At 65.0% G+C, this 49,689-nt stretch carries 38 protein-coding genes and 1 tRNA gene; 18 read left to right on the forward strand and 21 right to left on the reverse strand.

From position 1 onward, the window contains the following. Positions 1-46 precede the first annotated feature (46 nt). The 6 genes from ACXJL8_RS01290 to ACXJL8_RS01315 all read left to right on the forward strand — a co-directional run bounded on the left by ACXJL8_RS01290 (position 47) and on the right by ACXJL8_RS01315 (position 6,818). Positions 47-952, forward strand: a complete 906-nt coding sequence (locus ACXJL8_RS01290) for a LysR family transcriptional regulator (protein WP_456684499.1) — start codon at positions 47-49, stop codon at positions 950-952. 433 nt (positions 953-1,385) lie between these two features. Then, positions 1,386-2,390 carry a hypothetical protein gene (locus tag ACXJL8_RS01295; RefSeq protein ID WP_456619689.1) on the forward strand — a complete coding sequence of 335 codons (1,005 nt, stop codon included), beginning with the start codon at positions 1,386-1,388 and terminating at the stop codon, positions 2,388-2,390. Between the two features lie 11 nt (positions 2,391-2,401). Continuing rightward, complete coding sequence (locus ACXJL8_RS01300; protein WP_456619690.1) at positions 2,402-4,396, forward strand: hypothetical protein; 1,995 nt, start codon at positions 2,402-2,404, stop codon at positions 4,394-4,396. Next, the gene (locus ACXJL8_RS01305) at positions 4,393-5,736 is read left to right on the forward strand and encodes a hypothetical protein (RefSeq protein WP_456684500.1); all 1,344 of its coding nucleotides are present in this window, start codon (positions 4,393-4,395) and stop codon (positions 5,734-5,736) included. Before ACXJL8_RS01300 ends, ACXJL8_RS01305 begins: the two co-directional genes overlap by 4 nt. Continuing rightward, positions 5,733-6,200, forward strand: coding sequence for a hypothetical protein (locus tag ACXJL8_RS01310; RefSeq protein ID WP_456619692.1), 468 nt, complete (start codon positions 5,733-5,735; stop codon positions 6,198-6,200). The genes ACXJL8_RS01305 and ACXJL8_RS01310 overlap by 4 nt, the downstream gene beginning before the upstream one ends. A gap of 291 nt (positions 6,201-6,491) precedes the next feature. Then, a complete protein-coding gene (locus tag ACXJL8_RS01315; RefSeq protein WP_456619693.1) occupies positions 6,492-6,818 on the forward strand; it encodes a BA14K family protein in 327 nt (108 codons plus the stop codon). A gap of 171 nt (positions 6,819-6,989) precedes the next feature. Here ACXJL8_RS01315 and ACXJL8_RS01320 read toward each other — a convergent pair whose 3' ends face one another. The 5 genes from ACXJL8_RS01320 to xylB form a co-directional block, all read right to left on the reverse strand. Beyond that, a complete protein-coding gene (locus tag ACXJL8_RS01320) occupies positions 6,990-7,319 on the reverse strand; it encodes a hypothetical protein (RefSeq protein WP_456619694.1) in 330 nt (109 codons plus the stop codon). A gap of 144 nt (positions 7,320-7,463) precedes the next feature. Next, a complete protein-coding gene (locus ACXJL8_RS01325) occupies positions 7,464-8,411 on the reverse strand; it encodes an ABC transporter substrate-binding protein (protein WP_456619695.1) in 948 nt (315 codons plus the stop codon). 66 nt (positions 8,412-8,477) lie between these two features. After that, positions 8,478-9,518 carry an ABC transporter permease subunit gene (locus ACXJL8_RS01330; protein WP_456619696.1) on the reverse strand — a complete coding sequence of 347 codons (1,041 nt, stop codon included), beginning with the start codon at positions 9,516-9,518 and terminating at the stop codon, positions 8,478-8,480. Then, complete coding sequence (locus tag ACXJL8_RS01335; RefSeq protein ID WP_456619697.1) at positions 9,511-11,031, reverse strand: sugar ABC transporter ATP-binding protein; 1,521 nt, start codon at positions 11,029-11,031, stop codon at positions 9,511-9,513. Before ACXJL8_RS01335 ends, ACXJL8_RS01330 begins: the two co-directional genes overlap by 8 nt. A gap of 231 nt (positions 11,032-11,262) precedes the next feature. Then, positions 11,263-12,708, reverse strand: coding sequence for a xylulokinase (gene xylB / locus ACXJL8_RS01340; protein ID WP_456619698.1), 1,446 nt, complete (start codon positions 12,706-12,708; stop codon positions 11,263-11,265). A gap of 233 nt (positions 12,709-12,941) precedes the next feature. Here xylB and ACXJL8_RS01345 point away from each other — a divergent pair, with 233 nt between their 5' ends. The 3 genes from ACXJL8_RS01345 to ACXJL8_RS01355 all read left to right on the forward strand — a co-directional run bounded on the left by ACXJL8_RS01345 (position 12,942) and on the right by ACXJL8_RS01355 (position 16,872). Next, positions 12,942-14,186, forward strand: coding sequence for an MFS transporter (locus ACXJL8_RS01345; protein WP_456684501.1), 1,245 nt, complete (start codon positions 12,942-12,944; stop codon positions 14,184-14,186). A gap of 325 nt (positions 14,187-14,511) precedes the next feature. Next, positions 14,512-15,276 (forward strand): outer membrane protein, encoded by a 765-nt coding sequence (locus ACXJL8_RS01350; RefSeq protein ID WP_456619700.1) that lies wholly within the window; start codon positions 14,512-14,514, stop codon positions 15,274-15,276. A gap of 402 nt (positions 15,277-15,678) precedes the next feature. Continuing rightward, a complete protein-coding gene (locus ACXJL8_RS01355) occupies positions 15,679-16,872 on the forward strand; it encodes a M20/M25/M40 family metallo-hydrolase (RefSeq protein WP_456684502.1) in 1,194 nt (397 codons plus the stop codon). Between the two features lie 268 nt (positions 16,873-17,140). Here ACXJL8_RS01355 and ACXJL8_RS01360 read toward each other — a convergent pair whose 3' ends face one another. Then, positions 17,141-17,404 (reverse strand): hypothetical protein, encoded by a 264-nt coding sequence (locus ACXJL8_RS01360; RefSeq protein ID WP_456619702.1) that lies wholly within the window; start codon positions 17,402-17,404, stop codon positions 17,141-17,143. Between the two features lie 182 nt (positions 17,405-17,586). Here ACXJL8_RS01360 and ACXJL8_RS01365 point away from each other — a divergent pair, with 182 nt between their 5' ends. Next, positions 17,587-18,675 (forward strand): mandelate racemase/muconate lactonizing enzyme family protein, encoded by a 1,089-nt coding sequence (locus ACXJL8_RS01365; RefSeq protein WP_456684503.1) that lies wholly within the window; start codon positions 17,587-17,589, stop codon positions 18,673-18,675. 273 nt (positions 18,676-18,948) lie between these two features. Beyond that, on the forward strand, positions 18,949-20,097 hold the full coding sequence (locus ACXJL8_RS01370; protein WP_456619704.1) for an amidohydrolase: 1,149 nt from the start codon (positions 18,949-18,951) through the stop codon (positions 20,095-20,097). Between the two features lie 22 nt (positions 20,098-20,119). Here the strand turns inward: ACXJL8_RS01370 and ACXJL8_RS01375 are convergent, their stop codons facing one another. The 3 genes from ACXJL8_RS01375 to ACXJL8_RS01385 all read right to left on the reverse strand — a co-directional run bounded on the left by ACXJL8_RS01375 (position 20,120) and on the right by ACXJL8_RS01385 (position 25,279). Continuing rightward, positions 20,120-23,239, reverse strand: coding sequence for a DEAD/DEAH box helicase (locus tag ACXJL8_RS01375; protein ID WP_456619705.1), 3,120 nt, complete (start codon positions 23,237-23,239; stop codon positions 20,120-20,122). A gap of 491 nt (positions 23,240-23,730) precedes the next feature. Beyond that, a complete protein-coding gene (locus ACXJL8_RS01380) occupies positions 23,731-23,919 on the reverse strand; it encodes a hypothetical protein (protein ID WP_456619706.1) in 189 nt (62 codons plus the stop codon). Between the two features lie 172 nt (positions 23,920-24,091). Continuing rightward, positions 24,092-25,279: a CaiB/BaiF CoA transferase family protein gene (locus ACXJL8_RS01385; RefSeq protein WP_456619707.1), complete on the reverse strand. Its 1,188-nt coding sequence runs from the start codon at positions 25,277-25,279 to the stop codon at positions 24,092-24,094. A 162-nt stretch (positions 25,280-25,441) separates the two neighbouring features. Here ACXJL8_RS01385 and ACXJL8_RS01390 point away from each other — a divergent pair, with 162 nt between their 5' ends. Further along, on the forward strand, positions 25,442-26,329 hold the full coding sequence (locus tag ACXJL8_RS01390) for a VOC family protein (protein WP_456619708.1): 888 nt from the start codon (positions 25,442-25,444) through the stop codon (positions 26,327-26,329). A 53-nt stretch (positions 26,330-26,382) separates the two neighbouring features. On the opposite strand, the gene ACXJL8_RS01395 is transcribed toward ACXJL8_RS01390, so the two are convergent. From ACXJL8_RS01395 to ACXJL8_RS01420, 6 genes are all read right to left on the reverse strand, one after another. Further along, positions 26,383-26,661: a hypothetical protein gene (locus tag ACXJL8_RS01395; protein ID WP_456619709.1), complete on the reverse strand. Its 279-nt coding sequence runs from the start codon at positions 26,659-26,661 to the stop codon at positions 26,383-26,385. A 115-nt stretch (positions 26,662-26,776) separates the two neighbouring features. Then, positions 26,777-29,248, reverse strand: coding sequence for a two-component system VirA-like sensor kinase (locus ACXJL8_RS01400; protein ID WP_456684508.1), 2,472 nt, complete (start codon positions 29,246-29,248; stop codon positions 26,777-26,779). Positions 29,249-29,274: 26 nt separating this feature from the next. Continuing rightward, the gene (locus ACXJL8_RS01405; protein WP_456619711.1) at positions 29,275-30,252 is read right to left on the reverse strand and encodes a cytochrome-c peroxidase; all 978 of its coding nucleotides are present in this window, start codon (positions 30,250-30,252) and stop codon (positions 29,275-29,277) included. A gap of 186 nt (positions 30,253-30,438) precedes the next feature. After that, the gene (locus tag ACXJL8_RS01410) at positions 30,439-31,038 is read right to left on the reverse strand and encodes a DUF1127 domain-containing protein (RefSeq protein ID WP_456684504.1); all 600 of its coding nucleotides are present in this window, start codon (positions 31,036-31,038) and stop codon (positions 30,439-30,441) included. A 107-nt stretch (positions 31,039-31,145) separates the two neighbouring features. Next, entirely contained in the window at positions 31,146-31,871 is a 726-nt protein-coding gene (locus tag ACXJL8_RS01415; RefSeq protein ID WP_456684505.1) for a response regulator, read from the reverse strand. Positions 31,872-32,316: 445 nt separating this feature from the next. Beyond that, positions 32,317-33,159, reverse strand: a complete 843-nt coding sequence (locus tag ACXJL8_RS01420; protein ID WP_456684506.1) for a cytochrome c — start codon at positions 33,157-33,159, stop codon at positions 32,317-32,319. 473 nt (positions 33,160-33,632) lie between these two features. Between ACXJL8_RS01420 and ACXJL8_RS01425 the strand changes: the two genes are divergently transcribed. Both ACXJL8_RS01425 and ACXJL8_RS01430 read left to right on the forward strand, forming a co-directional pair. Next, positions 33,633-34,985: a glycosyltransferase gene (locus tag ACXJL8_RS01425; protein WP_456619715.1), complete on the forward strand. Its 1,353-nt coding sequence runs from the start codon at positions 33,633-33,635 to the stop codon at positions 34,983-34,985. An 88-nt stretch (positions 34,986-35,073) separates the two neighbouring features. Further along, the gene (locus ACXJL8_RS01430) at positions 35,074-36,324 is read left to right on the forward strand and encodes a multidrug effflux MFS transporter (RefSeq protein WP_456619716.1); all 1,251 of its coding nucleotides are present in this window, start codon (positions 35,074-35,076) and stop codon (positions 36,322-36,324) included. Positions 36,325-36,470: 146 nt separating this feature from the next. Here ACXJL8_RS01430 and ACXJL8_RS01435 read toward each other — a convergent pair whose 3' ends face one another. The 4 genes from ACXJL8_RS01435 to ACXJL8_RS01450 form a co-directional block, all read right to left on the reverse strand. Further along, positions 36,471-37,817 carry a carbohydrate porin gene (locus ACXJL8_RS01435; RefSeq protein WP_456619717.1) on the reverse strand — a complete coding sequence of 449 codons (1,347 nt, stop codon included), beginning with the start codon at positions 37,815-37,817 and terminating at the stop codon, positions 36,471-36,473. A gap of 131 nt (positions 37,818-37,948) precedes the next feature. Further along, the gene (locus ACXJL8_RS01440) at positions 37,949-39,007 is read right to left on the reverse strand and encodes an ABC transporter permease (protein ID WP_456619718.1); all 1,059 of its coding nucleotides are present in this window, start codon (positions 39,005-39,007) and stop codon (positions 37,949-37,951) included. Beyond that, complete coding sequence (locus ACXJL8_RS01445; RefSeq protein WP_456619719.1) at positions 39,004-40,530, reverse strand: sugar ABC transporter ATP-binding protein; 1,527 nt, start codon at positions 40,528-40,530, stop codon at positions 39,004-39,006. The genes ACXJL8_RS01440 and ACXJL8_RS01445 overlap by 4 nt, the downstream gene beginning before the upstream one ends. 61 nt (positions 40,531-40,591) lie before the next feature. Beyond that, positions 40,592-41,557, reverse strand: a complete 966-nt coding sequence (locus ACXJL8_RS01450; protein WP_456619720.1) for a sugar-binding protein — start codon at positions 41,555-41,557, stop codon at positions 40,592-40,594. A gap of 256 nt (positions 41,558-41,813) precedes the next feature. Between ACXJL8_RS01450 and ACXJL8_RS01455 the strand changes: the two genes are divergently transcribed. Continuing rightward, positions 41,814-43,076, forward strand: coding sequence for an ROK family protein (locus ACXJL8_RS01455; RefSeq protein WP_456684507.1), 1,263 nt, complete (start codon positions 41,814-41,816; stop codon positions 43,074-43,076). A 52-nt stretch (positions 43,077-43,128) separates the two neighbouring features. Here ACXJL8_RS01455 and ACXJL8_RS01460 read toward each other — a convergent pair. Beyond that, positions 43,129-43,203, reverse strand: a tRNA-Gln gene (locus ACXJL8_RS01460). 250 nt (positions 43,204-43,453) lie between these two features. On the opposite strand from ACXJL8_RS01460, the gene ACXJL8_RS01465 reads away from it, so the two are divergent. Beyond that, on the forward strand, positions 43,454-45,232 hold the full coding sequence (locus tag ACXJL8_RS01465) for an acyl-CoA dehydrogenase (RefSeq protein WP_456619722.1): 1,779 nt from the start codon (positions 43,454-43,456) through the stop codon (positions 45,230-45,232). A 199-nt stretch (positions 45,233-45,431) separates the two neighbouring features. Here the strand turns inward: ACXJL8_RS01465 and ACXJL8_RS01470 are convergent, their stop codons facing one another. Continuing rightward, positions 45,432-46,673: an MFS transporter gene (locus ACXJL8_RS01470; protein ID WP_456619723.1), complete on the reverse strand. Its 1,242-nt coding sequence runs from the start codon at positions 46,671-46,673 to the stop codon at positions 45,432-45,434. A gap of 304 nt (positions 46,674-46,977) precedes the next feature. Here ACXJL8_RS01470 and ACXJL8_RS01475 point away from each other — a divergent pair, with 304 nt between their 5' ends. Together ACXJL8_RS01475 and ACXJL8_RS01480 are read left to right on the forward strand one after the other, a co-directional pair. Further along, positions 46,978-47,736, forward strand: coding sequence for an enoyl-CoA hydratase-related protein (locus tag ACXJL8_RS01475; protein ID WP_456619724.1), 759 nt, complete (start codon positions 46,978-46,980; stop codon positions 47,734-47,736). 100 nt (positions 47,737-47,836) lie between these two features. Further along, positions 47,837-49,498 carry a bifunctional metallophosphatase/5'-nucleotidase gene (locus ACXJL8_RS01480; protein WP_456619725.1) on the forward strand — a complete coding sequence of 554 codons (1,662 nt, stop codon included), beginning with the start codon at positions 47,837-47,839 and terminating at the stop codon, positions 49,496-49,498. The last annotated feature ends 191 nt before the right edge of the window (positions 49,499-49,689 follow it).

Consider the following 49,689-nt stretch of genomic DNA (forward strand, 5'->3'; position numbering starts at 1 on the left):
GGATATGATATGCTTGAAGCGATTGTGATACTTTTTGGGTATGGCAATGGACCTGCGACGTCTTCGCTATTTCATCGCGGTTGCAGAGGAAGGGCACATCACGCGGGCGGCAGAGCGGCTCGACATGCAACAGCCTCCACTGAGCCGTCAGATAAGCCTGATGGAGCGCGAGCTGAATGTTCAGCTTTTCCGACGGCTGCCTCGGGGCGTTGATCTAACCAGCGCGGGGCAGGCCCTGTTTCATGAAGCAAAAGCAATATTGTCCCAGCTCGATCGCGCGATCGAAACGACTCTGCGGACCGCTCGCGGCGAGCAAGGAAAGCTTGTCGTTGGTGTTGCCCCGACGGCCCCCTTCAATCCGCTCGTCCCCATCGCAATCCGGTCCTTCCGTGAAGCTTTTCCGCTCGTCTCTCTGACGCTGCAGGAAGGGCTCAGCAATGAGATTGTCCTTGATTTTGAACGCGACCAGATGGATGTCGCTTTCGTGCGCGCACGGAATGTCCACGCGGAGGGGATCGTCGTCGTGCCGCTTCAGGAGGAACCATTGGTGGTGGCACTTCCTGCCCGTCACTCACTCGCCAAAGCACGGTCGAAGCCCGCCCAGCTGAAGTGCCTCRCGGACGATCCGTTTATCATGATCGGACCGCCAGGGACTGGGTTGCATGACGAGACCATCGCCGCCTGCCGGGCAGCTGGCTTTGTTCCGCGCCTCGGCCAGCCGGCGCCGCGCATCACCTCGACCCTTGGCCTTGTCGCGGCTGGGCTCGGCATTGCTCTCGTACCATCAACAATGCAAAGCGCACGTATGACCGGCGTGGTGTACCGACGCTTGAAGAATCCCGTGCCCAAAGCCTTCCTCGGCTTGGCATGGCGGCGGAGCAATCAGTCGGCCGCACTCAAGAACTTTATCGATCTGGTCCGGGAGACGGCCAAGCGACGACCCCCGCCCTAACGCGCGTTTCCTGCTGCTCCTATGTCGATGAAGCCATTGGCTCGTTGGTTTTTCGAGGCGTTTTTTGCCCCGTGGCTCTTTAAGCTAAGGACCAACGCAACGCTGACCGATGGCTGAGCGACCCCAGCTTGCTCGCGAGCCAGAACTCTTATCCGCGAAATCGATGCTCGCGAAGTCGCGGCAACAAACTTGCCAAGCCACCCCGCGAACTGGCCCGACGACAGCCAAATGATCTCTTCAATCTCAGGAGGAAATTTTAGCAAACGCCTACTGGAGATTTCCGAGATTTTCCGATATGTTTCCAGATGGCGGGGGAAGACGTCGGGCTGCTTAGCGGCTCTCGACCCATGTCGAGTTTCTGATGCCGAGCTTAGTCGCAAGCATAGGTGGCGCCGCCCCTTCCGTCCCGGAGGCAGCGAAGCAGTCCACCAGCTTGATCGACCTGCTTCTGAGCGGTCGATGGGGTTGGGTCGCCATCATCGCGGCCGTTCTCATCGCGCAATGGCTCGCAATCAAGGCATATGAACAGCTCAACGCCACCTGGACCGTAAGACGAACTTTCGTCGAGACGACAACTCAAAGCGTCGCGGGACTCGCAACGACGCATTATTGGGCGCTCGCCAACGCGTCTGGCACGCTTGCCACTCTGCTTCTCAGCTATACGCGAATGATCGAGGCACATTGCTTCATCAACTATCACGACGAAACCGGGCTATCGCGCCGGTTGGACGACCTGAGTATCGAGACGGCAAATCTAACCTTTGCCCCGTTCGCACGCCTCGTCGTCCTCTTCGACCGTTTCCAGTTCCGGGGAAGCAACACCTATCTGCTGCCGCATCACGAGTCGGGCGAGACACTCCGCCGGCTGTACAACGCCTTCGTCAGCAATCTTCCCGAGACCGAGTTGCTGATGCTGATCCGTAAAGGCGTGGAAAAGCAACTCCTCTACGAGGCAAAGCCCCCAGCCGCGGATCCCGTCGGTCTCTACGGAACCTTTCTGGAATATCTCCCGAACCGCAACGAACAGCCCGAGCTGACGGAAGCGTACGAGAAATGGCGTATCTGGCTACAGGACGCATTGCCCAATGTCAGCGGCGCGGCGGAGGCGCTGCTCGCTTATTCGGAGTTGCTCTCGCACGAGCTGGCGGTGCTGAACGCGGTATTCTTCCGCGACAAGCCCGGCATTGCCACCCGGCTACGCGACAAGATCGTCAGCCCCGATAAGCCAATCTGGTGGCCGATCGCCAACGCGTGGGCAGCCGAGCGTTGGCCGTCGCTGCTGTCCACGCATGCGGTCGCTGCCGCCGCGCGTGCGTCGGCCTTGCCGAGGGATTTCGCACCGCTGAACTCCGGAACCCCCGTGCAGAAGCGTCCGGAATCGGTCCAGCAACTAAATCCGAAACAACCAAAGCCGGATCCGGGTGAAGAGGACATCTGACGTGGGGCCCTATGGGTAAGACAGATCACCAATCCCCGACGCAAGCCGGCACGCGCGACATCGGCTTGCTTGCGCAGATGCGTACCGCCCAGCACCGCCGGCTGGAACGGGCGACGATCGCCAGCCATCTCGGCAGGGAAGAGGCATTGAGCCCTTTCCGGGCCGCCGCGATCTTCGCCGCCATACGCCACTATGTAGCCGACCCGAAGGGTATCGTCGCCGCGGCCACGTCCGGAAGCGACCATCCTCCGGCTGGTTCACCTCTCGCACATGCGCTCCGGGCGCAGTCGCTCGCCGCGGCGGGCGATCATCACGGCGCGGCGTCCACCATGGCGGCTGCACTCCGCGCCATCGCCAAACGTGAAGCCCAGCCGGGAATAACCGCGGGCGAGGGCCGACACTATCGACTGCTCCTCGCACTTGGCGGAACATTCCTGCACAAACAGGCGCATCTCGCAGGTCTCAATGCGGTGGAGTGCTGGCCGGATATCTGCAAAGAAGACTTCGGTGCAAGGGCAGTCGAAGCTTTTCCCCTTGAGAGCTATCTGCAACTGGAACGTCACGAGCAGCTCTGCCGCGAGCGACGTTTTGACCAAGCCCTGCCGGCGCTCATGCAATGGCTCGCGATCGCTGCCCGTTCGCCCGAGGAAACGTCCTACGCCGCCATTCAGGCAGCGGTCGTCGCGCTCGGCATCCAGCCGACCGAACCTGGGCGAGATGCGTTCATCATCGCGGCGGAGCGCCTTCTCGAGAAGGGACTGGCCCCAGGCGAGCCGGACCAGAAGGAAATCGCACGAAACGGACAAGAGCAGGCGGCACGCGACGCGCGAGCCCGTCTCGCCTATTGGTTAGGGCGAGTACGGCTGGTAAAGGCCGAGATCCGCCCCGACGCTCCGCCGCGCGCCGTAGAGGCTTTCGAGGTCGCAAGGAAAACCAGCGATGCCCGCGAGGCCGATATCGCCAAGGGGTGGCTTCCGGAAGCAAGGCGTGTGGACGCATTCCATGTCTTTAGCAAGTCTCGGCGCGGTCCGCTGAACCTGCTGGACGCCTTCTTGAGCGAAGTTGACGCCGCACGCCTGCGACCGGTGTATTCGTCTGACGCGATGATCTCTCCACGACCTCGCTTGCGCCGATTCGTGCTCGATATTCCGACCGAATTGCTGGGTGACAAGCCGGATGAAATCGCCAGCGCCATCAGCGGCGAGGGAGCCGCGGCCGAGACACGTGGCACGATCGCAGAACTACGCTCGCGCTGGTGGCGACGCTACAGATTCCGACTTCCGGGCGGGCAGTGGCGTAAGACGGACGGCCCGATGCGGGTACTGATCGATGGGCAGCCGATCGGCACCTTCGTCGTCGCATCCACGAAAGACGTCGCTGACCAACTCGACGAAGCCCTCAGATTTCATCTGCACAAGCTGGTCGAGCCCGACATGGCCTCTGACCTCGGCGTAGAGGACTTCAAAGAGACAAGTTGGATGCCTCTGGTAAGACTGTTGCTCTCCGAGCAGACCAGCCTCCGAGCCAGGGAGGCTCTTCGCAAAGCCGTCAATTCAATCGAGACGCAAGGCACTACAGTTATCGAAGCGGCAGGCAGGTATCGTCTCGATCCCGCCGTGCGCCCCCTGCTGTGGGGGGCGAAACACGCTCACATGCAACTGGATGACGTCCTTCCCCAGGCGGAGGACAGGCTGCTCGCCTGTACGGGCACGGACCAAATGCTAGTCGTGCCAAACGAGCTTTCGGAAGATATCATCACGGCAATCAAGAAGCGGAACGAACTCGGCCCGACACCGGACTCGTTTTCGGGAACCATCCGTCCTGCCGGAACGGTCGCAGCTGAGCAGGGCGTCCGCGAAGCGACCCAACACAGCACTTACAGTGCCGTCGAAAGGGCGATTGTCGTCAAGCATCAACGAATCCGACCGTGGCTGAGAATCCTGATCGCGCAGGATCCGCTACTATTGAAAATGCCGGTTCTCACCGAGGAAGAAGTCGCGGCATGACGGCCAGACCGCAGATCGACGTACATGGTCCGTCAGCCGAAGCGCCGGCTTTCAGAGCCCGCCTCGATCAGTACGCTGCCGAATTGGCCGAGGATCTCTGCATTGACAGGCCAACGCTCTCGTTTCGCGAGACCTCGCGGGACGAACGGCACGTCGTGATCGCCAACCAGAGCCGGCCGGTTGCGGCGCAACGCTGGTCGCCGGGCGCGCCCGACCCGCTTGCCGACGCTGAAGCGGCTGCAGCCGCGCTTTTTCGTCACCGTTGGCTTCTCCTTGAGCCGGCCCTCGCCGAATGCGGCGTGCCTTACCGCCCGGCGTTGCGCCAGGCCGCCGATGCCGGATTGACGCTGAGCGAGCTGATCGACCTTGATGACACCCAGCCTTCGGAGGACGGCCTGCTTTGGGAGGCCGCCGAACTCCATCCCCCCACTCTCGGCTTCATACATGGAGAGGTCGACCTGCCGCACGAACAGCTTCTCACTGCGGTGAAGAATGGCGCGGAAATGGCGGCCGATCTGCTTGGCTTTGAAGTGCCGGTGCCGGCCCTCACAGCCGACGCGGAGCTGGCTCCTTCGCGCTTTCGTCTAAGGCTGCGCAAGATACGCGGACCGATTGAGCCCGATCCGATCGACAGCGACGCGGCAGCGGTTGGACGGGTGACAAGAGCGGCCTACATGAGGATCGGACCGCAGTTGCTCGATGGCAAGGTTCTGCTGTCGCGGTTGCTCGATCCAGAGGCTGTGCAACCGGATTACGCACGAAAGGCCCTGAGACGCATACCCACGATTCTGCGGGTCGTCGAGGTCGTGCGGCCGCTCCTGTCAGAAGGATATGTGCTCATCGACGCTGTGCTATTCTGCGAGGCGATCCTCGCGTCCGAGCGCTCAGCCGAACCCGGCGAGGCACTGGGCCATGGAAAGATTCTCGTGSTGCCCGGGCCTTTGAAACCGCCCGGCAGAACTGCACAGGCCGAGGACGCTCTCAGTGCCCACATTCGCGCAGCGCTCGTCGCCGCCTCGCTGCGGGTGCGAGCGAATTGGAGCGGCGAGCAAACCAGAATCTCGGCCGTGGTGCTCGCTCAGCAGACGCTCGATGTGTTGCGGCACAGCGAGCCTTTGGGTCAAGCCTGGGTGAACAGGTTGGCGGATCRGATCTTTGCCGTCGCAACGGGCGAAGCGGATGTGTTGCTGGTGCCTGAGGACGTCAGGAAGGCCGTACGCAGTCTGCTTGCCGATCGAATTACCGGCCTTCCCATCATCGGTCCTCTGGAATGCCCCGAGGGGATTGAGCTAATGAAGCGGGGCAAGGGGATCGCCATACCGCCGGAGACACGCAAATGATCGAACCTCCCAGGCTCCCGTACTTTCAAGAGCGCGGATGGGAACTTCGCTGGCAGCTCACCGCGATCGAACCTGTCGAAACTTCGATAGACCTGCAAGGCGCGCCGCTTCAACCTGCACCGCGTACCAATGTCGTGGTCAGCAGATCTCCCACGAACAAGGAAACAGCAAACGCCGCCGCGATGGACTTCCTGGAGCAAACCAAGCAGGCCGTCCCAGGAATTAAGCAAACGGTCTTGCCGGACGTGACGTTTGCCGATGGCGTTCAAGGCGCTGCGTTGGAGGTGACTTTCCTGGCCACTTCCGACGTCACCCTTTGGCAGCGGCATTTCTTCCGGCTGGATCCAGACGGTATGACGCAATTGGTCCTTACTTGCGAGTCTCGCCTGAGCGACGAGGAGAAGGAAGAGCTGACAACCCATGTTCTCGGCTTCACCGTGAAACCACCCTCGCCCGCAGGATGAGTTGCACGGCGTTCGCCGTCTGTCACATCTTCTTGACGGGGGTCGCGATGTTGCAGGCCAGAATCGCGGTGCATTTAACCGCCGCTGCCGCGCTGTCTCCGCGGTCACTTCGCGCCTGGCGGCGGTGGAACGTTGTTCGCGTTCCGAAAACAAACGACGCTTTCTGTATTTGAACGACAAGATGCGCCAGATCGCGAGTATGGCATCACGGCGAGCTTGTTCAGCGCGCGATGTCGATCCACATCCAACCGCACCGGCAGCCGATGCGCCGGCTCATGATGGAGATCGACTATGACCGGACTTAAACTTCTCGCTGCCGTGGCCTTGTTGTCGGGCCTGACCGCAAGCGCCGCCTACGCGCAATCCGGCTTTGCGAGCAGCCACCCGGATACTTACGAGGCCGAGAATCCCAATCGCAACCTGAATGGCACACTGACGCCGGCGGGTCGGATGGGCCTCGAATTGCCGGATGGCGCAGCTCCTGTGCAAGGTTTCGACAACGCTCGCGCTCGCATGGACAGCGCGATGTCACGTTCCTGCGCGGAGCGTTATCGATCCTACGATCCGGCAACGGGCACCTACCTCGGTGACGACGGAAGCCGCCATCCTTGCAACTAAGGCAAGGCCGCAAATCACCGGATCAAGCGGACATTTCCGAGTGGATGGCCCGCAGGTCCGGTTGGATTCGAGACGCCGCCGAGATGGCGTCTCGAATCTTCCCGGATATGTTGCTGGTTGCGGCTAACCGGTGCGCGACGGTCAGCCTTGGTCCGATGACGCGGATCGCGGCTAGTGACACGGATAGGCCTTCTTCAGAAGCTGCAGCAGCGGCATGACGATGATGGTGTCGTCCGGATAAGTCGTYTGCTTCTCGGCCCAGTCCGAAAGCAAATGAGCCGCCTCCTCGTGGCTGACAAACCCGCCTTCCTTGCAAAACAGCTTGACGGGGGCCGCGATGTTGTAGGCCAGCAGTGCGTCCATCGCGCCCGCCAGATAGATGTCATTCAGAATCCGTAGCCTTTCATTTTCCGGATGCAGATAACTCTTCAGTCTCAGGGTCTGTGCATTTGCCCCAGAAGACAGAAGCACGCCCAATACGATCACTGCGATGCGGACCATTCGTCAGCCTCCCCCCTTGTCCGATCTCCGTCGCGCGTTCCTGACCCCGGCAACGTCATAGGCGCGGAGGCGCGCAGACGTTGCGAGCGAACGCGGCGCGGCCGGCGCCGTGGTCGGCGCCGGCCGTCACTCACGCTGTCGCCGCTACTGCGAGCGGTCCGAGGTCCACCCCTTGTACTCCCCGACATTGTCGCGCGTCACGAGTTTCGACGGCAGCAGCTCGACGGTGGACCCGGGCTTCTGGCCGTTGAGGATGCCGACGCCGACCTGCACGGCGCGGCGGGCCATGAAGAACGGGTCCTGCGAGGCGGAAGCCTGGATCTGCTGCGACTGCGGATCCTTGAGCGCGGCTTCGATGTCGGGCGCGCCGTCGACCGCGGTGATCACGATGCCGGTGCGCTGCTGCTGGCGCGCCGCAAGGTCGGTGCCGATCGCCTGCGGATCGTTGATGGCGAAGATGGCGTCGATCTTGGCAAAGCGGGTCAGATAGCCCTGCGCCACCGTCAGGCCGCCTTCGCGCGAGCCCTTGCCGTCCTGGTCGTTGGACAGCACCTTGATGCCGGGGTTCTTGCCGAGCACGTTCTTGCAGCCGACGACGCGGTCGATCACCGCGGAGACATGCGGGCCGTTCTCGATGATGACATCGCCTTTGCCCCCGAGCTTGTCGACGATGTACTGGCAGGAGATCTCGCCGGCCTGGACGTTGTTGGTGGTGACCGTGGCGTCGGCGCCTTCGGCCGCGGTGTCGACGGCCACGACGACGATGCCGGCGGCCTGCGCCTTCTTGATCGCAGGGCCAACCGCCTTGGGATCGCCGGGATTGAGCAGGATCAGGTCGACGCCGGCGGCGATGAAATTGTCGATCTGGGTGACCTGCTTGCCGAGGTCGTATTCGAAGCCGACCGTGGTGATCTTGACGTTGGGGTTGGTCTTCCTGGCCTCGAACTCGGCGCCCTTCGACAACGCGACGAAGAACGGATTGCCGAGCGAGCCCAGCGAAATGCCGATCGACTTGAGCTCCTTGGCGCAGGACGGCGCGGCGCTCAGGACGAGCGCCATGGCGGCGCCGGCAAACGAGATCGTCTTCAACATTGGCTTCCTCCCTGGTCTGTTTGAAGCTCCGACACGACGACCAGTTGTCGTGACGGATCTATGGTTTTACGTGCGCGCCGAGCCCTGCAGCCGATAGCGGTCCAGCGCCACCGCGCCGATGATCACCAGGCCCTTGATCACATATTGCCAGACGTCGGACACGCCGATCAGGATCAGGCCGTTCGACAACACCGCGATGATCAGCGCGCCGACCAGCGTGCCCCAGATCGAGCCGATGCCGCCGACGAAGGAGGTGCCGCCGAGGATCACGGCGGTGATGGCGTCGAGCTCGTAGGACTGGCCGAGCTGGAGGCCGTTGGCGGCGTAGAGACGCGCCGCCTGCATGGCGCCGCCGAGGCCCGCGAGCAGGCCGGAGACGCCATAGACGAAGATCAGCACGGCCCAGACCTTGATGCCGGCGAGCCGCGCGGCGCTCTCGTTGCCGCCGACCGCATAGATGTGCACCCCGAGCACGGTGCGCTTCAGCACCAGCCACGACACCAGGATGACCAATAGCGCGATCACCCAGAGCCAGGGTATCGACACGACGCCGGGAATGAGCGTCAGGGCGCCGTTGCCGATGAAGGCATAGGGGATCGACGGATTGAACACCGTGGTGTCGGCGCCGAGCAGGCGCGCCGCGCCGCGCACGGCGGTCAACGATCCCAGCGTGACGATGAAGGGCGGCAGCCGCAACAGCGCGATCAGGCCGCCATTGAGGATGCCGAACACGGCGCCGGTGAGCACCGCGGCCGGCAGCCAGAGCCATCCGAAATCGGGGAATTTGGAAATGATCAGCCCGGCCATCGCCGACGCCGCCAGGATGGAGCCGACCGAGAGGTCGATGCCGCCGGTGAGGATGACGAAGGTCATGCCCGCGGCCAGCACGGTGTTGACCGCGGACTGCTGCACCACGATGCCGATGTTCTGGCCGGTGAAGAAGCGGCCGTCCGACAGCACATGAAAGCCGATGCACAGGAGCAGCAACACCGGCAGCATGCCGACCGCGCGAATGATCATCCGCGTGCGTTGCCGCTTGGTCTCCTGTGCGGCGGCCAGCCCGGGCGCGGCCGGGGCGGCCTTGGCGGAAGCGCCGTTCTCAGGCATCGAGCTGCTCCGTTCCGGTGGCAAGGGCCATGATCTCCTCCTGGCTGAGCGGCGCCGCACCCCTCCGCATCTGGCCGGCAATGTGCCCCGCGCGCATCACGATGACGCGGTCGCAGATGCCGATGATCTCGGGCAGGTCGGACGAGATGACGAGAACCGCGGTTCCTGACTTCGCGAGGTTGTCGATGATCGAATAGATCTCGGATTTGGCGCCGACGTCGACGCCGCGCGTCGGCTCGTCGAGGATGAGGATCTTCGGGCCGATCGCCAGCAGCCGCGACAGCAGCACCTTCTGCTGGTTGCCGCCCGAGAGCCCGCCGGCGGGAACGCCGACATTCGCGGCGCGGATGCCGAGCCCCGTGAACGCACGCTTGGCGCGGTCGCGGGCCTTGTCGCGGTCGAGGATGCCGCCGAACTTCGCGTCGCGGCCGAGCACCGCGAGATTGATGTTGTCGAGGCAGGACATGTCGAGGAACAGGCCGAGCGCCTTCCTGTCCTCGGTGAGATAGGCAATGCCCGCATCCAGCGCCTCGCCGGGCGTGCGGATCGAGACCGCGCGGCCCTCGATCTCGACATGGCCCGAGATCATGGGCGCGGCGCCGATGATGAGATGCGCAAGCTCGGTGCGGCCGGCGCCGACCAGGCCGGCAAGGCCGACGACCTCGCCCGCATGCACCGTCAGCGAACAGCCCTTGACCCGCCGCCCGTCGGCGATGTCGACGGCGGCGAGCACGGGCGCGCCCGGCCGTGCCTGCGGATCATGGTCCTTCTTGTAGAAGGACGAGACGTCGCGTCCCACCATCATCCGCACGATGGCGTCGGCGCGGATCTCGGGCTTGTCGAGCGAACCGACCAGCGTACCGTCGCGCAGCACCGTGACGCGGTCGCCGAGCGCATAGACCTCGTCCATGCGATGCGAGATGTAGATGATGGCAAGACCTTCGGCGCGCAGCTGGCGGATCAGGGCGAACAGCCTTTCGCTCTCGCCGGCCGACAGCGCCGTGGTCGGCTCGTCCATGATCAGGATCTTCGAGCGGGCGTGCAGCGCACGGGCGATCTCGACCAGCTGGCGCTGACCCATCGAGAGATTGGCGACCAGGGTCTGCGGCGTGAAATCCGCGCCGAGCCGCGCCAGGATCGGTCCGACGCCGGCCTGCATCGCCTCGCGCGCCAGCAATCCGCCGCGGGAGAGCTCGCGGCCGAGATAGATATTCTCGGCGACGCTCAGATTGGGCGCGAGCGAAAGTTCCTGATAGATGATGGCGATGCCGGCCGCGCGGCCGCCGAGCGGGCCGTTGATCTGCACCGGCTGGCCGTCGATGCGGATCTCGCTGCCCGGATCGGGCCGGTAGGCACCCGACAGGATCTTCATCAGCGTGGATTTGCCGGCGCCGTTCTCGCCCATCAAGGCGTGGATCTCGCCCGGATAGACGGTGAGGTCGACGTCGCGCAGCGCCTTGATGCTGAAGAACGATTTGGAGACCCGGCGCATCTCGAGGATGGGCTCGCTCATCACACCTCCCCGACGCGCCGACGGCGGCATCGCATCTCATCCGCGTCTCGTTTGGTCCCTGGCGCGAATGCGCGCATTAAACAAAAGGCTGCGGCGCAGGGCAATCCCTCCCGCGCGCTCGCGAACCGCCGGGAGCGGATTTATCTTTTTGGGACGGAACCGATGTTCGGACGCGATGCCTTTTCTTCGCCACATCATCGCGCACCATCCTTGCGCCGGATCGGATCGCGGTCAGCGCCGCGGCCGGTACAGACGGCGCCATTCCGGAAGCCGCGCGGCATAGGCTTGCGCAAGCGCGGGCTCGGGCTCGAACGTCTCGACGCGCTGCGGCGCGGTGCAGACGGCGTCGATCGCCTCCCCGGTGACCGCGAGGCGCCCGAGACGCGCCGCGCCGAACGCAGCGCCGGTTTCGCCATCGGCAAAGCGATGCACCGGGATGTTCAGGACATTGGCCAGCACCGACAGCCAGAACCGCGACCGCGAGCCGCCGCCGATGACATCCGCCTCCGCGATCGCCAGTCCGGTCTCGGCCAGCACGTCCCGGCAATCCGCAAGCGCGAAGGCAACGCCTTCGAGCACGGCTTGCACGATCGCGTCACGATCGGTGGCGTGACCGAGCCCATCGAGCATGCCGCGCACATCCGGGTCATCGTGCGGGGTGCGCTCGCCGGAGAGGTACGGCAGGAAGCTGACGGGCGACGGCGCCTGCGGGCGCAACCCGAGCGGCGCCAGCAGCTCGGCCTCGGACGCCCCCAACAGCCGCGCGATCCAGGCCAGGCACGATGCCGCCGAGAGAATCGCGCCGGCCTGAATCCACCGGCCGGGGACGGCGTGGCAGAAGGTGTGCACGACCCGCTCCGGATTGGCCGCGATCGTCCGGGTCGGCACCAGCAGCGCGCCGGAGGTTCCGAGCGAAATGAAGGCCGCGCCGGGGTTGATGGCGCCGATGCCGACGGCGCCCGCCGGATTGTCGCCGGCGCCGCCGGCGATCATCGGCCGCCTGGCCATGCCCCAGCGCTGCGCCAGCTCRCTGCGCAGCCGCGCCGCTGGGGCGCAGCCCTCGACCAGACGCGGCATCTGCCGGCGCGACAGCGCGGTCGCGGCGAGCCCCTCATCCGACCAGTCGCGGCGCGCCACATCGAGCCACAGCGATCCCGAGGCGTCCGAGACATCCTCGATCGCCTCGCCGGTCAGCACCAGGCGCAGATAGGCCTTGGGCAGCAGCACGAGTCTTGTCGCCGCGAAGATCTCCGGCTCGTGCCTCGCAACCCACACCAGTTTCGGTGCCGTGAATCCCGGCATCGCCTTGTTGCCGGTCGTCGCCCGCAATGCGGGCCAGCGCTGCTCCAGCTCGGCGCATTCCGCGACAGACCGTCCGTCATTCCAGAGAATGCAKGGCCGGAGCGGCGTGAGACCGGCATCGAGCAGCGTTGCGCCGTGCATCTGGCCCGACAGGCCGATGCCCTCGACCGCGGCCAGCTCGCGCGCGTGATCGGCCTTCAGCGCGTCCAGCGCCGCAAATGTCGCCTCGATCCACTGCGCCGGGTCCTGTTCGCAATGGCCGGGACGCGGCGTGCTGACCGTCAGCGGCCGGCTGCGGCTCGCCACCACGCGCTGCGCGTCGTCGACGAGAACGGTTTTGACGGCCGACGTGCCGAGATCGATGCCGAGATACATGATGCCACTCGCCTTTGCGCGCCGGCGACATTGCGGACAGGGAGCGATGATTTCAAGCCGTCTGCCGTGGAGCTCGATCACGGAACAGCCCGCACCATCGCTGCGTAGGCTCGCCACCATCATCCCAAATTTGCAAGGCCGGCCTGCGTGCGCTGTCGCCGCCTCCCCCGCCATTGGCACGGCCTCCCCGATCGTGTAACGCCACCTCAAAAGCTGATCGGGACGGGACGCTGATGGGGACCGCTGGCACCAACGACGCGGGAGATGGCACGCGTGCGCTGATCTTTGCGCTGGTCGCGCTCGCCTGCGGCCACATGCTGTCGACATTGCTGCGCACCATTCCGGCCATCAGCCTCGATCTGATGGCGGCGGATTTCCGCATCGAGCCGCAGGCGCTGGCGAGCCTCACCTCGGTCTATCCCTTCGCCTTTGCCGCTGCGCAGATCCCGGTCGGCGCGGCGATGGATCGGTTCGGCGTGCGCCCGGTGTCGCTCGGCCTGCTCGGCGGGACCGTGTTCGGCGCGATCGCCTCGGGATTTGCGACCGGGCCGGAGAGCTTTGCGGTCGGGCAGTTGCTGCTGGGAGTTGCCACCTCGGGCATGCTGATGTGCCCGATGACGCTGGCGGCCAAGCAATTGTCGGCGGCGCGCTTCGGGCTGTGGTCGGGCGCGATCCTGTCAATCGGTAATATCGGCATGCTGTTGTCGTCGAGCCCGCTCGCCTTCGTGGTCGATCATTATGGCTGGCGCGCCGGATTCCGGATCTCGGCCCTCGGCGGCCTTGTGGTCGCGCTCGCCGTGTTCGCGCTGGTGCCGAAGCAGCCGGCCGAGCACAAGGACGCCTCCTCGCCGCTGTCGCAGATGATCGAGGTGCTGCGGCTCGGCCTGTCGCGGCCGCTGCGCGGCCTGATCGCGCTGGCGCTGGTGTCGCTGGCGACCACGCTGGTGCTGCGGGGCCKGTGGGGCGGACCGTGGCTGATGCAGGTCAAGGGACTGTCGCGGGTCGAGGCCGGCAACCAGCTTGGCGCGTTCACGCTTGCGATGATCGCGGGTCCCCTTTGCATCGGCATGATCGATCGCAGGCTTGGCCACCGCCGCGAGCTGGTGGCGGGCACGCATCTGGTCGGGGCGCTGCTGCTCGCGCTGATGGCGCTGGGCGCGCCGCACTACGCCGTCTCCGCGCTGTTCGGCGTCGCCGTGATGCCGCCGCAATACGATCTGGTGCTGTTCGTGCTGATTGGGCTTGCGACCTCCGCGCAGCCGCTGCTGTTCGGCATGTCGCGGCAGCTGGTCGACGCGCAAGTTGCGGGCAAGGCGCTCGCCGCGATCAACCTCGCCTTCTTCCTCGGCGCGGCCCTGATGCAGTCGATCACCGGCGCGGTGGCGGCGCTCGCGGGGCTGCCGGCAGTGCTGCTGTTCATGGCGGCGGCGCTCCTTTCCGGCACACTGATCTTCCTGGCGTATACGCGGACCGCGTGAAGCAGCCTCGTACAACAGCGTGCCGCAAGGGATGTTTCATTTTCCTGCCGATTACGTCGCGTGCAGTCAGCCGGCGACGTTCAGCGCACTGTCACCGAAATTCCCGATTTTCCCTGTCGCGCCAGCCTCAGTGAAAAGTCGCAACCTGCAGTGGCCGTTATTTCCACTGTGGCCCGGTGGGTACAGCCGCCGAGTGACCCGCCAGCTACTGTGACCAGATCGCGAAGTCGCACGACTCATCAGATGAAGTCGCTGGCCTGTGCGATGCCGACTCGCACGATACGCTTCAGGCGCCTTTGCCGTTAGTTGAAGGAAGATTCTCCCCATGACCACCAAAACCCTTTTCGGCGCCATTGCGCTGGCAGTCTCGACGTTTGCCTCGGCGATGGCGGCGGACGTGCCGATGCCGTACAAGGCCGCACCTGCGGCCCCGGCCTTCTCCTGGACCGGTTGCTATGTCGGCGGCAATGGCGGCGGCGGCCGCGGGGTCAACGAGCAGCAGCCCATCGTCGGGCAAGCATTCACCGCCAATCACAGCAGCGGCTGGCTCGCTGGCGTGCAGGGCGGCTGCGACTATCAGGTCGGCTCCCTCGTGGTCGGCGTCGAAGGCCAGTTCGATTGGGCTGACATGAAGGACACCAGCACGACACTGCTTCCGGGCGGTGGCTTCGGCTTCCTGCTGACGACCCAGCTCGATCGCGTCGCCACCGCGACGGGCCGCGTCGGCTACGCGTTCGATCGCGTACTGTTCTACGCCAAGGGCGGCGCCGCCTTCGCCCGCTTCAACCATCAGATGACGCAGACCGACTTCGCCGCCACGACGATTGATTTCAAGGGTTCGCGCGATGTGACGGGATTCGTCGTCGGTGCCGGCCTCGAATATGCGCTGCTGCCAAACCTGTCGTTGAAGGCCGAATACAATTATTTCGACTTTGGAACGAACGGCTACACCCTGAACTGCTCCGGCAATCCCCTATGTGCCGGCGCTCCCTTCTTTCCGGCCAGCGTCCGGCAGAACATGCAAACCGTTATGCTCGGCGTGAATTGGCGCTTCAATACCGCGCTCGCCCCGCTCGTCGCGCGATACTGATTGATTTGCCGAACGCATCGGCGGCGCGTCGGGCTCGACGCGCCGAGTCCGTGGTTGCGGCCGCAGTGCTGAATTGCGGTGATCATCCACCAAAGGCGCTGATCGCCGACACGAACGACCCCAAGCAGCCTCTGTGGCTTTGATGCGGCCGTCCCGGCACCGCCCTTGATCCGCTCGCGATAGGCCCTGCTCCCTGCACAAGGTCCTTGCCCGGAATCCGCTCGCCGCCCTGCCCCGCCCCAAATTCACCGGACTGTCCGCATGGCAGCAATGCTTCTGGCGGGAACGCTGATCTTTTTGGTCTATGCGTCGCCGAGGCCGACGCTAGAGTAGGCCTGACTGCTTCGTCCCGCCTCGCTCACGGCAAACCCTCAGCCTCGCCGTTCGTCAAAGGAATACCTCATGCCTGTCGACACCAAAGCCGCCACCGATCGCCTCATGCGCTTCCTCTCCGTCGAGGGCGTCACCGGACAGGAGGCGGCGATCGGGCGGGAGCTCACCGCCGCGCTGAAGCAGAGCGGCGTGCCGGCGAAGGCGATCCGGCTCGACGACGCCAACACCCGCATTCCGGTGCCGACCGAAACCGGCAACCTCATCGTCGACCTGCCCGGCCGCGGCGCGCTGCACAACCAGCCGCGCATCATGTTCATGACCCACATGGACACCGTGCCGCTGTGCGCCGGCGCCAAGCCGAAGCTCAAGGGACGCAAGATCGTCAACGACGCCAAGACCGCGCTCGGCGGCGACAATCGCTGCGGCTGCGGCGTGCTGGTGACGCTGGCCGCCGAACTCGAAAAGCAGAAGCTCGATCATCCGCCGATCACGCTTCTGTTCTGCGTGCGCGAGGAGAGCGGGCTCTATGGCGCGCGCCACGTCAAGCTCGACGAGCTCGGCTCGCCGGCGATGGCGTTCAACTATGACGGCGGCTCGGCCTCCAACGTGATCATCGGCGCGGTCGGGGCCGACCGCTGGACCGTCGAGATCTTCGGCCGCGCCTCGCATGCCGGCGTCGCGCCGGAGCGCGGCATCTCCTCGACCATGATCATGGCGCTCGCCCTTGCAGACGCGAAGGCCGGCGGCTGGTTCGGCAAGGTGGTGAAGGGCAAGCAGCAAGGGACGAGCAATATCGGCCCCGTCACCGGCGGCGAAGGCCGCCCCGCGGGCGATGCCACCAACGTCGTCACCGACTACGTCCATGTGCGCGGCGAAAGCCGCAGCCACGACGGAAAGTTCTTCAAGGAGATCACGAAAGCCTACAAGGCCGCGTTCGAGAAGGCGGCCAAGAAGGTGACGAATGCGCAAGGCAAGTCCGGCAAGGTCAAGTTCAAGGCCGAGACCGACTATTTTCCGTTCCGCATGAAGGACAGCCAGCCCGTCATCAAGCGCGCGGTCGAGGCCGTGTCCGCGGTCGGCGGCACCCCGAATGTCCGCACCGCCAATGGCGGCCTCGATGCCAACTGGATGGTCCGCCACGGCGTGCCGACCGTGACGTTCGGCGCCGGCCAGAACGAGGCGCACACCATCGACGAATGGATCAATCTCGACGAATACGACCGCGCCTGCGCGCTGGCCGTACAGCTTGCGACGATGCGGTAATGTGATGCCAACGCACTTTGTCGCAGCCGCCGTCAATCCGGAGGAAGAGCCTTACAAGGGCGAACGGCGCGGGCCGATATTCTGGTGTTCGACATCACCCGCCTACAGGGACAGGCGCATTCGCGCGCATTTGAAGACGTGTCGACCGTCATAGGCATGATCGAGCGCAGGCTAGCCCAGGGTCAGCAGCTTGCCGAGGACAATTCGCGGCGTCGCAGTAGCCGGCTCAGGCTTGTGTGTGCAGCAGGTCCGTCAGTTGACATGCGACCTATTTCGGGACGCATTCCACATTGAAGGCGATGATGATCTGCGCCGGGTCGGCCTTGCCCAGAGCCTTCAGATCTTCCAGACCGCTTCTCATTCTGGCGCCAGCGTCCTTCAAGCTGTCCTCGAGTTTCAACTTGGCCGCCTTGCATCGCTCTTCGTTGGAGAACTCCTGGAACACTACGGTCGGAAGCAGTCTCCATTCCGCCCTGTCATTTGTGGCGGCCGGACTGACTGAGTAGGAGAAGACATACATCAGGATCCACATTGGGTGCTCCTTCTGATCGAAAGGTGTACGGCATGTCTCCACCCTGGCGATGGACTCCGTTGATCTACATCAACCCGCTGCGCTCCGAGGGTTCTCGCAAGATGCGCCCGGATTTTGGCCACGACTGCATTGCATGGCGCGGCCTGTCGGCCTAGCCTGCAAAGAAAAAGCTGGGAGGCCGCATGCCGCGCATCGCAACGATCGAGTCCGCACTCTACCGGATTCCCCTCCCGGTCACGCTCTCCGACAGCACCCATGGCGAGATCGCGGCGTTCGAGCTGATCACCTGCCGGGTGCACGATGCCGATGGCGCGGAAGGCGTGGGCTATACCTACACCRTCGGCCGCAATGGCGGCGCGACGGCCGACATCCTCAAGCGCGAGATCCCCGCACTCGTCGAAGGACGCGAGGCGGACGACACCGAAGCGATCTGGCATCATGTCTGGTGGGGCCTGCACTATGGCGGGCGCGGCGGCGCGGCCGTGCTGGCGCTCTCCGCGCTCGACATCGCGCTGTGGGACCTGAAGGCACGGCGCGCCAGCCTGCCGCTGTTCCGGCTGCTCGGCGGGTTCGACGCGCGCGTGCCGTGCTATGCGGGCGGCATCGATCTCGATCTCTCCGTCGAGGCGTTGCTCAAGCAGACCGACGGCAATCTCGCCAAGGGCTTTCGCGCCATCAAGATGAAGGTCGGCCGGCCCGATCTCAAATCCGACGTCGCCCGTGTCGCGGCGATGCGACAGCATCTCGGCGAGGGTTTTCCGCTGATGGCGGACGCCAACATGAAGTGGACGGTCGAGGACGCCATCCGCGCCGCCCGMGCGCTTCAACCGTTCGATCTCACCTGGCTGGAAGAGCCGATCATTCCCGACGATGTCGCGGGCCATGCCCGCATCATGCAGGCCGGCGGCGTGCCGATCGCGGCGGGCGAGAATCTGCGCTCGCTGTGGGAGTTCAAGAACTACATCGTTGCGGGCGCGGTGTCCTATCCCGAGCCCGACGTCACCAATTGCGGCGGCGTCACCGCCTTCATGAAGATCGCGCGGCTTGCGGAAGCCTTCAACCTCCCCGTCACCAGCCACGGCGCGCACGACATCACCGTGCACCTGCTCGCGGCCTGCCAAAACCGCTCCTATCTCGAGGCGCACGGCTTCGGGCTCGACACCTATATCGAGCACCCGCTTGTGCTCGAGAACGGCAAGGCGCTGGCGCCGGACCGCCCGGGCCACGGCATCAACTTTGACTGGGACGGGCTGGCGAAGCTGGCGCCGTAGAGCGCGCTGCCCTTAACCTCTCCCGCTTGCGGGAGAGGTCGGCGCGAAGCGCCGGGAGAGGGTTCTTTCCACGCCGGGAGTCTCTCCGCGGAGACACCCTCTCCCCACCCCTCTCCCGCAAGCGGGAGAGGGAGCTCACCTCGCGTAGAGTCGCACCTAGCTGCTACCAAGGCAGACAGCGTTGCTGCACGCGAGGCATTCCAAGGCGCTTGATGCAGCCGCCGGATAATCCGCTATGGTGGCGGCAGCCGTCATCATCCGAAAGACCCCGCCTTGACACCCGAACTGCACCAGAAACTGACCGCGTGGCGCCGGCATCTGCATGCGCATCCCGAGCTCTCCCTTCAGGAAAAGGCCACCGCCGCCTTCGTTCAGGAAAGACTCACCGAGCTCGGCATTCCCTTCGAGGCCGGCATCGGCGGGCACGGCATCGTCGCGACGCTGACGCGCGGATCCGCGCAAGGCCGCGTCGGCCTGCGCGCCGACATGGACGCGCTGCCCATCACCGAGGATACCGGCCTCACCTATGCCTCGCGCCATCCCGGCGTGATGCATGCCTGCGGACATGACGGGCATACCGCCTCGCTGCTCGGCGCGGCGGCGCTGCTGGTGGAGGACACCAGCTGGAGCGGCACCGTCGACTTCATCTTCCAGCCGGCCGAGGAAGGTTATGGCGGCTCGCGCGCGATGGTCGCGGCCGGGCTGTTCGACCGCTTCCCGATGGATCGGGTGTTCGGCTTTCACAACTGGCCGGGACTGGAAGCCGGCAGCATCGCGGTGCATGACGGCGTCGTCATGGCCTCGGGCGGGCGCGTCACCATCACCATCGACGGCCATGCCGGACATGCCGGCATGCCGCATCTGACCCGCGATCCGGTGATGGCGGCGGGCCATTTGATCGTCGCGCTGCAATCGATCGTGTCGCGCAGCGTCGATCCGCTCGACACCGCGGTTCTGTCGCTGTGCACGATCGAAGGCGGCACGGCGCCGAACCAGATCGCAGGCAAGGTCGTCATCCGCGGCACGCTGCGGTTTCATCGCGACGCAATCAAAGACACCATCCTCGACGGAATCGAGCGGACCTGCGCCGGCATTGCGACGAGCTTTGGCGTCAAGGTCACGCCCGAGATCGTGATGGGCGTGGGCGTGGTGATCAACACGCCGGCCGAGGCGGGCCTCGCGCGCATGGCTGCGGAGAAAGTGCAGGCGCCGGTGCGGCGCGACCTCGCGCCCAGCATGGCCGGCGAGGATTTCGCCCATTACCTCCAGCAGCGACCGGGCGCCTTCGTCTGGATCGGCAACGGGGAATTGCGCGACGGCGCCGAGCTGCACGGCCCGCGCTACGATTTCAACGATGCGATCCTGCCGGTGGCATCGCGCTGGATGGCCGAGGTCGCCAAGACGGCGTTGAGCGCGAACTAGCGAAACAGACCGGCCGCCGCCATCAGGAATCGTCGAGAAGATCGAACAACTCTTCGACGCTGTCGAACGGCGCATCCCGGGTCTGACTGTGATAGACGACACGATCGCCGTCGCGTTGCAGCGATCGTCCCGCGGATTTTCCCTTGGATTTCCGCAATCGTCCCGGCAGGAAGGTCGCAGCCACCGCCCCGGGCCCGACGTCCAGGCGGATGATGCCTCTCCGCTTGCAATCGAGTCTCAGTCTGGCCGCGGCGAAGAAGTCGCGGGCCATCGGCGGCAGCGGCCCGAAACGGCGGGAGGTTTCCTCCTCCAGATCATCGAGATCATCCTCGCTGCGACACCTCGCGGCGCGGGCATAGAGTTCGAGCCGCACCGGCTCCGACTGCACGTAGGTTTGCGGAAGCATGTCCGCGACCGGCAGATTGAGGTCGGGCACCCACACCGCCGCCCTGCCGTCATCGGCCTTCTCCGAGGCCATTTTCAGGAGATGGCTGTAGAGCACGGGCCCGAAGACCTGGATATGGCCGGATTGCTGCTCCGAAAACAGGTCCCCCGCACCCCTGAGATCGAGATCGCGTTCGCTGATGGCAAAGCCCGCGCCCGGCCGGCTGAACTCTTCCAGAACAGCCAGCCGCTTCTCGGACTGCTCGGCGAGCGACTCGGTCAGCAGATATGCGAAGGCGCGTATTCCGCTGCGCCCGACCCGCCCGCGGAGCTGGTGAAGTTGGGCAAGACCGAACTTTTCGGGCCAGCAGACCACGATCGTATTCGCACGCGGGATGTCGAGACCGCTCTCGACGATGTTGGTCGCGAGCAGAACATCGGCCTCGCCCTCGACGAAGCTCATCATCCGGTCGTCGATCTCGTCGGCAGGCAATTTGCCATGGAGACAGACGATGCGCAGATCCGGCGCCACCGCCTGCACGCGTGCCAACAAGGGATCCAGATCCTGGATGCGCGGACAGACCAGGAAGCTCTGCCCGTGGCGCCTTTGCTCCCGCAGCAACGCCGAGGCGATGGCCGCATCCGACAACGGAGCGATCTTGGTTGCGACCGGAAGCCGATGAACCGGCGGCGAGGCGATGATGCTGAGGTCCCTGAAGCCGGCAAGACCTGCGGCCAGGGTCCGCGGAATCGGCGTGGCGCTCATCCAAAGCGTGTGGACGCCCTTGGCCAATCCGGAGAGCTTGGCCTTCTCGGCTGCACCAAAATGCTGCTCCTCGTCGATGATGACGAGGCCGAGATCGGCGAACTTGACGTCCTTCGAAGCAAGCGCCTGCGTTCCGACCACGACTTTCATCCGGCCGCTTCGCAAGCCCTCCTTCGTCTCGCGCATCTCCGCGCCCGATGCGGCCCGCGACAGGCTCCCGACCTCGATGTCGAACGGGGCGAAACGCTTGCGGAAGGTCGCGACGTGCTGTCGTGCCAGGACGGTCGTCGGCACCGCGATCACCACCTGCTTTCCCGACAGCGCCACGGCGGCCGCCGCCCGCAGCGCCACCTCGGTCTTGCCGAATCCCACGTCGCCACAGATCACCCGGTCCATCGGATGGCCGGAGGCAAGATCATCCAGGACATCCCGGACGGCCTTGGCCTGATCGGTCGTGGTGAAAAACGGGAAGCGCGCCACGAATTTCTCGTAGACCGACCCCGGTGGAACCAGCTTCGCGGCCCGCCGGCGGCGGCGCTGGCTGATGTGCTTGGCGAGCACCTTGCCGGCGACCTGGATCTCCCGCTCGGCCTCGGTGCGGCGGGCCCACCACGTGCTTCCATCCGCCTTGTCGAGCGCCAGCTTGCCGGGTTCGTCCGCATAAGGCCACATCAACGCCAGATCAGGCGGCGGCACGAGAACCGCATTGTCTCCCGCGAACGCAAGCCGGATCATCTCCCGCAACGCGCCGCCGCCCGTGTTCACGGTCTGCAAGCCATCGAGCACGGCGAGGCCGCGCTGGAGATGAACGACCGCCGTGCCCTGTTCCGGCACGTCGGCATGATCGAACGGCGTGCTCCAGGCCCTGGCCATCGGCTGCGGATGGTGAGCCCGGCTGCCGAGCACGTCGGAAGCCGTCACGACGACAAGAGCCTTCTTCCCGGGCACGACAAAACCCGCGTCGAGATCGGCCAGGATCGCCGCATCGCGATTGCGTCCGCTCGTCACCTCGTCCCAATCCGCGAGACGCTCCGCCTTGACGCCGCTCATCCGCTCCATCGCACGCAGATCCTCCTCCTGCGAGGCGACGAGGATCAGTCGCGAACCGGCTCGCCGCGTCTCCTCGACGAAGGCACGCAGGGCTTTTCTGGAGGCCGTCAGCTTCGAAAACTCCGGCGTGGGCTGGAAGGGAGCCGTCCGCGGCATCACTTTCATGCCCCTGGTCGCCTGCTTCCAATCGCGCCGTCCCAGATATTCGCGCTCTCGGTCGGCGCGGCCCGCCGCCTCCTCGATCGTGCTCAGCCAGCCGTCGGCGTGCAACGCCACCCCGGCATCGGCGATCCATTTGGCGCGCCCGCAATAGTCGAACAGCGTCGCGCGCTTGCCGCGCTTGCCGGCGAAGGCGAGCCGCTCCGACATCGGATCGACGAGAAGCTCCCTGGTCTCGAAGATGATGTCGTGCTCTTTCGGGTCGAACGCCACGATCCGGCGTATTGCACGGCCCGAATGCTCGATCCGGAACGGACCAAGCGCGCCGGCGGGAAATATCTCGAACGTCTGGCCATGAAACAGGACGCCGCCCGGATAGCCCGGCTCGTCGTCGAGATCATATCCCAGGGCTTCGAGACGCGCCTGAAGGTCCCGCTCGGAGAACGCGCCGCCGACCTTCAAGCTCATATTCAGACGCGACAGGCTCGCCGGCGGCGGCAGGCGCTCCATCACGGCCTCCGCGGTCGAGACGAGAAAGATCGGCCTTCTGGATTTCGCGAGACGCCTGAGGACCGAGGCGCGACGTCCGGCGATTTCGCGCGATGGCTCCAATTGATCGAACGGCAGGGTGTTCAATCGCGGAAACACCAGGACCTCGCAGGACGGGTCGAGCGCATGAATGATGCTGCCGAGCCGCTCCGCCCTGTTCTCATTCTCGGCGAGGAACACCAGGCCGCTGCGGGCGGACTGCTTCCATTGTTCCAGCAGATGAAGCGCCATCATGCCAAGGGGCGATGACGACGAGATCGTGGCGCGTTGCGACGCCTTGCTCGTCTTTGGCGAAGTCCTGGTCGGAACAGTCCTGGTCGGAGCAGTCCTGGCTCGCGAACTCTTGGCTAGCGAACTCTTGGCTAGCGAACTCTTGGCTGGCGAACTCTTGGCCAGCAAGCTCTTCGCCAGCCGCGCTTTTTTYGGATGCCGCACGTTAATCCGTTTCTGGTCGTCAACAATCGTCACTTGCACGCGAGCCGAACCAATCTCGATTCGGCGATTCATCGTCATGGATAGGGGATTTGCCGTGCGAACGCACGCCTCCCATCAAGTCTGGCGTCACGTGAAAGTTCGCCGGCAAACGCGAGACATCGCGTGAGGTCAAGCGGCCGGTCGTCACGACAGACGTGAGGTTTATCCCTCCTCTCGCCAGAACGCCACCAGTTCCTCCGCGGTCACCGGATCCTGCCGGGGCACCGCACGCTCGAGACGGTGCCGCCTCCTCACGCCGGCTTGGCGGGATGCGCGGTACGCGGGTGGCGGTCGTGCAGCAGCCGCGCCAGGGCCTCACGATCCGCGGCACGCCCCTTCATGGCCGTCTCGAACAGCGCCTCCTGAACATCGCGCGGCATATCGCCCCAGACATCCATGGCGGCCTGGCCCAGCAGCGTGGCAAAGCGTTCGTCGACCATGTCGATCCTCCCTCTCCGGCCTCAGAATAGGAACCGCAGGCGGCTCCCGGCGTTCCACGCCCGTCATTGCAAAAAAGAGACGTACGATTCTGGGAYGCTCACCAAGGACATCAAATCGATGGACGACCTGCTGATCGATGGTCTGCAGGATATTGACTACGCCGCGTCTCCGCTAGACGACGCCCGCCTGCCGGAGCGCCGCGATTTCCGCCGCATCATAGCCTAGCTCTGCCAGGACGAGATCGGTGTGCTCGCCGAGCAGCGGCGGACGCGTCACGATCTCACCCGGCGTTTCCGACAGCCGGACGGCGGCGCGCACGACCGGCGCGGGTTTCGGCAGGCCCGGATAATCGACATCCTGCATGAAGCCGGTGGCGCGGATATGCGGATGATCCAGCGCCTGTTGCGGGCTCAGCACGGGCCCGGTCGGAATCATCGCCTTGCCCAGCGTGTCGACCGCCTCCTGCGTGGTGCGTTCGGCGCACCAGCGCGCCATCCGCTGGCTAATGACGGGGCCGTTGTTGCCGCGCGTGATGTCATCGGCAAAGCGCGGATCGCTCAGCCATTGCTCCTCCTCACCCATCAGCTTCGCCCAGCGCTTGAACAGCGGATGCCCCGTGACCTGGCAGAGCACCCAGCCGTCCCTGGTGCGGTAGATGTCGGCTGGAGCTGCGGTCTGGCCGAGATTGCCGGTCGGGACGCGATTGACATTGATCACGGCCTGCTCGATCAGCGTGGCGTTGGTGAAGGACAGCGCGGTCGCGAGCAACGCGCCCTCGACGACCTGCCCGCGCCCGGATTTGCCGCGCTCGATCAGCGCGGCGAGGGTCCCGAACGCGCAGTGCAGCGCGGTTCCGAAATCGACCCAGTTGACTGCGGCCCGGTAAGGCGGATCGCCGGCGCCGGTCATGTACACCGACCCCGACATGACCTGCCCGACACCGTCGAAGCCGACGCGGTCGGACCAGGGCCCCGGCCCGCCGAAAGCGGTTGCCGTGGTCAGGATGATGTCGGGCTTGATCGCCTTCAGCGAGTCGTAGTCGAGCTTCATCGCGCGCAGGGTCTGCGGCGGCAGATTGGCGACGACGACGTCGGCGGTCGCCACCAGCCGGCGCATCACCTCCTGCCCCTCCGGCTTCATCGGATCGAGCGTGATGCACTTCTTGTTGCGGTTGATCTGGAGAAACAGCGCGCCTTCGCCATCCTCGCCGACCGGGGCCACGAAGCGATCCTCGCTGCCGTCGCGCTTTTCGACGCGAATGACCTCGGCGCCGAATTCGGCCAGCAACGTCGCGCAATACGGCCCGGCGATATAGCGGCCGAAATCCAGGACGCGAACGCCTTCCAGAACTCCCCCCATCGATCCCTTCCCTGATGTTTCCGCCAGATTACAGGGAATGGTCGTCGCGGCAAGGTGGCCGACAGCATGGCTCCATCAGCAGACGTGATCGCCCGACGGTTTCGACTGGCCGACGTTCTGCTCTAATATGGCGTGTCCGCCCCCCACCCCAGAGCCGCATCCATGCCCCAACAATTCGATCGGTCCACTGAAGATCTCGGCAACGCGATTCATTTCGAGCATGTCAACATCCAGGTCCCGGATCAGCGCCTGGCGACCTTATTCTACGTCACGGGACTCGGGCTTACCCGCGATCCCTATCTGATGGTGTCCGACACCAACATGTGGATCAATGCCGGACGGAGCCAGTTTCATTTGCCGAGCGGCAGCCCGCAGGTGCTGCGCGGTCATACCGGGCTGGTGATCGAGGGCCGCGAGGCACTGCTGGGGCGGCTGGCGTCGGTCGCCAAAAAGCTCGAGGGCACGGCGTTCGCATTCGCCGAGCACAATGGCTATGTCGAGGCGACCTGTCCGTGGGGCAACCGCCTGCGCTGCTACGAGCCGGACGCGGCACGCTTCGGCCGCATCACGCTCGGCATCCCCTATGTCGAATTCGACGTGCCGGTCGGAACGGCGCCTGCGATTTGTGCCTTTTATCCGGAGATCATGGGCATGCCTGCCGGCTTGCGAAACGGCGACGGCACGGTCGCGGCGGTGAAGACCGGCCGCGACCAGCACCTCTTGTTCCGCGAGACCGACCGGCCGCAACCCGACTATGACGGCCACCATGTGCAGATGTACATCACCGACTTCTCCGGCCCTTACCGCAAGCTGTTGGCGCGCGACCTGATCTCCCGCGAGGACAATCAGTATCAGTACCGGTTTTGCGACATCGTCGACCTCGGCAGCGGCAAGCCGCTGTTCACGGTCGAGCACGAGGTGCGTAGCGCGACCCACCCGATGTTCATGCGGCCGATGGTCAACCGCAATCCGGCGATCAACAACCGCAATTATGCGTTCGGGCATGATCAGGCGTCGTGGGCGATGGGGCCGGATCAGTACGAGGGATAGGGAGCAGCGAACGCGCGCCTTGCGGCGCGCGCAACCGTCACGTTCTGAAGCCATCAGCAACCGCGGCAGATGATCAGCCTGCGGTCGATCTCGTCGTCGAGCTGCCGCAGCCTTGTGTCTTCGGGCGACATTTGCGCGGACTCGAGCGCGTCGCCGCGCCGCGGCTGTCGGTGACCGACGGGAGCCTGTCGAACCAGGTCCGCGAGCCTTGTCGCAGGGATACTGCCGGGAGAGGCAACGGTCGCGGGCGCGCTTCCGCCAGCCTTGAGGCTGGAAACTGATCCGAACAGGAATGTAGCTGCCACGACGGTCACGCCAAGTCTGATTGACATCATCATTCTCCTATCGCTGGTGACACTGCGCCGATGCGCATGTGATGGATAGGAGGTCCCGGCTACTCGACCGTTTCGCCCGCGGCGACATCGCGTTACCACTGAAACCGCTCGCCTACGGCGCCGCGCCGGTTCGCCTGACTCGTCCGTTCGCGGCCGACGACGCCAGGCTCCGCGCCAGGACGCCGGCAAGCTCCGCCGACATCAGCGGGTGATGAACGAGCTCGGTGATGCCGGACGTCTCCAGCGACGGCATCGCCAAGTCGCGCGTCGAAGGACTGGCCAAGATCATCGGCAATGCCGGCGCGGCATCGTGCAACGCCGCCGCCAGACCGAGCGAGGAGCCGCCGGGCAGATGACACACCAGCGCCGCGTCGAAACGGGTTTGCGCGGCCCGGCAGGCGGCGATCGCCTCCCCGAGCTTGGTAAAGCCAACCGGCTCATAACCCAACGCCGCAAGGATTTCCTCATGGCGCAGCAGACGGCGGCGGTCGGTGTCGAGCACCAGCACGGTTTCGCCTGCGCCACGGAACGCCAGATCGGGGCCGTGCTGAACCGGCTCCGGCTCATCGGGTTTGGCGGCTGGCAGCCAGACGTCGAAACGCGTACCGACATCCGGCTCGCTCTGCACCCCGACGGCGCCGCCATGTTGCTCGACGATCTCGCGAACCGTTGCGAGCCCGACGCCGTTGCCGTCCGGGCGGGTGGTGAAGAACGGCTCGAAGATCCGCTCCAGCGTCGCCGCATCCATCCCCGGCCCCGGATCGGCGACCGAAATGACGGTGAAGCGGCCGGGGCCGACGTCGCCTTGTCCGACCGGCAATGGCCGCAGAAGATCGCGCACCTCGATGCGGAGTTCGATGCGACCCGGCTCGGTCATCGCCTGTGCCGCATTGTTGCACAGATTCAAGATCACCTGCTGCAATTGGGCGGGCTCGCCCATCACCGTGGCCATTTCGGCCGCCTCCCTCACCTCGAGTTTGACGTGCGAAGGTAACGATGCGGCCAGCAGCGATCTGGTTTCGTCGACCAGGGTCTTGACGCAGACGCGCTCATGCATGCCCTCGCGGTGGCGGCCGAAGCTGAGAATCTGTTCGACCAGTTCGCGCGCCCGCTCGCCTGCGCGGCGGATCTCCGCGAGGCTGGCGGCCGTCTGGCCTCCGGACCGGAGCCGTGCATCGGCTATCTCGGCGTAGCCGAGGATCGCTCCGACGATATTGTTGAAGTTGTGGGCGATACCGCTGGCAAACGTTCCGATGGTCTCCATTCGACGCGCCTGTTGCAGGCTCGCCTGCAGGCGAGCCTTCTCGCCTTCGAGCCGCGCCCGGCGGATCGCGTTGCCGATGGCGTCGAACGCCATGCGAAACAGCGAGACTTCGGACCAGTATTTGAGCGCGCCGTCCGGCACGGCATCGAAGCCGAGGATTGCATCGCGGTGTCCGTAGACCGCCGTGATGCAAAGCCAGCCACCCACGCCGGCATCTTCCAGCAGGTTCATGCTGTCGTCGGGATCCGAGGCCTTTACCTTGGGGATAAAGATGATGCCGCCTTCGCCGCCGTCAAATCGCGGTGCGACGCTCAGCGCGCGCTCAGGCCAGCCCGGCCCGAATTCGATGCCGTCGCGGGCCCATCGATAGGAGCTCGTCGACGCGCCGGTCGCGTAAGCGAAATAGGCGCGATCGGCGCCGATGCATCCCGCGAGCTGTTGCAGCGCCTTCTCGACATCGCCGGCGATCCTCTCGCGGTTCGAATTGATGAACCGCATCGAGATATTGGCAATGACGTGCTCGAAGGCCGCGCGGCGGCGCAGCGCGACGGCCCGCCTGCGCAACAGCAATCCGAAATAGACGATGCCGCAGAGCAGCAGCAGCGACGTCACGAACTGCAACAGACGGACCCTGCGCGCCGAGGCCCGCGCATTGAGCTGGCGCTTCGTGATCAACGCCAGGAGGGCATCCTGCTCGCGGTTGTTCGATTCGGCGACAAGCGCCTTCAGGATGTTGTCGATGTCCGGCAGGAGGTCATGCAGCATCTGCCCGTGGGTCAGAAGCGCGTGGACCGACTCTTTCTCCTCCGGCGGCGGTTGCAGGACCGCCAACTCTTCCAATCGATCCTGCACCTGGCGGGCCGCGACGTCCGACGTATCGAGGGTCAGGCGCAGCATGGCCGCCGCCAAGGCGGAGGCCGCCGTGACCAGCGGCCGGCGATCCGAATCGGCCAGCTTGTCGCTGAACAGACCGAAATAGGCAAAGGAGTTCTGCAGCAATGCGTTACTGCTCTTGAACCGCTCGATCAGCGCCTCCTGCCGGCGGGCACGCGCCGACAGAACGTCGATAGCCCTGGTTTCTTCGGCGTTGAGACCCGCCGTTTCGCGCAGCCGCGTCAGGGCATCGTCATAGGCATCCGCCATCCGCACCAGCCCGTCATAGTTGCGCGACAGGCCGGCGCGCGCGGTAAGCACCTCCCTGGTCATCCCGCGTTCGAACCGGGTGAAGTCTCCAAGCGCGTGGAGCTGACTGTCATAACGTACCGAATTGATGTTCAGCCCGTTCAGCAAAAGCCATGTCAGCAGGGCCAGCACGACCATTACCCCAATCGCAGCGGGCGCGAATTTCATGGTGGACCTCCGACGGGCGCGCCGCGATAGAGGCCGGTCAGGCTGTTCAGAAAGGCGACGATCGCCTTGGCCTGCTGGTCCGTCAGCGTCGCGTTCAATTGGGCAAAGGCCATCTTGCGAACCGCATCATCGAGCGTCGGCGCGCTGCCGTCATGAAAATACGGCGGCGTCGTCGCGACGTTGCGCAGGCTCGGCACGCGCAGAATTCTGGGCTCGGGCGACGCGAGAGGGTGGAATATGCCGTGGCGCTGGAACAGATTGGCGCCGACGTTGACGCCCTGGTGACATGACACACAGCCCAGCGATTTGAACAGCCGGTACCCGTCCAGCTCGTCGGCCGACAACGCCGCGTCGTCGCCTGTCAACCAGCGATCGAACTTGCTGCCGGGCGTGACCAGCGTGCGTTCGAAATTTGCCAGCGCGTCGACGACATCGTCGCCCTCCGGACCGCGGCCATAAGCCGCGAAGAATGCGTTGCGCATTTCGGGATCGGCATCGAGCTTTTCCGCGATCTCGTCCGCGCTGCTGCCCATGGTGCGCGGGCTTTCCAGCGACGCATTGACATCGGCCTCGACGGTGCGGAACTTCCCTTCCCAACCGAAGCGAAAGCTGAGCGCCGAATTGAAGACCGTGAGCGTATTGAGCGAAATCTCGACACCGTCGAGACCGAAATCATGCGGCTTCGGGCTCGCGCCGTTGGTCGCGATATCGTGACAGGACGCGCAACTGCGTGAGTTGTCCTGCGAAAGCCTGCGATCGGTGAACAGTCGTTCTCCGAGTTTGACCTTCCGCGGATCGATGGCGGGAGCCGCCGGAAGAGGCGTGATGGGCTCGTCCTTGCGGACCGACGCAGGCGCTGCCGGCGGCTGCGACGGTGCCGGAGAGACCTCCAGACAGCACAGGATCAGCGCGCCAATCACGATCGAGCAACGCAGAAGGCGGGCACCTGGCCCAGCGCCGCGAAATCTGGCCATTTGCTGCACGACCAGCAATGTGGGGTTGAAGCGAAAATTGTCGCGTCTGCTCAAGGAGTTTTGATCGAAGCTGGATGATTTCGCGAACGTGGCCGCCATATGCTGCGGGACCGGAGGCCGGTCGAGATGATCGAACGGCCCGCGGCATGACAGAGGTCCCACGCCACCAAGGCAAGGTAAACTGCATCAGCAATCACGACAGTACCTCACCACTCGCTCGATTTCCGACCGGCCGGCAATTCCAAGGTCCCGCAATGTCCGGTCATCGAGTTCCATCAGCGCCGCAACGGCCCTGTTGATCTCGCGCTCGCGGCGCCAGTGCGCCGGCAGCGCCATAAGGGTCTCACCGAGTGCGTGCAGCCGGTCCCAGCCTCGTTCCGGCTGCGCATCGCGTGACCCGACGCGCTCGAGCCTGACGACATTGCCATTGTCATCAGCTTCATCGCGACCGCTCTTCAGCGCCGGATCAGGCCGCTCACGACCGGCCGAGGATAGCTGGCAATCCCGCGCGGCCTCCAGCATCGCGTGAACCGGCGCGGCTGCGATCGGATGCATTGCCGCGCCGTAAAGCGCAAAGCCTTCCATCAGAGACCCAAAGACCGCCCACCAGGACGTGGCGACCGGCTCGGTCGGACGCGAGCCGGTATCGGGCAATCGATGCCTCGCGGTGAAGGCAGGGCCCKAACGAACCATGCCGCCGCCATCGGACCACGCGACCCAGCCCGGGCCGCCACGTTTCATACCCGCCAAGGCAACGCTGCTCACACTGTGAGAATGCTTCTTCATCGTAAATCTCCCACACGCTGTTCGTGGGAGGCAATCTGGGGGCCCGCTGTTACGCCGAGGTCACCGCAGCCGGCGAAAAGACTACAATTGCAATCCGTCAGCCACCTTTAGAACGGATCGACCGGAACCGCGAAGACATAGCCGACGCCGCGCTCGGTCTGAATGACGCGCGGCGCGCTGGGATCGGTCTCCAGCTTGCGCCGCAGCCGCAACACCTGAACGTCGATGCTGCGATCGAAAATATCTTCATGGATACGGGTCGCCTGCAGCAAATGCTCGCGGGTCAGGGGACGCTGCGGCGCCTCGAGAAAGGCCAGCAACAACGCGTATTCTCCCTTGCTTAACGGCACCGGCGTCTCATTGGGATCGGTGAGCTTTCGGCTGCGGCGTTCGAGCTTCCAGCCGCTGAAGCGATAGCCCCCACGTTCGGGATCGCGGGCGCGCGCAGCACGTCCCATCTCCTGCCGCCGCAACACCGCGCGGACGCGCGCCAGCAGTTCTCTCAGGGAAAACGGCTTGATGATGTAATCGTCAGCGCCGAGTTCGAGGCCGACGATGCGATCGATCTCATCGGGGCGGTGGCCGGTCGTGATGATGACCGGCACGTCGGAACGCGAACGGATCTCCCTCAACAGATCCAGACCGTCGTCTTGACCAAGCCGAAGATCGAGGATGATCAGGCTGGGCTGGCCACCCTCCAGATAGTGGTTCAACTCGGATCTGTTGGAGGCCGCCCTGCTCGGGACATTGTGCTCCTCCAGGTACTTGATCACCATTTGCCGCAACGTCGGATCGTCATCGACGACGATGATGTGGCCAATATCTGCAAGCATACCGCACTCTCAAAACTCGCCGTCGCCAACCGAGCTGCACTTAAGATTGTGAGCTGTACTTGAGATCCGCGAACGTCAACGTCGGCTGTGGTGAAATGATATTGATTCCGTCCAAACTGGAATCGCTCGAAAAAACTATGGAACACCCGAGGCGCTCGACACGCGCCGAGACCGCCACGACATTTTGGTGACGTCGCAACGGGGTATTTCTGCGGCCAATTCCGCGGGATGTCGCATACGTGAATAATTGTGATCCCAACTCTTACTACTTTTAGGCGATAGCAGGTTTGCTGGCTGTGCATCGCTCAGCGACTGCGACCGGCTGCGCAAAACTGATGGCGGGGTTGCGTACTCACTGCAGATGCCGTCGTGCTCCGGCGCATTCGATGCGCGCGTGACGTCGAAGCCGGGCGAGGCCGCAGCTCCCGCGGACTGCGCCGCGTCGTCAAGAAGGCGGCAGAGCCGCCAGGTACTGGTAGATCGCGGCCAGCTCGTCGTCATCCATCCGCCCGATCGGCCGCCACGGCATTTGCTCGTCGAGCCGATGCCCGTTCGGGTCGACACCTGTGCGCATGGTGGTGATGAACTGCGCCTGGCTCCAATCCTTGACGATACCGAGGTCGGGTCCGAGCGGCGGCAATTGGCCGGGCACTCCACCGGCGAGGTCCTCGCCGTGACATTCACGGCAGTCCTGGTAGGACAGCAGGTACCTGCCATAGCGCGCCGTCGGCCCCTTCGGCGGCGCGATGATCACACCGGTGAAGACCGGCTTGGCGTCCGGCAACAGTCCGGCGCCCAGCATCGCCAAACCCAGCAGGCTGAAACGATCCGGAGGATCCGGGGTCTGTTCGCCGCTCGCGGGCAAGCTGCGGATGTAGGCGATCACGGCCTTGGTGTCGTCGTCGCTGAGCCGGCCGGCATTGGTAAAGGACATGATCGCAAGCCATCGCCCCCGCGCGTCGATGCCATTGCGAATGGCGCGAAAGATCTCGCCGTCGGACCAATGCTTCAGGGCCCCGGCCGGCGTCAGATTGGCAGGTACGAACGAGCCGATGGGAACCGGGAGATCCTTGCCGACGTCGCCGCCGCCCGACAGCACCCCGGTCTTGGAGTGACAACCCGCGCAAAATCCGTCGGCCACCGCCTTGCCGCGGGCAATTTGATCCGATGTCGCCTCAACCTTCACATCGGGGATCGGCGCGGAGCGCGCGTGTTGCCGGACGATACCCGCCACGGTCAAGGCGCTGACGCCGGACACGGGGACAGCCAGCATCGCCGCCAGMGCCACCCCGCACCATCTCAACCGAGGACGCTTCGCGCGGAAGGCGCGAACGCCCAACCAGACCAGAAGCCCGATGAAAGAAACCATCGCAATCAAGGTGACAATATTCTGCATTCCGCTCCTCAATGATTTGGGCGCTGTCAACGTCGCGCGACATCTCGGTCGTCAATAATCACTTCCGGCCAGCGCCGACGCTGAAATGTCTGCGACGCGCGCCAGGCGGCGATGCACTGGACTAGCAAGGTGGCGTTTCCGCGCGGTTTCACCGCGGGTCGCCCGCGTTACAAATGTAATCCAAGACAAATCGGTCGCCGGCGGCGCAGCGTCACCGGCCTTGGCAGCGTCACGATGCGTTGCCGCCGTAACCATTTCGCGGCCATCGGAAGCCTTGGCGTAACGGCGATCCCTTCAATTGCCTCTGCTCACTCGACCGGCCGCCCTGTGGCGACCGTGTATCGATCATCAAGAGGTCAACTCCCATGAAGATACTTATCGCTTCGACACCCGCGACGGGCCATCTCAATCCGCTGCTGGCGATCACGCAAATCCTGCGCACGGAAGGCCACGAGATCGCCTTCCTGACGGGTACCGCTTTTCGTGCCCGCGTCGAAGCCAGTGGCGTCAAATTCTTTCCCCTGCCCGAAAGCGTGGACTTCGACCTGCGCGAGATCCTCTCGGTGGTCCCCGAGCTGAAAGACATTCCGCCGGGACTGGAGTGGTTGCGCGTTGCCTGCGAGCGCATCTTCGTCGACGCCATTCCCGGTCAGCACCAGGGGCTGATGCAAGCGTTGCGGCAATTTCCCGCGGACATCATCGTCGCCGACGACATGCTGTTCGGCGTATTGCCGATGCTGCTCGGCCCGCGCTCGCAGCGGCCTCCCATCGCGCTCTGCGGGACCTCGTTTCTGCATTGGGCACGCGAGGACGGCGCGCCCAATTTCCTCGGCTTGCCGCCGGCAAAGACCGACCAGGAGCGCGATCAATATGCGGCCTTGGCGCGGGACTATGATGCGGCGGTCGATCAACCGGTGTCGCTGCGCCTGAACCGCGCCTTGAAGACCTTCGGCGTCGGACCGATCGCGATGCCGCTTTTTCATTCCGTRGTCGCGCTCGGCGATGCCTATCTGCAATTGTCGGTGCCCAGTTTCGAATTTCCGCGCGAGATCCCATCCTCCGTGCATTTCGTCGGCACGCCTCCGATCATCGCCAACCAGGTCCCGCCGCCGTCCTGGGCCGAAGAACTCGACGGTACACGCAAGATCGTTCTGGTGACGCAGGGAACGGTGGCCAATCACAATTTCAACCTGCTGGTCGCCCCGACGCTGGCGGCGCTTGCCGACGAGCCCGACATCCTGGTGATCGCGACCGCGGGCGGCCGTCCGGTCGACGCCATCCCCGGCAAGGTCCCGTCGAACGCACGCATCGCCAGCTATCTGCCGTTCGAATGGCTGCTGCCGAACGTCGACGTGCTCGTCACCAATGGCGGCTATGGCAGTGTGAACCAGGCCTTGAGCTTCGGCATCCCGCTGGTCACCGCGGGACTGACCGAGGACAAGGCCGACGTCAACGCGCGGGTCGCGTGGTCCGGCGTCGGCATCAACCTCGCCACCAACGAGCCGACGCCGGAGGCCTTGCGCGAGGCGGTGCGGACGGTGCTCGACCAGCCGCGCTATCAATTCCGCGCAACGCAGATCGCGGACGAGTTTGCCGAGATCGATACGCGGTCGGAGATTCTTCGGATCATCGGCGAACTCGTGACCGACGAGACTGACGTGTCGCGCCTCCGCGCGGCCGCAGCGAGCCAGGCGCGACGTGCCGGCCGGCGCGCCTGATCGCTCTTGTGAACGGAGCGATGGAGGGCGGGGCGACCGCGCTCCATCGCTTCGCGAAAATTCATCACATGTCACCGGATGCTCGTCCATGCGGATCGAACCAGACTCCTTTGCGTTCACGTTGCTGCTCGGCTTTCTCGCGGCCGTGCCCTATTCCGGCATCGACATCAACCTGCCGGCGCTGGCTGCCACCGGCGCCACGCTCGGCACGAGTGCTTCGGATGTCGGGCTGACGATGAGCACCTTCATGCTCAGCCTCGCCACCGCGCCACTGATTTACGGGCCGGTCTCCGACCGGCTGGGCCGCAAGCCAATTCTGGCCTTCGGCCTCGCACTGTTCGTTGCCGCGAGCCTTGGCTGCGCCAGGGCCTCCTCGCTACCGGTCCTGCTGCTGTGCCGCTTCGTTCAGGGCATCGGCGCCGCTGCAACGGCGACGACCTTTGCCATCATTCGCGATCTCTTCGACGGCAACGCCGCGCGCGGCAAGATCGCCAACGTCATGGTCGCGGTCAACGTCGCGACCGTGATCGCACCGACGGCCGGCGCCGCCCTGCTGGCGGTCGCCGGCTGGCGATCGATCTATGCGGCCCAGGCGGGAATCGGTCTCATGCTGCTGGTGGTGGTCCTGTTTCGCTTCGCCGAGAGCGCGACGACGGAGCGCTCCAGTCGCCTGGCACTTTCGGACGCGATCGACAGCTATCGCCGGGTCGTGACCCATCCGGTTTCGTTCGCCTACATCCTGGTCGGCGCCGCAGGCGGTGCGACGGTGTTTGCTTACGTCACCGGCGCCTCGCTGTTCTTCGTTGGCGCCGTCGGGCTGCGCCCCGAACAATACGGCCTGATCTTCAGCGCCTGCTCGGGGGCGGTCATGGCCGGCGCCTTTCTCGACGGTCAGCTTGGCCGGCGCGGAATATCGTCGGCGCGCACGCTCGCAACCGGGCTGACGCTGTCGGCCACGGCCAGCATCGCCCTGCTCGCGATGACATTGGCCGGCTGGATGCCCACTTCGTTCGTGGTCGTGCTCCTGATGATGGTGGCATTCGGCTTCGGGCTCAGCGTGCCGAACGTGATGAGTGCGACCATGCAGCGTCTTCCGGAGATCGCGGGCGCCGTCAGCGCCGCCGCCGGAAGCATCCAGCTGACCGCAGGCGCGATATCGAGCGGGCTGGTCGCGGTTCGCTTCGACGGACGAACGGCGCTGTCGATGACGGCCGTGATGGCGGCATCCTCGCTTCTCGCCCTGATTCTGTATCTGCTGGTCGCGCGCCCCGCCGAACGCCGTCAGCTATCGCCGACGATCGATCCCGGCGCGGCGATCCGAAGCCCCACGAATTCCTGAGGCGACCCTATCCGGTGGGCCGCCCGGCGCGGCTCCTTGCGAGGCGGCGCCGCTGAGGGGACCGCATGTTGCGTGCGCTCCGATGGGACTTCTCGGCATGCCCGTCGACGGGCATGCCCCTTTTCGCATCGGAGTTGACCGTCACATCAGAAGTGGACCTCGGTGCGCAATCCAAGAACCACGGCGTTGTCGGTCTTCACGCCCACGGCGTTATAGCCGCGCCCGCCGGGATTGATCACATACTGTGCGTCGAACTTGAGGTTCAACCAGCCGGTCGCCTGCCATCCATACCAGACTTCGATCGGAACTTCGTTGCCGCCGGCGTTGGGGCTGAGGGCAGCCGAGTTCACGTGGGTCGTGCCCACCGCGAAGCCCACTTCGTCCTGGGGCCGCCAGCTGAACGTTCCGGTATGYCGGAAGCCGAGGGCGATCTGATAGTCCTGGTACGACGTCCGGTGATCGGCGACAGTCGTGTTGAGGAAGGTGTACCAACCCTGCGCGCCGGGACCGTCAACGGTCAGACGCTGAAGGATGGACTCATAGACGCCGTAGCGGCCGCGTTGATCCCCGAGATTCTGATCCGGGACACCGCCGGTGCCGGGGATGGTGGAGATGATACCGGGAAGGCCACCATCAATGGTCGACGCGCTGTCGTACCAGCCGCCCAATCTCCAGGTCCCGTTCAAGGGTCCGCTCGGCGCCCACACCAACTCCACCGGCACCATCACGCCACTGGCGCGGCTCGAGGCGGGGATGCCCGGCAGGAAGTAAGTGGTCGCGTCGTCCGTCGTCAGATAATTCGGATTGGCGTCGTAGACGCCGACCGAAATCGTGAATTCCGGGGCCAGCTTGTAGTGGACGACACCGGCCCACTGGCTCACCGGCCAGTTGTAGATGTAGCCACCCTGGATGTTGCCGGGCTGGCCGCCGCAGAAGGTCAGGTTGATGAACTCGCACAGACCGAAGAAGAAGTCGGAGCCGACGGGAAGACGGCCGCCCTTGAGTTCGAGGCGGTCATCGAAGAGCTTCTGCGAGTAGTAGAGCTGTGTCAGGCGCAGAATATTGCCGCGGCCGAACACTTCGTTGGTCAGTTGCAGGGCGGGAATGTCCGCTTCGGTATTCAGATTCTTGCCGAAGCGGTCGACCAGCGTGAGACCGACGGTGCCGCCCTGAATGCCGGCAAGCTTCCCCATGTCGAGCTTCGCGCCAAACCACAGCTGACCGGCGTTGGCTGCGGTGTTCCTGCTTCCACCCGTGACGTTGCCGACGGATTCGTTACCCAGCGTCAGGCCCAGATCGATGCCCCGCTCCTTCAGCTGCGTCCTGCCGAGATCGCCGAATAGATACGGTCTCGTCCAGAAATCGTCTTCAGCATAAGGAACCGGAGCAGCTTTCGTTGAAAAGTCGGCCGCATGCACTGCACCGCCTAGCAGCGATGACAATGCAATCCCCACACCGCACACGCGTGCCGTGTCTACAAACCTGCGCAACATTTTACTCGTCCTCCCGCCGTCCCCGGCTTTGCTTGTTCTTACGTCACGTCCCTGTCCAAAGCCCTCGAGCCTGGAACGCGCTCCCTCCCCAGCGGCCGCCGAAGCGGCCTTTCGACTGGAGCGTGGATCTGTCATGCCTGATCACCCGTTCTCGCCGGCAATGCATCCGCGGCGCGCGGTGAGGCGCCTTGTCCCTGCACCAGTGTCGATTTCGGCGCCGTGCGGACGAGGCCGGCCAACGCCAGCTTGCGCCGCCGACGGGCCTGTAGTTGATGATCCGCCAACACGCCGATCAGAATGACCGTCCCCATCACCGCGAAGTTCAGCGAATTGGGGATGCCCAGGATGTTCACGAGATTCTGCAGCACCTGCAGCAGCGCGGTCCCGAGCACGATACCGAGAATGGAGCCCTCGCCGCCGCGCAGGCTGCACCCGCCCAGGACGGCAGCCGCGATCGCGTAGAGCTCGTAAAAATTGCCGAAGGAGCTCGGGGAAACCGAGTTCGTGTAGAACACGAACAGGACCGTTGAAACTCCGGCGAGCCCGCCGCTGATGATATAGGCGGTTGCGATCACGAGATTTGTGCTGATGCCCGAGAAGCGCGCCGCCTCCTCGTTCTTGCCGACAGCATAGAGCCAGCGCCCGTAGACCGAGCGGTGCAGCAGCACGCCGAGGATCAGCGCCAGGATGATCAGGAGAATGAAGGTGTTCGGGACACCCGCAACATTGCCGGAGGCGATGTTGCTCAGTGTCGCGGCCTCGTCACCGTAGCCGAAGCCGCGCGTTGAATCGGACGTATAGTAGCGGGCAGCGCCGCGGTAGATCAGCAATCCGCACAGCGTCACGATGAAGGGCTGCATCTTCAGCCGGGTGACCAGAAAACCCTGGATGCCGCCCAGCGCCAGCCCGCCCAGCAGCACGGCGAGGAGCGCGAAAGGCCAGGGAACCTGATAGGTCGTCAGAAGGTCGATGAAAACGACGCCGAGCAGCGCGAACATCGAGCCAAGCGAAAGGTCGATGCCTCCGGTGATGATCACGAGCCCCTCGCCAAGCGCGAACACACCGAACAGGCCGATCAGATTGGCCATGTTCAGCAGGTTCACCAGCGACAGGAAGGCTGGATTGATCGCACCCGTGATGACGGAGATCACCACCAGCAGCAGTGCGAGGCCGAGCTCCTTCTTGATCATGGCGCGGCGGCTTCCACGGTTTCCAGCGCTTGGCCCATCGCCAGCCGCAACACGTTGTATTCGCTGAACTGCGGGCGCTCGAGCACGCCGCTGACATGTCCTTCGTGCATCACCGCCACGCGGTCGGAGACGCCGATGACCTCCTCCATGTCCGAGGAGATCATGACGATCGCGACGCCCTGGTCGGCGAGCTCGCGCATCAGCGCGTAAATCTCGCTCTTGGCCCCGACGTCGATTCCCCGGGTCGGCTCGTCGAAGAACATCACGCGCGGCCGCATGGACAGCCACTTGCCCAGCACGACTTTCTGCTGGTTGCCGCCGGAGAGCGTCACGGCCTCCATATCGATGCCTGGCGCCTTGATGGACAGGCGCCTCACCTGCTCTTTCGCGACCTTGCGCTCGGCCGCGCCGTTGACCAGCCACATCCGTGCATAATTCAGCAGGCTGGCCAGCGTCACGTTCTCCCGGATCGGCAGCTCCAGCACGAGCCCGGATTTCTTGCGATCCTCCGGCACCAGATAGATCCCCTGCCTGATCGCGTCGCGCGGCGATGCGACACCGACCGGTGCGTTGTCGATCCTGATCTCGCCACCCAACGGCGGGTCGATGCCGAAGGCGGTGCGGGCAAGAGAGGTGCGGCCGGCGCCCACGAGCCCCGCCAGGCCGAGAATCTCGCCATGCCGCACGGATAGATCAATCCGCCGGTCGGGAAAGGCCGATGTCACGAGGCCGACGATGTCGCAGCCGCCCGGCTGCGACGGCCGTTTCGGCGGCGTATGCAGCGCTTTCAGGTCGCGGCCGATCATCAGCCGGATCATTGCGGCGTGGCTTAGCTCGTCCCGCGCCAGCTCCCCAACCGTGCGCCCGTCGCGCAGCACCACGACGCGGTCGGCGCAGGTCATGATCTCGCCGAGCCGGTGAGAGATATAGATCACCGCGATGCCGTGCGCCTTCAGATCGGCAATCACCTCCAGCAGCCGTTCAGTCTCCGAAATTGTCAGGCTGGAGGTCGGCTCGTCCATGATGATCACGCGGGCGTCGATCGAGAGCGCCTTGGCGATCTCCACCATCTGGCGCTCGGCGATGGACAAATCGTCGACCAGCGTGTCCGGGGTGAACTCGGCGCCCAGCCGCTCCAGCAGCGGCCTCACGCGGGCGCGCATCTGCGCATTGTCCACCAGCTTCAGCGGGCCGCCGACAAGCTGCTCGCGTCCGATGAAGACGTTCGCGGCGACGTCGAGATTTTCGAACAGGTTCAGCTCCTGATGCACGAAGGCGATGCCGGCCTTGGTCGCCTCGCTCACCGTCATCCGGGCATGGTCGTTGCCGCCGATGCGGATCACGCCCTCGCTCGGCGCGATCACGCCGCCCAGCACGCGCATCAGCGTCGACTTGCCGGCGCCGTTCTCACCGATCAGGCCCAATACTTCGCCGCGGCACACGCGCAGGCTGACATCGTCGAGGGCCATGACCCCGGGATAGGACTTGCTGATCCCGGCGAGCTCGAACAGGGTTTCCGCCATCCACTTCCTCCCGCACGACGCCCGGCGGCTGCGGCAGCCGGGCGTCGAAAGCCGCTGACAGTCACTTCTTCAGCAGGACCTTCAGATTTGCGGTGAAGTCCCCGACGTTGGACTTGCTGATCACCTTGGTCGGGACGATCAGCTTGCCGTCCGCCGGGATCCAGGACTTGTCGCCGTTCAGCGTCTTGATGATGTTGGTGGCGGAGAGATAGCCGAACTCGTAGGGCTGCTGCACCACGGTCGACTCGATCGTGCCGTCGGAAACGCCGCGCAGCGTGCGCTGGTCCTCGTCGAAGCCGACGATCTTCACCTTGCCGGCCTTGCCCGCCGCCTTGACCGCGTCATAGATCAGCGGTGTCTCGTAGCTCCAAAGGCCGGACAGCAGTGCAATGTCGGGATATTTGACCAGCACGTTCTCCATATTCGCCTTGGCCTTGGCGAAGTCCACCTGGTCGGTGAACACGTCGACCAGCTCGACCTTGGTGCCGGCGATCGCTTCCTTGATACCCTGCACCCGCTCGCGGGCGTTGTCCGCATCCATCGTGCCGACAAACAGCGCGATCTTGCCGCCGTTCGGCAACGCCTTCTTGATCTCCTCGCCTGCTTGCCGCCCGGCCGCGACGTTGTCGGTGCCGATATAGGCGAGACGATTGCTCTGCGGCGCGTCGCTATCCGTCGTGATCAACACGGTCTTGGCCGCAACCTTGTTGAGCTGTTCGGTGGCATGCGCCGCATCGTCGACCGAGATGGAGATGCCGGCAACGCCGCGCACCAGCAGGTCGTCCAGCTCGCGCCGCTGGCCCGCCGCCGTTCCTTCATTGGTGACGATCAATTCGATATTGTAGTCCGGGTGCTCCTTCTGCGCCTTCTCGAGCCCGCGGCCGGCGATGGTCCAGAAGTCGGCCGCGACATTGGTCACCAGCGCGATGGTCTTTTTCTGCTGGGCCTGCGCCATCCCCGTGGCCATCGCCAGCGCGGCGGCGGTCGCGAGCAGCGGCACCATCAATTTCGTCACTGATCCGTTCATCTGCACCTCCCTTGGTCGCCCTCGCATGAGGGCTTCACGGCGCTTTTGCGCCCTTATTTTATTTACACAGCGAAGAAATGTCGCAGAGCCAATCATCCGATTCGGGATGTACTTGCACCTTCTTCAAGCTTAAATAGTACACAAGGTATGATGATAGTAAATACGGCTCGCTGCGAGAGCCCTCCGATGTGCTTTTTCGATCACACTCTTGGCCGCGGGCCATTATTAATTTCACCATCTGAATTAAAGGGACAGTATGGTTGACCAAACTGAGCAGCCGAGACGCGTTTCAAGCATGGCGCGCGGATCGAACCGCGGCCGCCTCGTCGAAGTCTTGCGACGTCAGGGGCCGCTGCCGCGTGTCGAGCTCGCCCGGAGCACGGGACTGAGCTTCCCCGCCATTTCGGGCCTGACATCGAGACTGATCGCGGAAGAGCTGCTGTGCGAGACCGAGACTGCGGCAACCTCGTGGTCCGACGATACCGACGAAGAGGATGCGGACGCGCTGAACGGCCGTCGCCGCGGCCGGCCGGCCGTGCTGCTGACCCTGAACCCGGAGTTCGGGCGCATCATCGCAATCTCTGTGCGCATGAACCTGATTGAGACGCTGATTGCGGATTTCAGGGGCTCTGGCCTGGCGCAGTCGCGACTTGCGCTCCCGACGCGCGCGCTCGACGCAGGCGCGTTGTGCGATCTCATGATCGCGCAGATCAATGCGATGCTTGAAGCGACGGCGACGCCGCGCCATCAGCTGTTGGGAATCGGGATTGCGCTCCAGGGCATCGTGAACGCCGACACCGGCCGGACTCTGTGGAGTCCGGCGCTGTCGATCAACGACGTCGATCTGGCGACGCCGCTACGTCAGGCGTTCGGCGTCGAGGTCGTGATGGCGAACGACGCTGTTGCAGTTGCCCTGGCCCTCACAGCCACTGAACCGGCGCTGGCGCAGGGCCTCTCAGCCACGATCATGGTCGGTCACGGCATCGGGATGGGCGTCGTCGTCGACGGCGAGGCGCGCTGGGGCGCCGGCAGCGAGATCGGCCATGTCAAGCTGGCCCCGGACGGTCCGCAATGCCGCTGCGGCCAGCGCGGCTGCATCGAGGCTTATCTTGCCGACTATGCGCTCTACCGCGACGCCCGCACCTTTCTCGACCTGCCGCCGGCGGACTCGCAGCAGCCGTCCGAGGCGCAGATGGCGCTGCTGCGCGAGCGAGCACTGGGCGGGGATCCCCGTTTCGAACACCTGTTCCAGCAGGCAGGCCGCGCGCTTGCAGAGGCGGTCGCCGCAACGATATCGGTGCTGCGCCCACACCATGTCATCCTGGCGGGCCCCGGCCTGCAGGCATTTGACATGATGCGCCACGCCTATGAGGAGCGGCTCGAGCAGGCGGTGTTGCCATGGCTGCTCAAGTCCACGGCGATCTATTTGCGTCCAAGCGAGTCGACGGCGATTGTCGACGGCATGGTGCTGCGGACGCTGGGGGTCGTGGACCGAAACCACATGGAAGCGACCGAGTAAGCACCGGGAGCTGCAGGGCGCGATCCCGTCGTCTCGCGGACCGGACGATCCCTGGCTGGGGCGGGAGGGATCGAACCTCCGAATGGCGGAATCAAAATCCGCTGCCTTACCGCTTGGCTACGCCCCAACAGGCCACTGACGGAACGGCGGAAAACCGGCTACCGCAGATTCCGTCCAGTCGCAGCCGGTCTATAGGGAGCGGCGCGGCATTTCAACCGCCTGGCGGGGCAAAATACCACCGTCTCGGGGCTGACCGTGGCACACTCTAATATGGGTCCGACCTCCGGTCTGTTCCGGTAGCGACCGGCCGCCCCGGCAGTTGAGACCTCCGGCGTTTCATGGGAATACGGCGCCAAACCTGTCCACGGGAGCAAGCCATGACCTACCGCGCGCCAATCTCTGACATGCTGTTGTCGCTCAACCATGGCGCGGGCCTGAAGGCCGCCGTGGAGGCCGGCCATTACGGCGATTTCGACACCGAGATCGTCACGGCCGTGCTGGAGGAAGCCGGCAAGTTCGCTTCGGAGGTGCTGGCGCCGCTCAACAGCGTCGGCGACGAGCACGGCATCAAGCTCGCCGACGGCAAGGTCACGACCGCACCGGGCTGGCCGGACGCCTACAAGCGCTGGACCGACGGCGGCTGGAACGCGGTGTCCGGGCCGGAGGATTTCGGCGGCCAGGGCCTGCCGATCGCGATCAACGCCGCCTGCACCGAGATCTGGAGCGCCTCCAACCTCGCGTTCGGGCTCTGCCCGCTGCTGACGGCCTCGGCGATCGAGGCGCTGGATGCGCATGGCAGCGACGAACTCAAGACCGTCTATCTCGAGAAGCTCGTCACCGGCGAATGGACCGGCACGATGCAGCTCACCGAGTCGCAGGCCGGCTCCGACGTCGGCGCGCTGCGCACCCGCGCGGAGCGTGAAGGCGACGGCACCTATCGCATCAAGGGGACGAAGATCTTCATCACCTATGGCGAGCACGACATGACCGACAACATCGTGCATTTCGTGCTGGCCCGCCTGCCGGACGCGCCGGCCGGCACCAAGGGGATCTCGCTGTTCCTGGTGCCGAAGTTCATGGTCAATGCAGACGGCTCGCTCGGCGCGCGCAATGACATTTTTGCCTCTGGCGTCGAGCACAAGCTCGGCATGCACGCCTCCCCCACCTGCACCATGACCATGGGCGATCATGGCGGCGCGATCGGCTTCCTGATCGGGGAAGAGAACCAGGGCATGCGCTGCATGTTCACGATGATGAACCAGGCCCGCCTCGGCGTCGGCCTCGAAGGCGTCGGCGTCGCCGACCGTGCCTATCAGCAGGCCCTCGCCTACGCGCAGGAGCGCAAGCAGGGCCGCGCCGTCGGCAGCAAGGGCGACGGCTCGGACGCGATCTTCGTGCATCCCGACATCAAGCGCATGCTGATGCGGATGCGGGCGCAGACCGCCGCGGCGCGCACCATCTGCTATGCGACCGCGGTCGCGCTCGACGTCTCCACGCGCGCCAGCGACGCCAAGGTGCGGGCAGACGCCGCCGCGCGCGCCGCGCTGCTGACGCCGCTGGCAAAGGCCTATTCCACCGATGTCGGCAACGAGGTCGCCTATCTCGGCGTGCAGGTGCATGGCGGCATGGGCTTCATCGAGGAGACCGGCGCGGCGCAGCACTATCGTGACGCCCGCATCACCACGATCTACGAGGGCACCAACGGCATCCAGGCGATCGACCTTGTGACGCGCAAGCTCGCGGCCAACGGCGGCGCTGCGGTGTGGGCGCTGGTGTCGGAGCTTTCCGGCATCGTCAAACAGGTCGAAGCCTCCAACGATCCCGCCTTCGGCACCACCGGCACAAAGCTGCGCGAGGCGCTGGAGGCGCTGACCCGCACCAGCAAGTGGCTTCTGGAGCGGGTTGCGTCCGCGCCGAACGAGGCGCTCGCAGGCGCCACGCCCTATCTCCAGCAGTTCGGCGCCACGCTCGGCGGCTGCATGCTGGCGTCCGAGGCGCTCGCCGCGAAAGCCGACGGCAATACGGACGCGCCGCGTTACGTCTCGCTTGCGCGCTTCTTCGCCGAGAACATCACGGTGCAGGCTGGCGCGCTGGAGCGGACGGTGACGGAGAGCGCGGAGTCGGTCGCGGCGGCGGATGCGGTGTTGCTGGGGTAGGTGGGGCAATGCCTGCCAAACATTCGGTGTCGTCCCGGCGAAGGCCGGGACCCATAACCACAGGGAGCAGTTTGGCGAAGATTGGCAGTTAAGCGGTCTTACCGCGGTACTGCGATCCAGACACTGTCGATGGATCACGCGGTATGGGTCCCGGCCTTCGCCGGGACGACACCTAGAATATTGCGTGCTCCGAGCCAACTCATCCCGTTACGCACGCTCCGTTTCGCCCCGGCCGCCACAGCACGGTCGACGCCGCGACGAGATCGAGCACGACGCACAGCGCGAACGCCGTCGTGTAGTTGCCGGTCAGGCTGTGCACGAGGCCGACGATGCCGGGGCCGAAGGCGCTGACGATGCCGCTGATCGAGGTCCCCAATCCCATCGCGGCGGCGAAGGCGCTGGCACCGATCTCGCGCTGGATGATCAAAGGCGGGAACGTGATCATGTTGCCGATCGAAAAGCCGTAGACGGCGCAGCACACCAGCAGCACCGTCGGGCTCGTGCTCTGCACGAGAACGAACAGCGCCGCAGCCTGGCTCGTCATCGAGGCCGCGCAGGCAAGCCGCGGATCGAGCCGGTCGACGAACAGGCCGAGCGACAGGCGGCCGACCACGGCCATCGCCGCCATGATGGTGACCGCGAGGCCGGCGGCGTAGCGGCCGACGAGCGGCTCGAGAAACGTCACCTGGTGGATGATGAATCCCATCTGCGCCATCAGCGCGATCGCGATCGGCAGCACCATGGTCCAGAACGCTGCATTGGCGAGCAGCGCCTTGCGCGAGTGAACGGCCGGCGCGGCCGTGCCGCCGCCGGACGGACGTCCGCCCGATGCCAGCGGCATCTCGGCCGGCCAGCCGGTGAAGATCACGACCACCGGCAACACCAGCACCACCATCGCCATCGTCGCGGCAAGCATGGCGGAGCGRAAGCCGATGCTGCCGGTCAGCGTCAGCAGCAGCGGAACGAGGACGATGCCGCCGCAGGTCGCGCCGTTGAAGGCGAGGCTGAGCGCGAGCCCGCGACGCCGTTCGAACCAGGAATTCAGCACGGTTGCGATCACGACGGTGCCCATGCCGGTCCAGCCGACCGACATCAGCGCGTAGGCGAGATAGAGCTGCCAGGGCGTCTGCATCAGTGCCAGCAGCACGGTCGAGGCGCCGAGCGCCGACAAACCGCACAGGATCAGCGATCGCAGCCCGATGCGCGCCAGGAGATTGTCGGTGAAGATGACGAGGACGGAGGTCAGCAGAAACGAGAACGTGCTGGCGGCGGAGACCAGCGTGCCCGGCCAGCCATGCGTGCGCTGGAGTTCCGCGAGATAGACGCCCTGGCCGTAGAGGCCGAAGCCGAACATGAAGAAGGCCATCAGGAAACAGGCCAGCACCACGCGCCAACCGCGATAATGCAGCGAGGATTCGTCAACGTCCGTTGCGGCAATCATCAATCACGCAATCGACCAAATGGAACGAGACGGGACATCGTGCCGTACAACCACCGGTTTTTCAATTGAAACATTGTAGCCGATTGTTGCAACGCGCAACAGCATGTAAGGTCATGTGGTCGCGCGATCCATTGCAGTGCAGTTCCCGGACGATGCAGCGATGGCACGAGCGCCGTGGCCGGGCTCACGGGGATTCCCGTCGAAAAGGTCGAGCGGGCGGATTGGCACGCCCGTGGGATGATGTAGGCTGAAGCAAGCGAGACACGCCACCGGCAAGCGCCGCGGCGACCGCAGGGGGGCTCTCATGTCGAACGGCAATATCGTCGTCACCGAAGAGCGCGCAACGCGCGTGATCACCCTGCGCCGGCCGAGCAAGAAAAACGCAATCACGCAGGACATGTATCGCGAGATGAGCCGTGCGATCGACACCGCACAGAACAATCCCGACATTCGCTGCATGATCATCACCGGCGGTTCCGGCGTATTCACCGCCGGCGACGACATCGACGATTTCATGCAGGCCGGCGGGGCGAGCTCCGAGACGCTGACGGACGGCGCGCGCTTCCTCTACTCGCTCGCCCTCAACGTCAAGCCGATCATCGCGGCCGTGGACGGCGCGTCGATCGGCATGGGCACCGTGATGCTGTTCCACTGCGACTATGTGCTGGCATCGACCGCGGCGACCTTTTCCGCGCCCTATATCCATCTCGGGCTGGTGCCGGTCGGCGCTTCCAGCCTGCTGATGCCGAACACGATGGGCTACCAGCGCGCCTTTGCGATGCTGGTGATGGGACGGACCTTCACCGCGGCGGAGGCGCACGCCGCGGGCTTCGTCAACACCGTGGTCTCGCCTGGACATACCGAGGTCGAAGCCCGCAAGGTGGCGCGCGAGATCTGCAAGATTCCGGCCGAGGCGGTTGCGATCTCGCGCAAATTGCTGCGCGCCGCGCCGGAAGAGCTCACCCGCCGCATCGACCAGGAAAGCCATCTGTTCGGCGAGCGGCTGAAGTCGGACGAAGCGACCGCCGCGTTCAATGCGTTCGCGAACAGGAAGAGGCGCTAGACACCCACGATCGTCATTCCGGGGCGCGACGGAGTCGCGAACCCGGAATGACGGCGAGAAGCTTCGTGAAATCTTCGTGCGAAACCACTAATCTTGTTCCATGCGATACATCTCCCGCCCCATCCTTGCTGCCCTCGCGCTCGCCTCCGCCCTCCCCGCGTCGGCCCAGACCGCCGCGCCGGTCGAGCTGCGCATCCTCGCGATCAACGATTTCCACGGCAATTTGCGGCCGCCGCCGGGCGGCATCCGCATCGGCGATCCCGAGGACAAGGCCAAGAAGGTGATGGTGGCGGCCGGCGGGGCCGAATACATGGCCACGCTGGTCAGGCAATTGCGCGAAGGGCACAGGAACACGATCTTCGTCGCCGCCGGTGACCTGATCGGGGCGAGCCCGTTCCTGTCGGCGATGTTTCACGACGAGCCCTCGATCGAGTCGCTGTCGATGATGGGGCTTGCGATCACCTCGGTCGGCAATCACGAATTCGACGAGGGCAAGACCGAGCTGCTCAGGATGCAGAACGGCGGCTGCCATCCGGTCGACGGCTGCCAGGGGCCGCATCCCTTCACCGGCGCGAAATTCCACTACCTCGCGGCCTCCACCATCGAGACCACGACCGGCAAGAGCGTGCTGCCGCCCTACGAGATCCGGGAGTTCGACGGCATCCCCATAGCCTTCATCGGCCTCGCCTTGAAGGAAACCGCGGGCATCGTCTCGCCGGCGGGCATCGCCGGCCTCGAATTCCGCGACGAAGCCGAGACTGTGAACGCGCTCGTGCCGCAACTGAAGGCGCGCGGCGTCGAGGCGATCGTGGTGCTGATCCACCAGGGCGGCGAGCCTGCCGGCGACTACAATGAATGCCCGGCCATTACGGGGCCGATCGTCGATATCGTGAAAAAGTTCGACCGCGCCGTCGACGTCGTCGTCAGCGGCCACACCCATCGCGCCTATGTCTGCGACATCGACGGACGGCTCGTCACCAGCGGCGACAAATACGGCACGCTGGTCACCGCGATCGATCTCAAGCTCGATCCGGCCACGCGCGACATCGTCAGCGCCAACGCCGAGAACGTCATCGTGGCGAATGCCTCGCTGGCCACGGACCCCGAGCAGACCGCGCTGATCGAGGCCTATGACAAGCTCGCCGCCCCGATCGCCAATCGCCCGGCCGGATCGGTGACGCAGACGCTGTCGCGCGTGCCGAACGAGGCCGGCGAGAGCGCGCTCGGTGACGTCATCGCGGACGCGCAGCTCGCCGCGACGAAGGCCGCGAAGGACGGCGGCGCGGTGATCGCGCTCACCAATCCCGGCGGCATCCGCACCGACATCGCTCCGAAGGAGAACGGCGCGGTGTCCTTTGGCGACCTGTTCGCGAGCCAGCCGTTCCGCAACCGCCTCGTCACCATGACGCTCACCGGCGCCCAGCTCAAGGACATGCTCGAGCAGCAATGGCTCGATCCGAAACGGCCGCGAATCCTCCAGGTGTCGAACGGGTTCAGTTATACCTGGGACGCGGCGAAGCCGTTCGGCGAGCGCGTCGTGACCGAGACGATGACGCTCGACGGCAAGCCGCTCGAGCCGGCAAGCGGCTACCGCGTCACGCTCAACGACTACCTCGCCGTCGGCGGCGACGGCTTCACGGCCGCCAAGCAAGGTGCTTCGCCGCAATATGGCGGCTACGATGCGGACGCGCTGTTTGCATTCTTCAAAGCGCACGGACCGATCGGCCCCCTGCCGCTCAGCCGCATCCTTCGCTCGAATTGATCTGGATCAACCGGGCCGGAACGGAACCACCGTTTGCCATTCCCGGCCGAACGCATAGATTGCGTTTTGCGTTGCGTTTTGGCGCCGGATGCGCCAAGCGACGTCAAGAGCCCGCATCCCATGAGCCCGACCTGATGAGCACGCTTCTCCTCTCCCACACGGCCTGCCTCGACCACGTCACGCCGCCGGGA

The sequence above is a fragment of the Bradyrhizobium sp. P5_C11_2 genome, from assembly GCF_054049755.1.

What these genes read in the sequence shown, in the direction of transcription:
- ACXJL8_RS01355 (WP_456684502.1), top strand. Translation starts at nt 15,679, where the DNA reads ATGCCTGTCGACACCAAAGCCGCCACCGATCGCCTCATGCGCTTCCTC.
- ACXJL8_RS01375 (WP_456619705.1), bottom strand. Translation starts at nt 23,239, where the DNA reads ATGATGGCGCTTCATCTGCTGGAACAATGGAAGCAGTCCGCCCGCAGC.
- ACXJL8_RS01390 (WP_456619708.1), top strand. Translation starts at nt 25,442, where the DNA reads ATGCCCCAACAATTCGATCGGTCCACTGAAGATCTCGGCAACGCGATT.
- ACXJL8_RS01465 (WP_456619722.1), top strand. Translation starts at nt 43,454, where the DNA reads ATGACCTACCGCGCGCCAATCTCTGACATGCTGTTGTCGCTCAACCAT.
- ACXJL8_RS01475 (WP_456619724.1), top strand. Translation starts at nt 46,978, where the DNA reads ATGTCGAACGGCAATATCGTCGTCACCGAAGAGCGCGCAACGCGCGTG.
- ACXJL8_RS01455 (WP_456684507.1), top strand. Translation starts at nt 41,814, where the DNA reads ATGGTTGACCAAACTGAGCAGCCGAGACGCGTTTCAAGCATGGCGCGC.
- ACXJL8_RS01380 (WP_456619706.1), bottom strand. Translation starts at nt 23,919, where the DNA reads ATGGTCGACGAACGCTTTGCCACGCTGCTGGGCCAGGCCGCCATGGAT.
- ACXJL8_RS01405 (WP_456619711.1), bottom strand. Translation starts at nt 30,252, where the DNA reads ATGGCCAGATTTCGCGGCGCTGGGCCAGGTGCCCGCCTTCTGCGTTGC.
- ACXJL8_RS01310 (WP_456619692.1), top strand. Translation starts at nt 5,733, where the DNA reads ATGATCGAACCTCCCAGGCTCCCGTACTTTCAAGAGCGCGGATGGGAA.
- ACXJL8_RS01480 (WP_456619725.1), top strand. Translation starts at nt 47,837, where the DNA reads ATGCGATACATCTCCCGCCCCATCCTTGCTGCCCTCGCGCTCGCCTCC.
- ACXJL8_RS01315 (WP_456619693.1), top strand. Translation starts at nt 6,492, where the DNA reads ATGACCGGACTTAAACTTCTCGCTGCCGTGGCCTTGTTGTCGGGCCTG.
- ACXJL8_RS01360 (WP_456619702.1), bottom strand. Translation starts at nt 17,404, where the DNA reads ATGTGGATCCTGATGTATGTCTTCTCCTACTCAGTCAGTCCGGCCGCC.
- ACXJL8_RS01440 (WP_456619718.1), bottom strand. Translation starts at nt 39,007, where the DNA reads ATGATCAAGAAGGAGCTCGGCCTCGCACTGCTGCTGGTGGTGATCTCC.
- ACXJL8_RS01385 (WP_456619707.1), bottom strand. Translation starts at nt 25,279, where the DNA reads ATGGGGGGAGTTCTGGAAGGCGTTCGCGTCCTGGATTTCGGCCGCTAT.
- ACXJL8_RS01450 (WP_456619720.1), bottom strand. Translation starts at nt 41,557, where the DNA reads ATGAACGGATCAGTGACGAAATTGATGGTGCCGCTGCTCGCGACCGCC.
- ACXJL8_RS01300 (WP_456619690.1), top strand. Translation starts at nt 2,402, where the DNA reads ATGGGTAAGACAGATCACCAATCCCCGACGCAAGCCGGCACGCGCGAC.
- ACXJL8_RS01330 (WP_456619696.1), bottom strand. Translation starts at nt 9,518, where the DNA reads ATGCCTGAGAACGGCGCTTCCGCCAAGGCCGCCCCGGCCGCGCCCGGG.
- ACXJL8_RS01430 (WP_456619716.1), top strand. Translation starts at nt 35,074, where the DNA reads ATGCGGATCGAACCAGACTCCTTTGCGTTCACGTTGCTGCTCGGCTTT.
- ACXJL8_RS01350 (WP_456619700.1), top strand. Translation starts at nt 14,512, where the DNA reads ATGACCACCAAAACCCTTTTCGGCGCCATTGCGCTGGCAGTCTCGACG.
- ACXJL8_RS01395 (WP_456619709.1), bottom strand. Translation starts at nt 26,661, where the DNA reads ATGTCAATCAGACTTGGCGTGACCGTCGTGGCAGCTACATTCCTGTTC.
- ACXJL8_RS01415 (WP_456684505.1), bottom strand. Translation starts at nt 31,871, where the DNA reads ATGCTTGCAGATATTGGCCACATCATCGTCGTCGATGACGATCCGACG.
- ACXJL8_RS01400 (WP_456684508.1), bottom strand. Translation starts at nt 29,248, where the DNA reads ATGGTCGTGCTGGCCCTGCTGACATGGCTTTTGCTGAACGGGCTGAAC.
- ACXJL8_RS01325 (WP_456619695.1), bottom strand. Translation starts at nt 8,411, where the DNA reads ATGTTGAAGACGATCTCGTTTGCCGGCGCCGCCATGGCGCTCGTCCTG.
- ACXJL8_RS01335 (WP_456619697.1), bottom strand. Translation starts at nt 11,031, where the DNA reads ATGAGCGAGCCCATCCTCGAGATGCGCCGGGTCTCCAAATCGTTCTTC.
- ACXJL8_RS01445 (WP_456619719.1), bottom strand. Translation starts at nt 40,530, where the DNA reads ATGGCGGAAACCCTGTTCGAGCTCGCCGGGATCAGCAAGTCCTATCCC.